The organism is Pedococcus sp. P1_H8, assembly GCF_056405175.1.
The window spans coordinates 1-56,596 of record NZ_JBFUCP010000011.1; the positions used below are offsets into that span (position 1 = coordinate 1).

At 70.7% G+C, this 56,596-nt stretch carries 53 protein-coding genes (1 of these 53 cut by a window edge); 16 read left to right on the plus strand and 37 right to left on the minus strand.

Features of this window, described 5'->3' with window-relative positions:
- Nucleotides 1–28: 28 nt before the first annotated feature.
- Together AC1DYG_RS15865 and AC1DYG_RS15870 are read right to left on the minus strand one after the other, a co-directional pair.
- On the minus strand, nt 29–2,527 hold the full coding sequence (locus AC1DYG_RS15865; protein ID WP_477640837.1) for a sodium-translocating pyrophosphatase: 2,499 nt from the start codon (nt 2,525–2,527) through the stop codon (nt 29–31).
- Between the two features lie 153 nt (nt 2,528–2,680).
- On the minus strand, nt 2,681–3,046 hold the full coding sequence (locus AC1DYG_RS15870; protein ID WP_477640838.1) for an anti-sigma factor antagonist: 366 nt from the start codon (nt 3,044–3,046) through the stop codon (nt 2,681–2,683).
- A 64-nt stretch (nt 3,047–3,110) separates the two neighbouring features.
- Here AC1DYG_RS15870 and AC1DYG_RS15875 point away from each other — a divergent pair, with 64 nt between their 5' ends.
- Entirely contained in the window at nt 3,111–5,522 is a 2,412-nt protein-coding gene (locus AC1DYG_RS15875) for a DEAD/DEAH box helicase (protein ID WP_477640839.1), read from the plus strand.
- A 108-nt stretch (nt 5,523–5,630) separates the two neighbouring features.
- Nucleotides 5,631–6,692: a hypothetical protein gene (locus AC1DYG_RS15880; protein WP_477640840.1), complete on the plus strand. Its 1,062-nt coding sequence runs from the start codon at nt 5,631–5,633 to the stop codon at nt 6,690–6,692.
- A gap of 32 nt (nt 6,693–6,724) precedes the next feature.
- Here AC1DYG_RS15880 and AC1DYG_RS15885 read toward each other — a convergent pair whose 3' ends face one another.
- The 8 genes from AC1DYG_RS15885 to AC1DYG_RS15920 all read right to left on the minus strand — a co-directional run bounded on the left by AC1DYG_RS15885 (nt 6,725) and on the right by AC1DYG_RS15920 (nt 12,527).
- The gene (locus tag AC1DYG_RS15885; protein WP_477640841.1) at nt 6,725–7,063 is read right to left on the minus strand and encodes an Rv3654c family TadE-like protein; all 339 of its coding nucleotides are present in this window, start codon (nt 7,061–7,063) and stop codon (nt 6,725–6,727) included.
- A 44-nt stretch (nt 7,064–7,107) separates the two neighbouring features.
- Nucleotides 7,108–7,473, minus strand: coding sequence for a TadE family type IV pilus minor pilin (locus AC1DYG_RS15890; protein ID WP_477640842.1), 366 nt, complete (start codon nt 7,471–7,473; stop codon nt 7,108–7,110).
- A gap of 14 nt (nt 7,474–7,487) precedes the next feature.
- Nucleotides 7,488–7,724 carry a DUF4244 domain-containing protein gene (locus tag AC1DYG_RS15895; protein WP_477640843.1) on the minus strand — a complete coding sequence of 79 codons (237 nt, stop codon included), beginning with the start codon at nt 7,722–7,724 and terminating at the stop codon, nt 7,488–7,490.
- A 127-nt stretch (nt 7,725–7,851) separates the two neighbouring features.
- Entirely contained in the window at nt 7,852–8,478 is a 627-nt protein-coding gene (locus AC1DYG_RS15900) for a type II secretion system F family protein (RefSeq protein ID WP_477640844.1), read from the minus strand.
- Nucleotides 8,475–9,161 carry a type II secretion system F family protein gene (locus AC1DYG_RS15905; protein ID WP_477640845.1) on the minus strand — a complete coding sequence of 229 codons (687 nt, stop codon included), beginning with the start codon at nt 9,159–9,161 and terminating at the stop codon, nt 8,475–8,477. Before AC1DYG_RS15905 ends, AC1DYG_RS15900 begins: the two co-directional genes overlap by 4 nt.
- 11 nt (nt 9,162–9,172) lie before the next feature.
- Entirely contained in the window at nt 9,173–10,300 is a 1,128-nt protein-coding gene (locus AC1DYG_RS15910) for a TadA family conjugal transfer-associated ATPase (RefSeq protein WP_477640846.1), read from the minus strand.
- Between the two features lie 13 nt (nt 10,301–10,313).
- Entirely contained in the window at nt 10,314–11,024 is a 711-nt protein-coding gene (locus AC1DYG_RS15915) for a CpaE-like family protein (RefSeq protein ID WP_477640847.1), read from the minus strand.
- 660 nt (nt 11,025–11,684) lie between these two features.
- Entirely contained in the window at nt 11,685–12,527 is an 843-nt protein-coding gene (locus AC1DYG_RS15920) for a Fic family protein (RefSeq protein WP_477640848.1), read from the minus strand.
- A gap of 100 nt (nt 12,528–12,627) precedes the next feature.
- Here AC1DYG_RS15920 and AC1DYG_RS15925 point away from each other — a divergent pair, with 100 nt between their 5' ends.
- The 4 genes from AC1DYG_RS15925 to AC1DYG_RS15940 are packed head-to-tail and all read left to right on the plus strand — an operon-like array spanning nt 12,628 to nt 16,633.
- Nucleotides 12,628–13,830: a sensor histidine kinase gene (locus AC1DYG_RS15925; RefSeq protein WP_477640849.1), complete on the plus strand. Its 1,203-nt coding sequence runs from the start codon at nt 12,628–12,630 to the stop codon at nt 13,828–13,830.
- A 10-nt stretch (nt 13,831–13,840) separates the two neighbouring features.
- Nucleotides 13,841–14,656, plus strand: a complete 816-nt coding sequence (locus AC1DYG_RS15930; protein WP_477640850.1) for a LytR/AlgR family response regulator transcription factor — start codon at nt 13,841–13,843, stop codon at nt 14,654–14,656.
- Complete coding sequence (locus AC1DYG_RS15935; protein WP_477640851.1) at nt 14,653–15,075, plus strand: hypothetical protein; 423 nt, start codon at nt 14,653–14,655, stop codon at nt 15,073–15,075. The genes AC1DYG_RS15930 and AC1DYG_RS15935 overlap by 4 nt, the downstream gene beginning before the upstream one ends.
- A gap of 31 nt (nt 15,076–15,106) precedes the next feature.
- Nucleotides 15,107–16,633 carry a sodium/solute symporter gene (locus tag AC1DYG_RS15940; protein WP_477640852.1) on the plus strand — a complete coding sequence of 509 codons (1,527 nt, stop codon included), beginning with the start codon at nt 15,107–15,109 and terminating at the stop codon, nt 16,631–16,633.
- Between the two features lie 179 nt (nt 16,634–16,812).
- Here the strand turns inward: AC1DYG_RS15940 and AC1DYG_RS15945 are convergent, their stop codons facing one another.
- Entirely contained in the window at nt 16,813–16,965 is a 153-nt protein-coding gene (locus AC1DYG_RS15945) for a hypothetical protein (RefSeq protein ID WP_477640853.1), read from the minus strand.
- A 120-nt stretch (nt 16,966–17,085) separates the two neighbouring features.
- Here AC1DYG_RS15945 and AC1DYG_RS15950 point away from each other — a divergent pair, with 120 nt between their 5' ends.
- The 3 genes from AC1DYG_RS15950 (at nt 17,086) to AC1DYG_RS15960 (ending at nt 19,791) form a co-directional block, all read left to right on the plus strand.
- Complete coding sequence (locus tag AC1DYG_RS15950) at nt 17,086–17,418, plus strand: DUF485 domain-containing protein (protein ID WP_477640854.1); 333 nt, start codon at nt 17,086–17,088, stop codon at nt 17,416–17,418.
- Nucleotides 17,415–19,058: a solute symporter family protein gene (locus tag AC1DYG_RS15955; protein WP_477640855.1), complete on the plus strand. Its 1,644-nt coding sequence runs from the start codon at nt 17,415–17,417 to the stop codon at nt 19,056–19,058. Before AC1DYG_RS15950 ends, AC1DYG_RS15955 begins: the two co-directional genes overlap by 4 nt.
- 163 nt (nt 19,059–19,221) lie before the next feature.
- Nucleotides 19,222–19,791, plus strand: coding sequence for an AMIN-like domain-containing (lipo)protein (locus AC1DYG_RS15960; RefSeq protein WP_477640856.1), 570 nt, complete (start codon nt 19,222–19,224; stop codon nt 19,789–19,791).
- Here AC1DYG_RS15960 and AC1DYG_RS15965 read toward each other — a convergent pair.
- Nucleotides 19,766–20,662 (minus strand): hypothetical protein, encoded by an 897-nt coding sequence (locus AC1DYG_RS15965; RefSeq protein ID WP_477640857.1) that lies wholly within the window; start codon nt 20,660–20,662, stop codon nt 19,766–19,768. The two genes, AC1DYG_RS15960 and AC1DYG_RS15965, sit on opposite strands and share 26 nt — an antisense overlap.
- A 166-nt stretch (nt 20,663–20,828) precedes the next feature.
- Between AC1DYG_RS15965 and acs the strand changes: the two genes are divergently transcribed.
- Together acs and AC1DYG_RS15975 are read left to right on the plus strand one after the other, a co-directional pair.
- A complete protein-coding gene (gene acs / locus AC1DYG_RS15970) occupies nt 20,829–22,790 on the plus strand; it encodes an acetate--CoA ligase (protein ID WP_477640858.1) in 1,962 nt (653 codons plus the stop codon).
- Nucleotides 22,791–22,926: 136 nt separating this feature from the next.
- Entirely contained in the window at nt 22,927–23,430 is a 504-nt protein-coding gene (locus tag AC1DYG_RS15975) for a hypothetical protein (RefSeq protein ID WP_477640859.1), read from the plus strand.
- Between the two features lie 64 nt (nt 23,431–23,494).
- On the opposite strand, the gene AC1DYG_RS15980 is transcribed toward AC1DYG_RS15975, so the two are convergent.
- The 3 genes from AC1DYG_RS15980 to AC1DYG_RS15990 all read right to left on the minus strand — a co-directional run bounded on the left by AC1DYG_RS15980 (nt 23,495) and on the right by AC1DYG_RS15990 (nt 25,558).
- On the minus strand, nt 23,495–23,851 hold the full coding sequence (locus AC1DYG_RS15980; RefSeq protein WP_477640860.1) for a VOC family protein: 357 nt from the start codon (nt 23,849–23,851) through the stop codon (nt 23,495–23,497).
- A 10-nt stretch (nt 23,852–23,861) separates the two neighbouring features.
- A complete protein-coding gene (locus AC1DYG_RS15985; protein WP_477640861.1) occupies nt 23,862–24,656 on the minus strand; it encodes a glycerophosphodiester phosphodiesterase family protein in 795 nt (264 codons plus the stop codon).
- A gap of 101 nt (nt 24,657–24,757) precedes the next feature.
- Nucleotides 24,758–25,558 carry an IclR family transcriptional regulator gene (locus AC1DYG_RS15990; protein ID WP_477640862.1) on the minus strand — a complete coding sequence of 267 codons (801 nt, stop codon included), beginning with the start codon at nt 25,556–25,558 and terminating at the stop codon, nt 24,758–24,760.
- A 114-nt stretch (nt 25,559–25,672) separates the two neighbouring features.
- Here AC1DYG_RS15990 and aceB point away from each other — a divergent pair, with 114 nt between their 5' ends.
- Entirely contained in the window at nt 25,673–27,319 is a 1,647-nt protein-coding gene (aceB, locus tag AC1DYG_RS15995) for a malate synthase A (RefSeq protein WP_477640863.1), read from the plus strand.
- Nucleotides 27,320–27,379: 60 nt separating this feature from the next.
- On the opposite strand, the gene AC1DYG_RS16000 is transcribed toward aceB, so the two are convergent.
- The 22 genes from AC1DYG_RS16000 to AC1DYG_RS16105 all read right to left on the minus strand — a co-directional run bounded on the left by AC1DYG_RS16000 (nt 27,380) and on the right by AC1DYG_RS16105 (nt 53,519).
- Nucleotides 27,380–28,690, minus strand: a complete 1,311-nt coding sequence (locus AC1DYG_RS16000) for a guanine deaminase (RefSeq protein ID WP_477640864.1) — start codon at nt 28,688–28,690, stop codon at nt 27,380–27,382.
- The gene (gene xdhC, locus AC1DYG_RS16005) at nt 28,687–29,505 is read right to left on the minus strand and encodes a xanthine dehydrogenase accessory protein XdhC (RefSeq protein WP_477640949.1); all 819 of its coding nucleotides are present in this window, start codon (nt 29,503–29,505) and stop codon (nt 28,687–28,689) included. Before xdhC ends, AC1DYG_RS16000 begins: the two co-directional genes overlap by 4 nt.
- Before the next feature lie 2 nt (nt 29,506–29,507).
- A complete protein-coding gene (gene xdhB, locus AC1DYG_RS16010) occupies nt 29,508–31,964 on the minus strand; it encodes a xanthine dehydrogenase molybdopterin binding subunit (protein WP_477640865.1) in 2,457 nt (818 codons plus the stop codon).
- Nucleotides 31,961–33,499: a xanthine dehydrogenase small subunit gene (locus tag AC1DYG_RS16015; RefSeq protein WP_477640866.1), complete on the minus strand. Its 1,539-nt coding sequence runs from the start codon at nt 33,497–33,499 to the stop codon at nt 31,961–31,963. Before AC1DYG_RS16015 ends, xdhB begins: the two co-directional genes overlap by 4 nt.
- A 277-nt stretch (nt 33,500–33,776) precedes the next feature.
- Nucleotides 33,777–34,520 (minus strand): aspartate/glutamate racemase family protein, encoded by a 744-nt coding sequence (locus AC1DYG_RS16020; RefSeq protein ID WP_477640867.1) that lies wholly within the window; start codon nt 34,518–34,520, stop codon nt 33,777–33,779.
- On the minus strand, nt 34,508–36,058 hold the full coding sequence (locus tag AC1DYG_RS16025) for an NCS1 family nucleobase:cation symporter-1 (protein ID WP_477640868.1): 1,551 nt from the start codon (nt 36,056–36,058) through the stop codon (nt 34,508–34,510). Before AC1DYG_RS16025 ends, AC1DYG_RS16020 begins: the two co-directional genes overlap by 13 nt.
- A gap of 148 nt (nt 36,059–36,206) precedes the next feature.
- Nucleotides 36,207–36,893: a GntR family transcriptional regulator gene (locus AC1DYG_RS16030; RefSeq protein WP_477640869.1), complete on the minus strand. Its 687-nt coding sequence runs from the start codon at nt 36,891–36,893 to the stop codon at nt 36,207–36,209.
- 36 nt (nt 36,894–36,929) lie between these two features.
- Nucleotides 36,930–37,793, minus strand: coding sequence for a bifunctional allantoicase/(S)-ureidoglycine aminohydrolase (locus tag AC1DYG_RS16035; RefSeq protein WP_477640870.1), 864 nt, complete (start codon nt 37,791–37,793; stop codon nt 36,930–36,932).
- Entirely contained in the window at nt 37,790–39,166 is a 1,377-nt protein-coding gene (gene allB, locus AC1DYG_RS16040; RefSeq protein WP_477640871.1) for an allantoinase AllB, read from the minus strand. Before allB ends, AC1DYG_RS16035 begins: the two co-directional genes overlap by 4 nt.
- Before the next feature lie 16 nt (nt 39,167–39,182).
- On the minus strand, nt 39,183–40,052 hold the full coding sequence (locus AC1DYG_RS16045; RefSeq protein ID WP_477640872.1) for a fumarylacetoacetate hydrolase family protein: 870 nt from the start codon (nt 40,050–40,052) through the stop codon (nt 39,183–39,185).
- Nucleotides 40,049–41,176: a glycerate kinase gene (locus AC1DYG_RS16050; RefSeq protein ID WP_477640873.1), complete on the minus strand. Its 1,128-nt coding sequence runs from the start codon at nt 41,174–41,176 to the stop codon at nt 40,049–40,051. The genes AC1DYG_RS16045 and AC1DYG_RS16050 overlap by 4 nt, the downstream gene beginning before the upstream one ends.
- A gap of 8 nt (nt 41,177–41,184) precedes the next feature.
- Nucleotides 41,185–42,963, minus strand: coding sequence for a glyoxylate carboligase (gene gcl, locus AC1DYG_RS16055; RefSeq protein WP_477640874.1), 1,779 nt, complete (start codon nt 42,961–42,963; stop codon nt 41,185–41,187).
- 101 nt (nt 42,964–43,064) lie between these two features.
- Complete coding sequence (locus AC1DYG_RS16060) at nt 43,065–43,994, minus strand: 2-hydroxy-3-oxopropionate reductase (protein WP_477640950.1); 930 nt, start codon at nt 43,992–43,994, stop codon at nt 43,065–43,067.
- Nucleotides 43,991–44,800, minus strand: a complete 810-nt coding sequence (locus tag AC1DYG_RS16065) for a hydroxypyruvate isomerase family protein (protein ID WP_477640951.1) — start codon at nt 44,798–44,800, stop codon at nt 43,991–43,993. Before AC1DYG_RS16065 ends, AC1DYG_RS16060 begins: the two co-directional genes overlap by 4 nt.
- A gap of 113 nt (nt 44,801–44,913) precedes the next feature.
- Nucleotides 44,914–46,311, minus strand: coding sequence for an 8-oxoguanine deaminase (locus AC1DYG_RS16070; protein WP_477640952.1), 1,398 nt, complete (start codon nt 46,309–46,311; stop codon nt 44,914–44,916).
- Between the two features lie 2 nt (nt 46,312–46,313).
- Nucleotides 46,314–46,655: a hydroxyisourate hydrolase gene (gene uraH, locus AC1DYG_RS16075; protein ID WP_477640875.1), complete on the minus strand. Its 342-nt coding sequence runs from the start codon at nt 46,653–46,655 to the stop codon at nt 46,314–46,316.
- Nucleotides 46,655–47,149, minus strand: a complete 495-nt coding sequence (gene uraD, locus AC1DYG_RS16080) for a 2-oxo-4-hydroxy-4-carboxy-5-ureidoimidazoline decarboxylase (RefSeq protein WP_477640876.1) — start codon at nt 47,147–47,149, stop codon at nt 46,655–46,657. The genes uraH and uraD (AC1DYG_RS16080) overlap by 1 nt, the downstream gene beginning before the upstream one ends.
- Nucleotides 47,146–49,077: a 2-oxo-4-hydroxy-4-carboxy-5-ureidoimidazoline decarboxylase gene (uraD, locus tag AC1DYG_RS16085; protein WP_477640877.1), complete on the minus strand. Its 1,932-nt coding sequence runs from the start codon at nt 49,075–49,077 to the stop codon at nt 47,146–47,148. The genes uraD (AC1DYG_RS16080) and uraD (AC1DYG_RS16085) overlap by 4 nt, the downstream gene beginning before the upstream one ends.
- Before the next feature lie 88 nt (nt 49,078–49,165).
- Nucleotides 49,166–50,074: a factor-independent urate hydroxylase gene (gene pucL / locus AC1DYG_RS16090; RefSeq protein WP_477640878.1), complete on the minus strand. Its 909-nt coding sequence runs from the start codon at nt 50,072–50,074 to the stop codon at nt 49,166–49,168.
- A 273-nt stretch (nt 50,075–50,347) separates the two neighbouring features.
- A complete protein-coding gene (locus AC1DYG_RS16095; RefSeq protein WP_477640879.1) occupies nt 50,348–50,890 on the minus strand; it encodes a helix-turn-helix domain-containing protein in 543 nt (180 codons plus the stop codon).
- A complete protein-coding gene (locus AC1DYG_RS16100; protein WP_477640880.1) occupies nt 50,821–52,104 on the minus strand; it encodes a DUF6986 family protein in 1,284 nt (427 codons plus the stop codon). Before AC1DYG_RS16100 ends, AC1DYG_RS16095 begins: the two co-directional genes overlap by 70 nt.
- Nucleotides 52,101–53,519, minus strand: a complete 1,419-nt coding sequence (locus AC1DYG_RS16105; RefSeq protein WP_477640881.1) for an NAD-dependent malic enzyme — start codon at nt 53,517–53,519, stop codon at nt 52,101–52,103. Before AC1DYG_RS16105 ends, AC1DYG_RS16100 begins: the two co-directional genes overlap by 4 nt.
- 163 nt (nt 53,520–53,682) lie before the next feature.
- On the opposite strand from AC1DYG_RS16105, the gene AC1DYG_RS16110 reads away from it, so the two are divergent.
- The 4 genes from AC1DYG_RS16110 to AC1DYG_RS16125 form a co-directional block, all read left to right on the plus strand.
- Nucleotides 53,683–54,213 carry an NADPH-dependent FMN reductase gene (locus tag AC1DYG_RS16110; RefSeq protein ID WP_477640882.1) on the plus strand — a complete coding sequence of 177 codons (531 nt, stop codon included), beginning with the start codon at nt 53,683–53,685 and terminating at the stop codon, nt 54,211–54,213.
- 90 nt (nt 54,214–54,303) lie between these two features.
- Nucleotides 54,304–55,644 (plus strand): Na+/H+ antiporter NhaA, encoded by a 1,341-nt coding sequence (gene nhaA / locus AC1DYG_RS16115; RefSeq protein ID WP_477640883.1) that lies wholly within the window; start codon nt 54,304–54,306, stop codon nt 55,642–55,644.
- Nucleotides 55,645–55,692: 48 nt separating this feature from the next.
- Entirely contained in the window at nt 55,693–56,124 is a 432-nt protein-coding gene (locus AC1DYG_RS16120) for a phage holin family protein (RefSeq protein ID WP_477640884.1), read from the plus strand.
- A 59-nt stretch (nt 56,125–56,183) separates the two neighbouring features.
- Nucleotides 56,184–56,596, plus strand: partial view of an alpha/beta fold hydrolase gene (locus AC1DYG_RS16125; RefSeq protein WP_477640885.1) — the beginning only. Its footprint extends 499 nt past the window's final position; the window shows 413 of its 912 coding nt (coding positions 1–413); it begins with the start codon at nt 56,184–56,186; its stop codon lies beyond the right edge, outside the window.

A 56,596-nucleotide genomic window follows, 5' to 3' on the forward strand; every position in this document is an offset into this window, starting at 1 on the left:
CCCGCTGCGTGCGTATGCCGTGTCGGAGCTAGCGGTTCGCCGGCTCCTCGATCGCGTCGGCTGCGTCCTCGACGGCCTTGCCGGGAGCAGTCTCGGCCTCGCCGGAGTCCGGAGCTGAGGCGTCGAACCGGGCGGCAGCCTCGCCGTCTCCGTCGCCACCGATCGCCAGGTCGCGTGCCTTGGACACGGCGACCGCAGCGATGACGATGATGATCGCGGCGGCTGCGATGCCGTAGCGGACCACGTTGTTCTTGTCCGCACCGATCGAGAGGGTCACGATCGCCGGGGCGATGAGCACCGAGACGAGGTTCATGACCTTGATCAGCGGGTTGATGGCCGGACCGGCGGTGTCCTTGAACGGGTCACCGACGGTGTCACCGATAACAGTGGCAGCGTGGGCGTCGCTGCCCTTGCCACCGTGGGTGCCGTCCTCGACGATCTTCTTCGCGTTGTCCCACGAACCACCGGAGTTCGCGAGGAACACGGCCATCAGGCAGCCGGTGCCGATGGCGCCGGCGAGGAAGCCGGCCAGCGGCCCGATGCCGAGGCCGAAGCCGACGGCGACCGGGGTGAGGGCGGCGAGCAGACCCGGCGTCGCGAGCTCACGCAGCGAGTCCTTGGTGCAGATGTCGACCACCCGGCCGTACTCGGGCTTCTCGGTGTAGTCCATGATCCCGGGGTGCTCGCGGAACTGGCGACGCACCTCGAAGACGATGGCGCCGGCAGCGCGGGTCACCGCGTTGATGGCCAGACCGGAGAACAGGAAGACCACGGCGGCACCGAGCAGGAGACCGACGAGGACGCTCGGCGTCACGATCTGCAGGTCGAACGGCGCGTTGGCCTTCTGCAGGATCGAGGTGAACTGCGCCTGCGCGGCCTCCTGGGTGAGGGCACCGCTCTGGACCTTGGCCACCAGGTCCTGCTCGGTCGACTGCGAGAGGGCCGAGAAGATCGGTTCGAACTTGGCCTTCCACGCGTCGGAGTAGGAGCCGAAGAGCGCGGTGGCGGCCAGCACGGCCGTCGCGATCGCGATGCCCTTGGTGATCGCCTTGGTGGTGTTGCCCACCGCGTCGAGGTCGGTGAGGATCTGGGCGCCCTCACCGTCGACGTCGCCCGACATCTCGGCGATGCCCTGGGCGTTGTCGGAGACCGGACCGAAGGTGTCCATGGCCACGATGACGCCCACCGTGGTCAGCAGACCACAGCCGGCGAGCGCGATGAGGAACAGCGACAGGATGACCGAGCCGCCACCGAGCAGGAACGCCGCGTAGACAGCCGCGCCGATGATGACCGCGGTGTAGACCGCCGACTCGAGGCCGACCCCGATGCCCGACAGGACGACCGTTGCCGCGCCGGTCAGCGAGGTGCGGGCGACGTCCTTGGTCGGACGCTTGTCGGTGCCGGTGAAGTAGCCGGTCAACCAGAGGATGACCGCAGCGAGCACGATGCCGATGATCACGGCGAGAACCGCCGAGCGACGCGGGTCGCCGGTGAGGGCGGTGATCGACGCGTCGGTGGAGCCGAGCGCCTTGAACGTGTCGGGCAGGTAGACATAGGCAGCCACACCGGAGAGCACGGCGGCGATGACGGCCGAGATGTAGAACCCGCGGTTGATCGCCGACAGGGCGTTCTCGCCGGGCTTGACCCGCGTGATGAAGACGCCGATCAGGGCGGTGACCGCACCGATGGCGGGCACGATCAGCGGGAAGACCAGGCCGTAGGCGCCGAACGCGGCGGAACCCAGGATGAGGGCGGCCACCAGCATCACGGCATACGACTCGAAGAGGTCGGCGGCCATGCCGGCGCAGTCGCCCACGTTGTCGCCCACGTTGTCGGCGATCGTCGCGGCGTTGCGCGGATCGTCCTCGGGGATGCCGGCCTCGACCTTGCCGACGAGGTCGGCGCCGACGTCGGCGGCCTTGGTGAAGATGCCACCGCCGACACGCATGAACATCGCGAGCAGGGCAGCGCCGAAGCCGAAGCCCTCGAGGACCTTGGGGGCGTCACCCTGGTAGATGAGGACCACCACGGAGGCGCCGAGCAGGCCGAGGCCCACGGTCGCCATACCGACGGTGCCACCGGTGCGGAAGGCGATCCGCATGCCACCGTCCCGGTTGCCGTCCCGGGCGGCGGACGCCACGCGGACGTTGGCCTTGACGGCCAGGCTCATGCCGAAGTAGCCGATCGCCGCGGAGAACAGCGCACCGACGACGAAGAAGCCGGACCGGCCCCACCGAACCTCGGCGGTGTCAGCGGGAAGCAGGAGCAGCAGGCCGAAGACCAGGACGACGAAGACGCTCAGGGTCTTGAACTGGCGGGCGAGGAACGCCTGGGCGCCTTCTTCCACGGCAGCGCCGATTTCCTGCATCTTCTCGGTGCCGGGGTCGGCCGCCAGAACCTGCTGGCGGAAGAACACACCCATGACCAGCGCGATGATCGCAATGGCGAGCACGGCGAAGACCAGGGTGAGATTGGTGCCGTCAAGCTGCAGGTCAGCAGCGGTGGCGGCAGGCGCAAGGCGCGACATTCCATCCTCCTCGATGGGGAATCAAACAGGGCCGCCCAAGGGCGCGCCACGATGGCGCACCGCAGAGGGGACGTTGGTGGCGAGGGTAATGCACGTCACAGCGTATGTGAGGCCGGGTGAGCAGGGTCACAGAGAATTCGCCGGGAAGACGGGTCAGGCGTTCGACGCCTCGGCGGCCTCGTCGACCGTGGGATAGATGTGGAACACCTTGTCCAGGCCGGTGATCTTGAAGACCTTGAGGATGCGCTCCTGGGCGCTGACGATGCGCAGGGTGCCGTTCTGGCCACGGACGAGCTTGAGCCGGCCCACGAGAACGCCGAGCCCCGTGGAGTCCATGAACGTGACCTTCTCGAGGTCGACGACGAGGTCCGTGCGACCCGCAGCCACCTGCTTGTCGAGCACTTCGCGGAGCAGCGGAGCGGTGTAGACGTCGATCTCGCCCGCCACGTGGACGATCGTCACGGCGCCCTGCTCGCTGCTGGAGACCGACAGGTCCACGCTCACCCCTTCAGTTGCCATCGTTGCTGCCATCGCTGGTGAGCAGACGGGTGCACCGTCTGCCCTCGGGATTACGGTAGCGGCAATGTCCACCTCCGGTCCCACCGCACCCGATTCCGCGGGGACGAGCCGTGCCGCGTTCGACCCGGAGGCGGTGCTGGCCACCCTCGCGTCAGGGGCGCGCGCGGAGCGGCTGCTGCACGTGCACGAGGTGCCCGCGCGGGCCGCATCGCTCGCCGACTGGCCCACCTGGGTCGACCCCAGCGTGTATGCCGCGTGCGCCGGCGCCGGGGTCACCTCCCTCTGGTCCCACCAGCGGGAGGCCGCCGACCTCGCCCACGACGGGTCACACGTCGTCATGGCGACCGGCACCGCCTCGGGCAAGAGTCTCGGCTACCTCCTTCCCGTGCTGTCCGCCGTGGTGGAGGGGGCTCTCGCGCCGTCGGGTCGGGGAGCGACAGCGCTCTACCTGTCCCCCACCAAGGCGCTCGCGGCCGACCAGCTCGCCCGGGTGCAGGCGATGGCCGTGCCCGGCGTGCGAGCCGCGACCTATGACGGTGACACCGCCACCGAGGAGCGTCGCTGGATCCGCGACCACGCCCACTTCGTGCTTAGCAACCCCGACCTCGTGCACCACTCCCTGCTCCCCCTGCACGAGCGGTGGGCGCCGTTCCTGCGGGCGCTGCGCTACGTCGTGATCGACGAGTGCCACACCTACCGCGGAGTCTTCGGCTCGCACCTGGCCGCGCTGCTGCGCCGGCTGCGCCGGGTGTGCGCGCGCTACGGCTCCTACCCCACCTTCGTGCTCGCCTCCGCGACGGTGCGCGACCCCGCGGCCCACGCCTCCCGCCTCGTCGGTATGCCGGTCGCCCCCGTCACCGAGGACGGCTCACCTCGTGAGGCGATGACCTTCGCGATGTGGGAGCCGGGACTCCTCGGAGAGGGTGCGGGTCGGCGGTCGGCCACCTCCGAGGCCGCTGACCTGCTCGCGACCCTGGTTTCCGGGCGGGTGCAGACGGTGGCCTTCGCCAAGTCCCGCGCCGGCGTCGAGGCGCTGGCGACCAGCGCCCGCCGGACCCTGATGGAGGTCGAGCCCGCGCTGGGAGGTGCCGTCGCGGCATACCGGGGCGGTTATCTGCCGGAGGAGCGTCGCGCGCTCGAGCGGTCGCTGCGCTCCGGCGCGATCGTGGGACTGGCGGCGACCAACGCCCTGGAGCTCGGGATCGACATCAGTGGGCTCGACGCCGTGCTGCTCGCCGGGTGGCCGGGCACGCGAGCGTCGTTGTGGCAGCAGGCGGGGCGAGCAGGGAGGGCCGGGACCCGGTCACTGGCGATCTACGTCGCGGCCGACGACCCGCTCGACACCTATGTCGTGCACCATCCCGAGGTCGTCTTCGGGCAGCCGGTGGAGGCCACCGTCCTGGACCCCGACAACCCGCACGTCCTCGGGCCCCACCTCGCCGCCGCGGCGGCCGAGCTGCCCCTGAGGGAGGCCGACCTGGCGATGTTCGGCGACCAGGCACGCGGGCTCGTGGACGCCCTGGTCGCCCGCGGGATCCTGCGTCGGCGACCCAGCGGTTGGTACTGGGCGCGCACGGACCGGGCCTCCGACCACGTGTCACTGCGGGGAGCCGGCGAGGTCGTGGGGATCGTCGACCAGCGCACCGGCCGGGTGCTGGGCACGATCGACGAGTCGTCGGCGCACACGCAGGTGCACACGGGGGCGATGCACGTGCACCAGGGCGACAGCTACGTCGTGACCGACCTCGACCTCGCGCACGGGACGGCGACAGTCGTGAGGGGCGACCCCGGCTGGAGCACGTTCGCGCAGTCGGTGAGCGCGTTCGACATCGTCGCTGCCCAGCGGAGCGTGGACTGGGGGCCGGTGCGGGTGTCCTTCGGGACGGTCCAGGTGCACACCCAGGTGACGTCCTTCCTGCGGCGCCTGGCCAGCGGCGAGGTGATCGGGACCCACCCGCTCGACCTTCCGCAACGCACGCTCAGCACCCGCGCCGTGTGGTGGACCATGCCGGTCGAGTGGCTCGAGGCCGCTGGTGTGGGTGAGCCGGACATCCCCGGGGCCGCCCACGCGGCCGAGCACGCGGGGATCGGCATGCTGCCCCTCGTGGCGACCTGCGACCGGTGGGACATCGGGGGCGTCTCCACCGCCCTGCATCCCGACACCGGGCTGCCGACGATCATGGTCTACGACGGACATCCCGGGGGTGCGGGCTTCGCCGAGCGCGCCTTCGACTCCTTCGAGGTCTGGCTCCAGTCGACTCTGGAGACGGTGCGCTCGTGCCGCTGCGAGAGCGGCTGCCCGTCGTGCGTGCAGTCGCCGAAGTGCGGCAACGGCAACGAACCGCTCGACAAGGCACGGGCCGTGGCGCTGCTGCAGGCGGTGCTGGCCCACGCGCCGCACGGGTCCGATCGAGGCTTCGATCGAGGCTCTGCCCCGCTGCCCGCCCCTCCTGCCCTCGGCAAGGAACGGACGTGACGAAAGGGGCAAACCCGCAGGCCAGCGGCTAGGGTCGAAGCGGAAGGGTGCCCCCGCACCCTTCGGACGGTGCACCACGCACCCTTGATGTGTCGGAGGTTTCGACCCGTGATCGTGTTCGGACTGATCCTTGTTCTGCTCGCCCTCGCTGCGGGTGTCGTCCTCTTCCTGGCGACCGACTCGCTCACCACGCCGGTGAACCTCGAGCTCGGCGGCTATCACTGGGGCATGACCCCGCTGGCTCTGCTCGCCACCGGTGCCGTGGCGATGCTCCTGCTCTGGCTCGGGCTGGGGATCATCCGGGGTAGCGCCAAGCGCAGGCGTCGTCCGATCCGCGAGGCCAAGGACGCCGAGCGCCAGGCCAAGGTCGAGGAAAGCATTCGCGCCGACGAGCGCGCCCGCGCCGAGGAGACCCACCAGAGCGCCCTCGCCGAGCGGGACCGGGTCAGGGACGAGGAGTTCCAGACCCGGCTGGCCGACCGTGACCGCGAGCGCGACACTGAGCTTGCCTCCCGCGAGGAGGAGTTCGCCTCTCGCGAGAAGGCCGCTGAGGAGCGGGTGCGCGCGGACGAGCGGCGCAAGGTCGAGCAGGAGTTCGCCTCGCGGACGACGGCCGCAGGTGCGGGACCTTCAGGTGCGGGCACGGCGGGCACGGCAGGTGCTGCTGGTGTCGGTGCCGCTGGTGTCGGCGCTGCTGCCGCTGGGCCCGGTGCCACTTCCACTGCCACCACCGCCGGTGCCGGGACGGCCGCGGCCGACGACGACGCGATTGGCCGCCACTCGTCCGATGCAGAGACCGACAGCGTGACGCCCTACGGCCAGACAGCGACCGAGAGCGAGACCGAGAGCGGGACCGGCACCGCCGTCGATGGTGACCGCGATGCCCGCCTCCACACCGATCACGCAACGACCGACTCCACCCAGGTGCTCGACCGGGACAGCGCCGACACCGCTGTCGGCGACTCGAGCGTCGCGATGGCCTCCGACTCACACGCGGCTGACACGGCCGGAACGGCTGGCACGGCTGACACGGCCGGCGAGCGGGCTGAGGTCCGCGCGGATGACGAGAGCTCGGACGACGGCCTTGCCGCGGACGACGACTCGGCGCACCCGGGTCACCGCACGGTGGCCGACAAGATCATGGGTCGCGACCCGGCGGCTCGCGACTGACCGCGACTGACCGCGGCTGACCACGAACACCGTCACGGCGACGGCCCAGCACGGGCCGTCGCCGTCGTGGTTCCCGCCTCCAGACCAGGCAGCGCGAAGGCGGCCCGTGCCGTGGCCCTCGTCGTGACCGAACCGTCGCCCGCCACGAGGCACCCCTGAGGCCTCGCGGCGTTCCTCGCTGTGACCGATGCGCCGGCGGCGCAGGCTGCCCGCGGATCTGCACCCGCTTGCAACGCCTGCGCCGCCGCGAGCGCACCGAGGTCGGCGGCGGCTCGTGCCCGATGGGTGGCGACGACCGCGCTCGACAGCGCCAGCCCACCGACGAGCAGAACGAGGGCCACCCCCACCCCAGCCACGAAGACCACCGTCACCCCACCGCTCTCCCCGCCCCTGTGTCGGCTCAACCCGCGCCGGTTCACGGCACGCTCCCCGCCCCGAGCAGGTCAGCAACGGCGCCGACGTCCTCGCGCGCAGCGACCGCCTCACCGGCCGGGGACGCTCGCGAGCCCAGCCACCGCAGGCCCGGGGACGGAACTCCCCGAACCACGACCGACACCTCCTGGTCCGAGCGCGTCACGGAGAACACAGCCCGCGGCGGCGCGAGCCGGATACCCACTTCGAGGGCAGCGGCGTCACCGTCTCCGCGAGCGAGGGCTCGTGCCGTGGCGCGCGCGGCGTCAACGCAGCGCACCTGGTCGCTCACCGTGGCGATCGCCGACAACGCGAGGACGAACACGAGGAGCAGGGCAGGGATGGCGCAGGCGAACTCGGCCGTCGCCATCCCGCCCTCGAGCCCTAGCCCGCCGACCCGAGCGCGGTGGCGATCACGGACGCGAGAGCCGACTTGACCGCCCCAGACCGCACGACGGCGAGCAGGACGGCCGCAAAGGCGCAGGCGGCGAGCGTGCCGACGGCATACTCGGCAGTCGTCATGCCTGCCTCGGCGCGGCGACGAAGCGTCGAAACTCGTTGAACCAGTTTGCATTTCACGCTGACTCCTTGGTGGTGGATCGGGCATGGGCCCTGTTCCACCCGAGTTCAGCGCGTCTGCTCAGGGTCCGCCAACAGGGTGTCGCAGCCCTGTGGACGTAAACCCCGGGAGGTGGCTGCTGTGGACAGTCCCCGCCAAGCCGGCGCCGCATCCGAGGGGGGCGGCGGGTCACGATCCTCCCGACAGGACGGAGGAGGCGAGGTTCAGCACGACGGGAACGACTGCGGTGCAGGCGAACGCCGGCAGGAAGCCCAGGCCCAGGGGCAGCACGAGCAGCACCCCCGCGCGGGCTGCCGCTCGTTCGCGTTCGCGTTCGCGCTCCTCCCGCAGTCGCATGGCCGCGCGTTCGATGAGGGCTGCCGGGGCGGCTCCAGTGTGTTCGGACAGGTGGGTCGCGAGCGCAGCCGCCCGCCAGCCCGGCCCCGCGTAGGACCACGCCTCGTGGGCAGGCCGTCCCCAACGCAGGGCTGCGACAACCGCCGCCAGCTCGGCTCGCACGCGGCCGGTGGACGCACCCTGCACGTGGTCCAGGGCTTCGACCAGAGGAAGCCCGGCGCGCAGGGCCAAGCTGATGAGGACCAGCGCATCTGCCACCTGGTCGGTGGCCGCCAAGTTGCCCCGGCGGGTGAACTGCCGGTCACGGAAGTAGGCGGGCGTCGGCCACGACGCGATGGTGGCGACCGCCCCAGTCCGAGGTTCTCCCGGCCATCCTGTCCGTTCCGGTCCTCCTGGCGGGGAGCGGCCTGGCCACAGAGCGGTGGCCACACCGCTCAGGATGAGGACGAGCAGGGTCATGCCGCCCGACCGAGGATCCGTCGACTCCACCACCAGGCCCCGGCGGCCAGGACCAGGCCGAGAGCGAGGCTGCCAGTCGCGACGGGCGAGGAGAAGTAGAGCGCTGCAGGATCGACCCCCACAGCAACGCCCACCAGGGGACCGCTCGCGGGGAGCAGACACAGCACGGCCATCGAGGCTCGTGGACCGGCGGCGGCACTGGCGACCCGCTCCCGTCCTCGCTCCCGCGCCCGCAGGACTTCTTCACAGGAAGCGAGCGCGTCGGCCAGCGGCGCACCGGTGCGTTCGCTGAGCGCCCAGGCCTGCCCGACGAACTGCAGATCGGCGCTGCCGTGGAAGACGGCATGGCGCAACCAGACCTCGGCTGCCGAAGCGCCGACCCTCGTCGTTTCGACCAGCTCTCGCAGCAGGGGCGCGAGGGCGGGATCGTCGCGGCAGCCCGGCTCGGCCGCCGCCAGAGCAGTCACGGGCACGACGCCGGCACGCAGTGGAGCCGCGATGGCTGCGACCAGCTCGGCGAGAGCTGCGTCGAAGTGCACGCGACGAGCTCCGTCGCGCCATCCTCGGCGGCGCCCGACGCCGGGCGTCCGCACCACGGTGCTTCGCGGCCCACCGTCGCGCGTGGGCAGCCGACCACCCGAGACAGGCCACAGGATCACGGTCGCCACCAGGAACCCGATCATCAGGACCATCCTCAAACCCGACCTCCGATCAGGGTGGCCAGCCGGGCCCATCCGGGTCCCCGTTGGCCGGACACGGCGTCCAGGGCGACCTCGCAGACGGCTTCGGTGCCAGTCCACCTGAGCACCGACAGCGAGGCGACGCGTCGGCCTCCCACGCCGCGCTCGACGTGGACCACGGCCTGCACGGCGCTGGAGAGCTGCGTCTGCACGGCGTCGCGCGGCATCGCCGCCAGCGCACCGAGGGCGTCGAAGCGGCGTGGCACGTCGGCTGGCGCGTTTGCGTGCAGGGTGCCGCAGCCGCCCTCGTGGCCGGTGTTGAGCGCCGCGAGCATCTCGCGCACCTCGGCCCCACGCACCTCACCCACCACGAGCCGGTCTGGTCTCATCCGAAGGGCCTGGCGGACGAGGTCCACCAGCCCCACGGCGCCCTGGCCCTCGATGTTGGGTCCACGACCCTGGAGCCGCACCACGTGGGGATGGGCCACCGCCAGCTCGCGGACGTCCTCCACGACGACGATCCGTTCTGCCTGGGGCACCTCGGACAGCATGGCCGCCAGGAGCGTGGTCTTGCCGCACCCGGTGCCACCGCTGACGACGAACGAGCACCGGCCCCGCACGAGCGCGCGCAGCAGCTCCTCGACTGCCCCGTCGAACATGCCGCGATTCCGTAGCGTCGACAGCCCGGCTCCGGATGCGCGTGGCACCCGGAGGCTCACGTGGGCGCCGCCGTCGACCAACGGCGGCAGGATGGCGTGCAGCCGGATGCCGCTGGGCAGCAGCCCGTCGACCCAGGCCTGGCTCTCGTCGAGTCGTCGCCCGGCAAGTCCAGCGAGTCGGACGGCCAACCGGCGCGCGGCCGAGGGTTCGAGGTCGAGATCGGCCCGTTGCACGCCACCGCTCCCGCGGTCGAGCCACACCGAGCCGTCACCGTTGACGAGGACGTCCGTGACGTCGGGGTCGGCGACACAGGCCTCCAACGGACCCAGGCCAAGAACCTCGGAAGCCAGCACGCTGCGCGCGGACTCCACGCCCCCGTCGCCGAGTCGCGCAGCGTCCGCCGCGGCGACCTCGGTCACCGCAGCCGAGTCGGGGCCCTGCCCCCGGCGGATCCGGTCCACGATCAGCGCCTCCTGAGTCATCCGCCCACCGCCATCACGCGCCCACCGGCTGCGCGGACCATGCGTCCGGAGCCCCGGCTCCCAACAGTGAGTCGGCCAAGGCTGGCAGCGCGCCCGACGAGCGACTGCCCGGCGCGAGACCGCGGTCCGCGTCGGCCGGGATCCTCGAGTCATCGCGCAGTGTGCCCACCAGGGGCAGGTCGAGATGAACCGCCACCTCCTCCGGACTGACCGGGTCGCTGCGGCCCGTCCGCACGACGAGGGCGGCAGGGTGACCGAGCTCGTGGACCAACTCGGCCAAGGCCGTCGCGTCCGCGAGGTGGCGCGCCGACGTGCCCACCACGACCACCAGCTCCGTGCACCGGTCTGCCAGCCACAGGGAGCAGCCGAGGTCGACCACGGCCACGCCACAGACCCGCGCCAGGGCCGCCACCGCAGTGCCCACCACGTCATCGCCCAACCCTCGAATGTCGCCGGCCAAGACCCTGGTCGTTGTCTCACAGGGAAGCCCGCGCAGAAGTGCTGCTCCGTCCAGCCCGCCCTGGGCCGCAGCCAGGTCGGGCCAGCGCAGGCCGGGCAGGTGCTCGAGGCAGGCCGTCACGTCCAGGGCCCCGCCGTCGGGCGCGCCGTCGACAGCCACGGTGGCGCCCACCTGCGGGCCCGCGCGCACCGCGAGCGCGACCGCGAGGGTCGACACCCCCAGCCCGCCCGACGCGCCGATGACGCCCATCACCCTGTGGTCCATGGGGTCAGCCTGAGTCGGGGCACCCTCCGGGCGCACCACACCGATCACGTCCTGTGGACCCACCCGCCAACCCGGCCACAGCTGTGGACGAGCGGCGCCACCACGGCTGGGTCACGGCACCAACCGGACCACCCGGCATACGAGAAGCTGCAGGAGGCAACTGCAAGAGGAAAGGGGACGGCCCCGGTCGGGGGGACAACCGGGGCCGTCGACGCGCCAAGCTCCGGGGGGGAGGAGCCGGTGCGCCGATCCGCTCTACCCACAAGGGGGAGCGGACGTCTTCATGGTGGACCATTTACCCTTCAACCGCAACTCGATCCGGCGCGTTTCGAGGCCGATTTTTGGCGTGGTCCAACGGCGATGAGCGCTCATCGCGCGCAAACTGCCGCGAACCGAAGGATGGCACCCCGCGCCGCGGGGTGCCATCGCACCGTGATCCGCCACGGGTTACCAGGCGTGCATTCTGTAGTTGTCGCACCGGGACAAGCCCGTCACGATCGGTCCACCAGTGGACTGCCCGCGCGTGGGTGCCCGATGGAGTCACGGTGGTCGTCGGCCTCACGACCGTCGACTTGCCTCCATGTGTACCCCCGCTCCAGCGCAAAGGAAAGCCTTGACTTCCGGGCGACCGTAGGCACCGCGCGTGTCCCCGCGCTCGGGTCAGGTGAGCCGCCCCGCGCGCACCGCCTCGCAGATCTGTTCGCCATGGGCAGCGCCCGCCACGATGGCGTCGGCGCAGTGCCCGATCCACAGTCCCAGCCCCTCCGGCGTGCCGGTTCCGTATGCCGCGAGCGCGCCGAGATAGGCCGGCCCGCCCTGGGTGGCGTGGCCGGCTTCGGTGACCACGACCCCGGTGGGGTCGAGCCCGGTGGCCTGCACGAGGGCGCGCTCGACGGCCCGTGCCACGACACCGTTGCCGCGCACGAAGGGGCGAATGGTGGCGATCTCCGCGTGGGCCAACGCCGCGACGACCAGGGCGGGCACGGCCGACCCTGCCGTCATCACCCCAACGAGGAGCTCGAGCCGGTCCCGCAGTTCGCTCGCACTCGGCGCCGCCCCGAGGTCGAGGAGCTCCGCGCTGGACTCCCCCTCGATCCGGGGGCGACCCAGCTGGTCATCCGGGAGGAGGCCCGAGGCGGCGGCGACGTGCAGCCTGGCGAGGGCCTGGAGAGGGGCGCTGGCGACCAGGCTCCGCACGTGCTCACTCTCGGCGGTGGCGGTCACTGCGCCACGGGCCACCCGCTCGACGGGGTCGGGCTCCAGCGGCCACTGCGCGGCGCCGCGCATGACGTCACGGACCAGGTCGAGGGGCACCGTCGCCCCTTCGAGCGCGGCGCTGGCCTGGGCACCCCGCACCCGCGACTCGGCCGCCGCCTCGGGGATGCGGCGCCGCAGCGCCTCGTGCCAGCGCAGCCGCTCACACGCCTCCCGGGCTGCTGCGATCTTCTCGGGAACTCCGGGCAGATCGGCCAGGGGGCGAAGCGAAGCGAGGACGTCGACCACGGGAGCAGCCTAGGTGTTGCCCCATCGGCTCGGAATCCGCGATCGGGCCATCGGCTCGCGAGCCGGCTCGGAGTTCAGATTTCCGCCTAGAGTGCGCGATGTGTCGGGCAGCTTCCACCTCCCCACCGCGATCTTCGTCGCGGGAGCCATGGTGCTGCTCTACGCCCTGGTCCGACTCGTGCTCCACGGCCGCAGCGCGTCCCGGGGTTTCGTCTCCGAGGTCGACCACGCCACCCACGCCACTCTGCACACGGCATCGATGGCAGCCCGCCACCTGCAGGACGGACTGACGGCCGAGGGCACCGTCAAGGCGGCCCGGCACCTGCGCGAGCTGCTCGGGTCCCCCGGGGTGGCCGTCTGCGACGCGAGCGGGCTGCTGGCCTGGGACGGGGCGCCGGAGCACCACGCGGCGGATGCGCACCGGCACGCGGAGGAGGTGCTCCGCACCGGGCGAACCATCGTCCTGCGCGCCGGCCAGGTGCAGTGCCCCGATCCCGACTGCCCCGCCCGGACGGCGGTGATCGCCCCGGTGGTGACTGGTGAACGCGTGGTCGCCGCCATCGCGGCATACGGTCCGAACGCCTCGGCCGGCCTCGCCCGGGCGACGGAGGAGGTCGCGGGGTGGATGGCAACGCAGGCCGAGCTCGCCGACCTCGGCCACCAGCGCACCCGCACGATGGAGGCCGAGCTGCGCGCGCTGCGCGCCCAGATCAGCCCGCACTTCATCTACAACTCACTGGCGGCCATCGCCTCGTTCGTGCGGACCGACCCGGAGCGGGCCCGTGAGCTGTTGCTGGAGTTCGCCGACTTCACGCGGTACGCCTTGCGCCGGGGAGGTGCCTTCACGACGCTGGCGGAGGAGCTGCGCAACGTCGAGCGGTACCTCGTGCTCGAGCAGGCGAGGTTCGGTGACCGGCTGCGGATCTCGCTGCTGATCGCCCCTGAGGTGCTGCCGGTGACGGTGCCCTATCTGGCGATCCAGCCCCTCGTCGAGAACGCCGTGCGGCACGGGCTGGCCACCAAGGAGGGCGGCGGCCACGTCAGCATCACCGCCAGTGACGAGGGCGCCGAAGCCGTCATCACGATCGAGGACGACGGGGTGGGCTCGGACCCGCAGGCGATCAGGACGGTGCTCGACGGAGGGACGGAGGGCGACAACGTCGGGCTCGGCAACGTCGACGCACGACTGCGGCAGGTCTACGGCGACGACTTCGGCCTCGTCGTCGAGACCGCGCCGGGAGCCGGGACGAAGGTCACATTCCGGGTGCCCAAGTACGCCCCCGGCGTCCACCCCACGCCGTAGGCTCTCCCCCATGGCTGGCGCGCCCTCCGCCGATCCGGAGCACCGCCGCCCGCAGGACGCCACCGCCGGCTCCGCGGGCGCAGCCCTGCGCGCGCTCGTCGTCGACGACGAAGCCCCCGCACTCGAGGAGCTCAGCTGGCTGCTGCGCCAGGACCACCGCATCGCCGAGGTCATGACGGCCTCGAGCGGCGCCGACGCGCTGCGTTCGCTCGACGGCGGCAACATCGACGTCGTCTTCTCCGACATCTCCATGCCCGGGCTCGACGGCATGGAGCTGGCCCGGGTCATCGCGAGGTTCGTGGAGCGGCCCCAGGTCGTCTTCGTCACGGCCCACGACCAGCACGCCGTCGACGCGTTCGCCATCGACGCCACCGACTACGTCATGAAACCGGTCCGGGCCGATCGGCTCGCCGAGGCCGTGCGCCGCGTCGTCGCAGCGACCGACCCCGGATCGGGGGGCGCCATCGCGGCGGCCGCACCCGAGGACGAGACGATCCCCGTCGAGCTCGCCGGTGTCACCAGGTTCATCAGCAGGAGTCAGATCCGCTACGCCCAGGCGCAGGGCGACTACGCCAGGCTGCACACCGAAGCCGGGTCCCACCTGGTGCGCATCCCCCTGAGCACGCTCGAAGAGCGTTGGGCTGCAGCAGGATTCGTGCGCATCCACCGCAGCACCCTGGTGTCGCTGGCCCACATCAGGGAAGTGCGGATGGAGCACGGACACTGCAGCGTGGTCCTCGAGGACACCGAGCTGCAGGTCAGCCGGCGCCACACCCGCGAGCTGCGCGACCGCCTGCTGAGGGCAACCTCGCGCGTCACCTCGTGACCGAGCCGGGCGACCCGACGCAGGACCCCGCCGCGGCGCAGGCCCCCGGTCCGCCACCCGCCCGCGTCCGGGTCACGAGCACCCGTCGCGACGCACCGATGCGTCGGGACCTGCGACCGCTCACGCGCGACATCGACGAGCAGAGCACGCTGGGCGAGGTCTACATGGCCGGTCTGATGTCGGCCCAGCTGCGGCTGGCCCTGAGGGTGCTGGCCTTCGGGGCGGTCGGGCTGGGCGGACTGCCCCTGGTGTTCCTGCTGGTGCCGGCGACCCGCACGATGGCGATCGGCCGGGTCCCGCTCCCGTGGCTGGTGCTCGCGTTCGTCGTCTACCCGGTGGCGATCATCGTGGCGCGCTACTACGTGCGGGCGTCCGAGCGGATCGAGGCCGAGTTCTCCCACGTCGTGCGGCGACGTTGATGCACGCCACCGCCTTGGCCGGAGACCCCACGTGAACCCCGCCTACGGCGTCGTGGCGATCGTCCTCATCTGCACGGTGACGCTGGCGATCGGCGCGTTCGGCCTGCGGCTGTCGAGGACGACGAGCGACTTCTACGTCGCAGGGCGCACCGTGACCCCCTATCGCAACGCCAGCGCCATCGGCGGCGAATACCTCTCTGCCGCAAGCTTTCTCGGCATCGCCGGCTTGGTCTACACCAATGGCCTCGACATGCTGTGGTTCCCCGTGGGCTACACCGTGGGCTACGTCGTCCTCCTCGTCCTCGTCGCCGCACCGCTGCGCCGGTCGGGCGCCTACACGCTGCCGGACTTCGCCGAGGCCAGGCTCGAGAGCACCGTGATCCGCAAGCTCTGCTCCGTGCTCGTGGTGGCGATCGGCTGGCTCTACCTCCTGCCGCAGCTCCAAGGTGCGGGGCTGGCACTCGCGACGGTCACCGGCGCCCCGACCTGGGTCGGCGGCCTCGTCGTCGCGGTCGTCGTGGTGGCCAATGTGGCCGCCGGCGGGATGCGGTCGATCACGCTCGTGCAGGCCGTGCAGTACTGGATCAAGCTGACCGCCATCGCCGTCCCGGCCTTCGTCCTGCTCGGTGCGTGGCTGGGCGATGGCGCGCCGAGCCCCAGGGTCGCTCAGCAAACCGCCTGGGCCGAGCCGCTGAACGGCCTTGCAGGACAAGGCCATCCGGTCTACGCCACCTACAGCCTGCTGCTGGCGCTGGCCCTCGGCACCATGGGCCTGCCCCACGTGCTGGTGCGGTTCTACACCAACCCCGACGGCAAGGCTGCGCGACGTACCACGCTGACCGTGGTCGCCCTCCTCGGCGCCTTCTATCTCTTCCCACCGCTGTACGGCGTCCTCGGCCGCGTCTACATCCCCGAGCTTCCGCTGGGCACCGCCGCCGACACCCTGGTCCTGCGGCTGCCCGGAGCGATCGTCCCGGACCGGCTCGGCGAAGTGCTCTCGGCCGTGTTGGCCGGGGGTGCCTTCGCCGCGTTCCTCTCGACGGCGTCGGGGCTCACCATGTCGGTGGCCGGCGTGATCGACCAGGACCTGTTGCGCAGGCGGCTCGGCCGGATGACCGGCGACGACTTCACCGTGGCGCAGGGCTTCCGGCTCGCGACGGTCCTGTCCGTGATCGTCCCGTATGCCGCGTCGAGACTGATCGAGCCGGTCGGCCTCGCGACCATGGTCAGCCTGGCGTTCGCGGTGGCCGCGTCCACGTTCTGTCCGCTGCTGGTGCTGGGGTCCTGGTGGCGCGGGCTCAGCACCGTGGGAGCCGCCGCCGGGCTGGTCGTCGGCGGCTCCTTGGCTGCTGCCGCGGTAGCGGTCACGATCTTCGCCGGCCCGGTCCCCGGGTGGACCGGGGCGCTGCTCGGGCAGCCCGCTGCCTGGACGATCCCGATCGCGTTTGCCACCGCGGTCGTCGTGTCGCTCGCGACTCCCGGCCGCATCCCCCGACACACGTCCCGCACCATGGTGCGGCTGCACACCCCCGAGGACCTGGCCCTCGACCGCAACTAAGGACTGCAGCAACGCGGCCCCCTTGAGCGCCAGGGTCGGGTAGGCATCTTCGCCGAAGAGGGAGGCGCGGGGGCGCGCTGCCGCCGCCTCGAGCAACCCGATGTCGCGGACCGGCCCCGTGTGCAGATCGCGCACCAGCGCCAGCAGGTCCTCGACACCGAGGAATCGCCGATCAGCCATCAGACCGAGCCGAGGCGGTCGAGCACGTCGGCCCAGCGCTCGCGCAACTTCGCGCTGCTGGCGGTGACGATCTCGCCATGCTCCTGTCGCTCGAAGGCCTGGGCGCCGCTGGGCGCGCGAGGGCGACCGTTCGGCGCAGCGCCCTGCGCCACCCGGCGAGCGCACCCTCCGCACGGCGCGCAACCACGCGGCATACCTGCTGCTCAGGGGCTTGCAGCGGGACAGTGGCGGCGAACGCGGGACCGGCCCGCGCCACCACTGGAGGTGTCCTCGTGAGCAACGACGCTCGCACGGAGCACGACCCGTTCGTCGCGCTCCAAGACTCGCCGGAGTTCGCGGACCTCAGGTCCCGGTTCCGCAGGTTCGTGTTCCCCATGACCGGGCTGTTCCTGTCGTGGTACTTCCTCTACGTCCTGCTGTCGGTCTACGCATCCGACTTCATGAGCACCAAGGTGTTCGGCAACATCAACGTCGGGCTCATCCTCGGGATAGGCCAGTTCGTGTCGACGTTCGCCATCACGATCCTCTACGTGCGCTGGGCCGACCGTGAGTTCGACCCGCGCGCCGCCGCACTCGCCACGACGATCGGGGAGGACCACCGATGAGCGCTCCCACCCTGGCCAGCCTCGCCCCCGCCGCCACGAACGTCGGCAGCCCGACGCTGAACATCACGATCTTCGGCGTCTTCGTCCTGATCACGCTCGGGATCGTCATCCGGGCGTCGAAGAACAACCGCAGCGCCGCCGACTTCTACGCGGGCGGCCGCGCCTTCACAGGTCGGCAGAACGGCATCGCCATCGCCGGCGACTACCTCTCTGCGGCCAGCTTCCTGGGCATCGCCGGAGCCATCGCCCTCAACGGCTACGACGGCTTCCTCTACTCCATCGGCTTCCTCGTGGCCTGGCTCGTCGCCCTGCTCCTCGTGGCCGAGCTCCTGCGCAACGCGGGCAAGTACACGATGGCCGACGTGCTGTCGTTCCGCCTCAAGCAGCGCCCGGTGCGCATGGCCGCGGCGATCTCCACCCTTGCGGTCTGCTTCTTCTACCTGCTCGCGCAGATGGCAGGGGCCGGCGGCCTGGTCGCGCTGCTGCTCGGCATCGACGACAAGGGCGGCCAGTCGGTGGTCATCGCCGTCGTCGGCATCATCATGATCGCCTACGTCCTCATCGGCGGCATGAAGGGCACCACCTGGGTGCAGATCATCAAGGCCGTCCTGCTGATCATCGGGGCGGGCGTGATGTTCGTCTGGGTGCTGAGCAGGTTCGGGCTCAACCTCAGCTCGCTGCTCGGCGAGGCCGTCGAGAAGTCGGGCGGCAAGAAGGTCCTCGACCCGGGCCTGCAGTACGGCAAGAGCGGGCTGACCAAGATCGACTTCATCTCGCTGTCGCTGGCCCTGGTGCTGGGCACCGCCGGCCTGCCGCACGTGCTGATGCGGTTCTACACCGTGCCCTCCTCCCGGGAGGCCAGGAAGTCGGTCGAGTGGGCCATCTGGCTGATCGGCACCTTCTACCTGTTCACCCTCGTCCTCGGTTACGGCGCCGCGGCCCTCGTCGGACCCAAGGTGATCGCGGCAGCCCCCGGCAAGGCCAACTCGGCCGCGCCCCTGCTGGCCTTCGAGCTCGGTGGTGAGCTCCTGCTGGGCATCATCTCGGCCGTCGCCTTCGCGACGATCCTCGCGGTCGTCGCCGGCCTCACCATCACGGCGAGCGCCAGCCTGTCGCACGACATCTACAACTCGGTCATCAAGGAGGGCACGGCGACTCCCGAGGACGAGGTCCGCGTCGCCCGCATCACCGCGGTCGTCATCGGCATCTTCGCGATCCTCGGCGGCATCCTGGCCAACGGTCAGAACATCGCGTTCCTCGTCGCCCTCGCCTTCGCCATCGCGGCGTCGGCGAATCTGCCGACGATCCTCTACTCGTTGTTCTGGAAGCGGTTCAACACCCGAGGGGCGCTCTGGTCGATCTACGGCGGCCTCGTCACCGCCCTGACGCTGATCGTCTTCAGCCCGGTCGTCTCCGGCAAGCCGGTCGACCCGGTCACGGGCAAGTCGCTGTCGATGTTGCAGGGCACCGACTTCCATTGGTTCCCGCTGGACAACCCCGGCATCATCTCGATCCCGCTGGCCTTCGTGCTGGGCTGGCTGGGCACCGTGACGAGCAAGGAGTACAACGCGGCCAAGTACGCCGAGATGGAGGTGCGTTCGCTGACCGGCCACGGCGCCGAGAAGGCGGTCGCGCACTAGGCGGACCAACGCCGCGCGACCACGCGGCATACCCAAGCGGTTGTCACCAATAGACCACGGTGCCGCGTCCCCGACCAAGGGGGCGCGGCACCGTGCCGTTGGTATGCCGCGTCAACCCGCGGGTGCGGCACCGCGTCATTGGTGTGTCCGAAGGGAGGACACCATGAACATCACGAAGCACCTCTCCACGCGACTGGCCATCCGGTCGCTCGTCATCGCCCTGGCGGCCGGGGCCGTCCCGGTCGTTGCCGCCACCACCTCCGCAGAGGCCGCGCCCTACTGCGGGATCACCTGGGGTTCACTCGCCAAGAACTCCTCCACCATGGTCCCCGGCCCGCTCACGAACGTCCGGGCGGGACGGCACACCTGCTTCGACCGACTCGTCATCGACGTCAAGGGCAAGGCTCCGGGCTACACGGTGAAGTACGTGTCCAACGTCTTCACCGAGGGCCAGGGTGCGGTCGTGCCGCTGCGTGGTGGCGCCAAGCTGCTGATCGTCACCCGGGCGCCGGCCTACACCTCAACGGGTGTCGCGAGCTACCAGCCCGCCAACCCGCGTGAGCTGGTCAATGCCACCGGGTACACGACGTTCCGGCAGGTCGCCTGGGCAGGGACGTTCGAAGGTCAGTCGTCGATGGGACTCGGGGTCAGGGCACGGCTGCCGTTCCGCGCCTTCACGATCCAGGACGCCACGGGCAGCAGGCTGGTCATCGACGTGGCGCACCGCTGGTAGGGGTCGTCTGCCCGGTGTCGACATCCCGCGCGGGTGCTGTCCGGCGACGCAGGCCGCCGAGCAGCGCCCGCGCCGCTGCGATCAGCACCGCCAGCACGAGGGCGACGAGGAGCCAGCCGCTCGTGGACCGCACGAGGGACTCCGGGTAGCTCCACCACTGGGTGCGGAGGAAGTCCCATGACGCCTCGGCCACGAGCCAGATCTCCGCTCGCTTGGACCCCGCTTGCAGACGAGGGTGAAGCACGTCCCAGCCGTACCCGATCGACTTTGCGAGCAGCGCGAAGACGAGCCAGGTCAGCAGGATCCGCGCGACGCCGAGCAGGGTCGGCGCGACGCGCTGCACGGTGGCCACCGCGAAGGGCAGGGCGAGGGCCACAGCCAGCAGGAGTCCGTGTGGCCAGGTGGCCGGTGACAACCCCGCCACGACGGCGAGAACCGTCGCCGCACCGAGCGGACCCTTGTGGCCGCGCACCCCGAGCACGATGCCGACGAACGCAGCCACTGCCAGCAGGAGCGCCAGCACCTCCCTCTCGTCGGGGTAGCTGTCGACGGCGGGCGCCGACAGCAGCCACCCGAGACCGCTCAAGACGAGCACGATGACGAAGCGGGGCCAGGCCGAGTGCACGAGGAGCGAGACGGACGCCGCTGCCGCAGTCGCCCCGAGCAGGAGGACGTCGCCCTCGAGCGCCTCGAGCGGCAGGTGGAACCACGACGTCACGCCCCAGAACCCGACGGGCCACCACAGGAGCGCTGCGAGCAGCATGGCCACCTCTGGCCAGACGCGACGCGCCACTGCCTTGCCTCGCTCGAGGGGGCTGGGCGCCGGGGAGTCGGAAGCAGCGTCCGTGGTGGGGTTCCTCGTGGTGCTCACGCCACCAGAGGCTAGCCGTTTGACGCTCGCAACGTCCGTCGACCGATCATCGCGACCACTCCCCTTGATGCGCGGCCCGGATACGGGTTGGCTTGGGGTGTCACCGCGACCGCGACGTGGGCCCTGCCGCCGACGTCGCCTGCCAACGCCGCCAGGAGGAACCACCGTGTCCGACACCTTGTCCACGAGCCAGACCGAGGGTCGGGATCTGTCTCCCACCCCCGAGTTCGCCGCCCAGGCCAACGGTCAGGCGGACCTCTACGACGCGGCGGCCGCGGACTTCGAGGGCTTCTGGGCCGACCAGGCCCGGCAGCGGCTCACGTGGGCCAAGGACTTCGACCAGACGCTCGACTGGAGCGGTGCGCCGTTCGCCAAGTGGTACGTCGGGGGTGAGGTCAACGCGGCCTACAACTGCGTCGACCGGCACGTCGAGGCCGGCAACGGCGACCGCGTCGCCATCCACTTCGAGGGCGAGGGCGGCGACACCCGCACCATCACGTATGCCGAGTTGCAGAGTGACGTGGCCAAGGCCGCCAATGCCCTTGAGTCTCTTGGGGTTTCGAAGGGCGACCGGGTGGCGATCTACCTGCCGATGATCCCCGAGGCGGTGGCCGCAATGCTCGCCTGTGCGCGCATCGGCGCCCCGCACTCAGTCGTCTTCGGCGGGTTCTCGGCCGACGCGCTGCGCACCCGCATCGCCGATGCAGAGGCCAAGCTGGTCATCACCGCCGACGGCCAGTTCCGCCGGGGCAAGTCCGCCCCCCTGAAGCCCGCCGTCGACGCAGCCGTCGAGGGCGAGACGACCGTCGAGAAGGTCCTGGTCGTGCGGCGCACCAAGGACGAGGTCGAGTGGAACGAGGACCGGGACGTCTGGTGGCACGACGTCGTCGACTCGGCGAGCGACCAGCACGAGGCGGTCGCCCACGACAGCGAGCACCCGCTCTTCATCCTCTACACGTCCGGCACCACGGGGAAGCCGAAGGGCATCTTCCACACGACCGGCGGCTACCTGACGCAGGCGGCATACACCAACTCGGTCGTCCACGACGTGCACCCCGAGAGCGATGTCTACTGGTGCACCGCCGACATCGGCTGGGTGACCGGCCACTCCTACATCGTCTACGGACCACTGGCCAACGGCGCGACCCAGGTGATCTACGAGGGCACTCCCGACACCCCGCACCAGGGCCGCTGGTGGGAGATCGTGCAGAAGTACGGCGTGACGATCCTCTACACCGCGCCCACCGCGATCCGGACGTTCATGAAGTGGGGCGACGACATCCCCGCGAAGTTCGACCTGTCGTCGCTGCGGCTGCTCGGCTCGGTCGGTGAGCCGATCAATCCCGAGGCCTGGCTCTGGTACCGCAAGAACATCGGCGGCGGCCACTGCCCGATCGTCGACACCTGGTGGCAGACCGAGACCGGCGGCATCATGATCAGCCCGCTGCCGGGAGTCACCGATCTCGAGCCCGGTTCGGCCCAGCGACCGATCCCCGGCATCAGTGCCGAGATCCTCGACGACGAGGGCCAGCCCCTGCACGACCCCGAGGCCGTCGGCTACCTCGTCCTCACGAAGCCGTGGCCGGGCATGCTCCGCGGCATCTGGGGCGACGAGGAGCGCTACAAGGAGACCTACTGGTCGCGGTTCGGTCCCAAGTACTACTTCGCCGGCGACGGTGCCAAGTACGACGCGAACGGCAACATCTGGCTGCTCGGTCGCGTCGACGACGTCATGAACGTGTCGGGCCATCGACTGTCGACGGCCGAGATCGAGTCGGCCCTGGTGTCGCACCCGTCGGTGGCCGAGGCCGCCGTCGTGGGCGCGACGGACGACACGACCGGTCAGGCCGTGGTGGCGTTCGTCATCCTGCGCGGCGGCTCCGAGGACCACGGCGACGAGACCGTGCAGGAGCTGCGCAACCACGTGGCCAAGGAGATCGGCCCGATCGCCAAGCCCCGCTCGATCATGGTCGTGTCCGAGCTGCCCAAGACCCGCTCCGGCAAGATCATGCGCCGACTGCTGCGTGACGTCGCCGAGAACCGCGAGGTCGGCGACGTCACGACCCTGGCCGACTCGTCGGTCATGGGCCTGATCAAGGAAGGCATGAGCGCCGGCAAGGAGGACTGACCCGGTCAGAGCACCCCAGCGCCGGACCCTTGCCCACCAGCGCACCCTCAGGTACGCCGCGGACGCACGCCCGCGGCATACCTGAGGCCTTGTTTCCGCCTTTCGAGGCCCGCCGCGGAGTCCTATCCTGAGGCCCATGGGGCTGAAGCCCGTGCGCCGACGCAGCCAGGTGCCATTCCATGAAGGGCCGGAGGACCAGACGGTCCGCCAGTACCGCTACCTGCTCCGAACCGCGCCCCTCGACGCGCTCGAGGCTGCCCACGTCGAGGCGCTGTCGGCCATCGAGCCGCTCCACCGGGAGACGGTTCTGCGCACGGTCCAGGCCGAACTCGTGGCGGGTGCCCACCTGCACCCGCACGACGTCGCGCCGCTGGCACACCTCATGACCCTGGGCGAACGCCGGAGCCCGGGAGTGCTGACCCGGTCGCTGCCCGAACCGGCCCTGGTCGCGCTGGCCCACGCCCTGATCAACAGCGAGCCAGCCTTCGGGCTGTTCAGCGGCTACGCGTCGTGGGACGGCGTCGACCCCGAACCTCCGCCGGAGCACGACGACAGCGAGTACGGCGAGAGCTGGCATGCGGCAAAGGCCAACCGGGACGGCACCGCACCAGGAATGAACGGCGCCTTCGGAGGCGTGTAGGCGACGACGCGTCGAGGCGCTCGGGAGCGCGACCCGTCGGACCCGCCAGGGAAGCGTGGACCCCTCAGCTCGTGCAGAGGCAGAACGGGTGGCCGGCTGGGTCGAGGAAGACCCGGAAGGTCGTCCCGGGCTGGTGGTCGTGCTTGGTCGCACCGAGCGCGACCACCTCGGCCTCGCCGCTGTCGAGGTCGTCGACCACCACGTCGAGATGCATCTGCTGCGGGACGTCCTGGCCGGGCCAGACGGGGGCCCGGTAGTCGTCGACCTGCTGGAAGCAGATGCACTGCCCGTAGTCGGCGCGGATCTCGAACCAGTCGCCCTCGTTCTTGACGGGCCAGTCGAGCATGGTGCCGTAGAACGTCGCCAGGGCCTGGGCGTCAGGGCAGTCGAGGACGATGGTGGGGAAGCGTGCGATAGCCATGTCCCGCAGGCTATTGCGGGTTCCGGACGATCCGCATCCGCAAATCGCCCATGGGCAGCCACTGGCCCCGAGCCACCAGCACCTCGCGCAGCAGGTCCGGACGGTCCGTGATGATCCCGTCGACCCCGGCGTCGAGCAGCCGGCCCATCGTCGCCGGGTCGTCAACCGTCCACACGACCACCCGCACGCCGATCCGGTGTGCGCCCTCCACGAGCCGTTCGACGAAGACCGGCACCCGCCCGAGCTTGAGCGGCACGTGCGCGAACTCGGCCGTCGCGAACCGGCGAGCGGGCGGCATACCGGCGCGGGCGGTGGTGACCAGGGCGGTCAGGGAGCGCCAGCCCAGCGCGGTCCGCACTCCGGGCACCTCGGCACGCACGACGTCGAGCCAGCCGTCCCAGGCTCCCGCGACACACACCCGGTCTCGGAAGTCCTTGTGCTGCAACAACTTCCCCAAAGGGCCAATGGCCTCGCGACCCTTGAGGTCAATGGTGAAATTCGCGTCGGGAAAGGCTTCGAGCGCGTCGACCAGCGTCGGGATCGGCTCGCGCCCCGCCACCCGCACCCCCCGCAACGACGAGAGGGTATGCCGCGCGAGCGGCCCTCGCGCGTCCGTCACCCGGTCGAGGGTTGCGTCGTGGAAGCAGACCAGCGCACCGTCGGCGGTCAGGCGCACATCGGTCTCGAGGTAGCGCACCCCGAGGGCCGACGCGAGTCCGAAGGCGGCCATGGTGTTCTCCGGCGCCAAGGAGGCGCCTCCGCGGTGGGCGAGGGCGATGGGTCCGAGCTCGAAGCCGTAGGCCATGGCTCCAGCGTGCCGGGCCCTCGGGGGCTCAAGCGCCGAAAACGGCCTCTGGCACCAGTGTTCACCCCATCGAAGGCAACCGTTCGCCTGATGCTGGCGCGCTAGAGGGTGGCGCCCCGCATCTCGGCCGAGATCGCGTGTGCGACAGCATGCATCGGCGTCGCCGCGCTCTCGACGAACGCGTCGGTCATGCGCGGCAGCGGACCGGACACCGACAGCGCCAGCGGCTGGGGTGAGCCGGGGATGGCGACAGCCACGCAGCGGACGCCCACCTCCTGCTCGCCCTCGTCGAGGGCGTAGCCGCGCTCGCGGGTGCGGTCCAGCTCGGCCGCGAAGGCCTCCGGGTCGGTGATGGTGTGCTCGGTGCGGGCCGGCATGCCCGTGCGGCCGAGGATCGCCTGCACTGTTTCGGGATCCATGCCGGCCATGATCGCCTTGCCGACACCGGTGGAGTGCGGCAGCACCCGGCGGCCCACCTCGGTGAACATGCGCATCGAGTTGCGGCTGGCCATCACCTGACCGATGTAGACCACCTGGTCGCCGTCCAGCATCGCGAGGTTGACCGACTCCCCCAGCTCGTGGGCCAGCCGCTCCATGTGCGGCCGCGCCCACCGGCTGACCATCCGGGACGTCGTCTCCCCGAGTCGGATGAGGCGCGGCCCGAGCGAGTACTGGCGGGAGGCCTCCTGGCGGACGTAGCCGAGGTCGACCAGGGTCCGCACCAGCCGGTGGATCGTCGGCAGGGGCAGCTGCGCGTCGTTCGCGAGCTGCGACAGGCTGATCACGCCGCCGGCGTCGGCCATCGTCTCGAGGATGGCGAAGGCGCGCTCGAGCGACTGGACGCCACCCCCGGTCTTGGCGGGGGCCGTCACCGCGTCCTCGACGGTCGGTTCGGTGCTCATATATCTCTCCCCAGTCCTTCCCGAATGAGAAGAAGATTTCGTATCATGGAACAATCCTAGTCTGCGAGCCGCCACCGCGGCACGCGACACCACCGACTTCTCCCGAGGATGCGCATGTCCGAGCCCACCACGCCCACGACGCACCCCGTGCCCACCGTCGTCGTCGACGCCCCCCACGAGGTCGAGCGCAGCTCGGAGATCCTGAGCCCCGACGCCCTGGCCTTCCTCGCGGAGCTGCAGGCGAGGTTCGGAGGTCGCCGTGACGAGCTGCTCGCCGCTCGCAGCGCCCGCCGTGCAGAGGTGTCGCGGACCGGTCGGCTGGACTTCCTCGACGAGACGCGCGCCGTGCGCGAGGGCGACTGGACGGTGGCCCCGGCGCCGGCTGACTTCGCCGACCGTCGCGTGGAGATCACCGGCCCTACCGAGCGCAAGATGGCGATCAACGCCCTCAACTCCGGCGCCAAGGTGTGGCTCGCCGACCTCGAGGACGCCAACACCCCCCACTGGAGCAACGTCATCGGTGGTCAGGTCAGCCTCTATGACGCCGTGCGTCGAACCATCGAGCTCACCACCCCGCAGGGGAAGCACTACGCGCTCAAGGACCCCGGCGGCATACCTGTCATCGTGCCGCGGCCCCGCGGCTGGCACTTCGACGAGGAGCACCTGACTCTCGACGGTCGTCCGCTGGTCGGTGCGTTGGTCGACTTCGGCCTCTACTTCTTCCACAACGCCGCCGAGCTCATCGCGCGCGAGAGTGGTCCGTACTTCTACCTGCCGAAGATGGAGTCCCACCTCGAGGCGCGACTCTGGAACGACGTGTTCACCTACGCGCAGGAGTCCCTCGGCATCCCGCACGGCACGGTCCGCGCGACGGTGCTCATCGAGACGATCCCCGCAGCGTTCGAGATGGACGAGATCCTCTACGAGCTGCGCGACCACGCGGCGGGTCTCAATGCCGGTCGGTGGGACTACCTGTTCTCGATCATCAAGTACTTCAGGGACTCCGGGCCGTCGTTCACCCTCCCCGACCGCAACGCCGTGACGATGAACGCGCCGATGATGAAGGCCTACAGCGACCTGCTCGTGCAGACCTGCCACAAGCGCGGGGCGTTCGCGATCGGCGGCATGGCGGCGTTCATCCCGAGCAAGGACCCGTCGGTCAACGAGGCGGCGTTCGCCAAGGTGCGCGCCGACAAGGAGCGCGAGGTCGGCGCCGGCTTCGACGGGTCGTGGGTGGCGCACCCCGGCATGGTCGAGCTCTGCAAGGAGATCTTCACCGGCGTCCTCGGCCACTCCCCCAACCAGCTCGACAAGCAGCGCGACGACGTCTCCGTCGACGGTGCCGACCTGCTGGACGCCGCCTCGACCCCCGGCGACCGGACGCTGGATGGCTTGCGCGGCAACGTCTCCGTCGGCATCCAGTACCTCCAGGCGTGGCTGCTCGGCAACGGCGCGGTCGCGATCCACAACCTCATGGAGGACGCCGCGACCGCCGAGATCTCGCGCAGCCAGATCTGGCAGTGGCTCAACTCCGGAGCCACCCTCGCCTCGGGCGAGACCGTCACCCGAGAACTCGTCGACCAGGTGGTGGACAGCGAGTATGCCGCCCTGGTCGAGGCCGTGGGCGACGACGAGACCGCGCGCGGAGCCCTGGAGACGGCGCGCACGCTGTTCGTCGAGTGCGCGCTCGACCCCGACTTCCCCGACTTCCTGACGCTCCCGGCCTACGCCGAGGTCCTGAAGGCCGAGCGCGCCGTCTGACCCCCCTTTCGCCCCCGAGCCCAGAGAGAGGGGCTGGAGGGGATCAGGGCGGAAGCGACTTCAGGTGCGGCGGGGCATCCGCCAGCGTCCGGCCGCGATCTGGTCGCCACCGACCCAGACGCCGCCGATGTCGGAGGTCGTGCCGAGCGCGAAGACCTTGGAGAGGGCGTCGTCGGCCGACTTGGCGTTGCCCAGTCCCACGGCCAGCGGGTCCCCCGCCTCAGGCAGCAGCCAGATGGCGTCGAACTGCTTGCCGACTGACAGGTCCCCCACCTCGTGGCCGAGACCCAGGGCCCTGGCGCCGGCGGACGTGCACAGCCAGAGCAGGTGGGCCGACGTCAGGGGCAGCCCCTCGTCACCAAGCAGGCGCTGCATGAAGTAGGCCTGCAGGCCTTCCTTGAGCATCGAGAAGCCCGTGCCGGCACCGACATCGGAGCCCATCGCCACCCGCACGCCGGCCTCGACGTGGCGACGCAGCGGGAAGAGCCCACTGCCGAGGGCCGAGTTGCTCGTGGGGCAGTGCGCGACCGAGGCACCCCGTGCGGCGAGGGTCGCCAGCTCCGGGTCGGTCGGGTGGACGTTGTGCGCCAGCACCGACCGCGGCGTCACGAGCCCGTGGCGGTCATAGGTGTCGACGTAGGCCGCGCCGCCGAACAGTCCGGCGACCTCCGACACCTCGGCGGTGTTCTCGTTGACGTGGGAGGTGAACCAGGAGCCGTCGACCTCGGCGAACGTCGCGGCGCACGACTCGAGGATCGCGTCGCTGGCCGACAGCGAGAAGCGAGGCGTCACGGCATACCGGAGACGGCCCTTGCCGTGCCAGCGGGAGGCGAGGTCACGTGACTCCTGGTAGGCCCGCTCGGGTGTCGTGAGCAGCGGCTCGGGCAGGATCCGGTCGGAGGTGACCAAGCCGGTCGTCACCCGAAGGCCCCAGAGGTCGGCTGCCTCGAACATCACGTCGACGGCAGATGCGAAGTGCGATCCGAAGACCAGGGCAGTGGTGGTGCCTGCGTCGACGAGCCCCGTGACGAAGTCCCTGGCCACGCCACGCGCCATGTCGACGTCGGCCAGCCGCATCTCCTCGGGCAGGGCGCACTGGTCGAGCCAGTCGAGCAGGGGCATACCGAGTCCGCCGATGACCCGCACCTGGGGGAAGTGGACGTGGGTGTCGACGAGCCCTGGGAGAACCATGCCCTCGCGCAGGTCGAGGACTTCCTCGTCGGGGTGCTCGGCGCGCAGCGTCGCGAAGTCACCGCGAGCGACGATCACACCGCCCTCGACGAGCAACCCGCAGTCGTCCTGCGCGCGCAGCACCCCACCCTCGAACGGGTCGTCGGGGGTGTCGAGCACGGCGGCCCGGAAGAGGGTCATGCGACGACCGGCCGGGAGGTCTCGGACTCGAAGACGCGGACGAGGTCCGCCGCGACGCTCAGCGCGATGGTGGCCGGATCCTTGCCGGTGAGGTCGGCCAACCCGATCGGAGTCTGGATGCGCGCGAGGTCGGCGTCCGAATGGCCCTCTGCCGCAAGGCGTTTCCGGAAGCGGGACCACTTCGCCGACGAGCCGATGAGCCCGATCGAACCGAGGTGCTCGCAACGAAGGGCACCGTCGCACAGAGCCGCGTCCTCGGCGTGGTCGTGGGTCATGACCAGCACGTGCGTGCCGTGGGGCACCTGACCCAGGACCAGCTCCGGGACGGGGGCGTGGTGGACGTGCACCCTGGCCGTCGCGTCGTCGAGGACGCCCAGCCGGTCGTGACCGAGCTGGCCGGCGCGGGAGTCGACGAGGTGGAGCTCGAGGTCGTGCCGGGCGAGGATGCGGGCGAGCTCGAGACCGACGTGGCCGACCCCGAAGATCGCGACCGCCGGCACCACCGCCAGCGGCTCGAGGAGCACCTCCACCTCGCCGCCGCAGCACTGCTGGCCGTGCTGGGCAGGCGCCTTGTCGTTGAGGGACAACGAGATCTGCTCCGGGGCGACCGCCTCCTCGGTGATCATCGTGCGAGCGCGGGCCACAGCCGTGGCCTCGAGGTTGCCGCCACCGATGCTGCCCCAGGTCGCACCAACGCCGACGACCATCTTGGCCCCGGCCTCACGCGGCGAGTGTCCGCGCACCGAGGTCAGCGTGACGAGGATGCCGGGGCGGCGCTCCCGACGGAGCCGCTCGACGGCGGAGAGCCACTCCACGGTCACGTCCCCGCCCTGGCCGGCGCAGTGGCTCGCTCGGAGCGCGGCCGCAGGGGTGCGGCGTCGGCATCGGGCTGGTCGGGCACCACGCCCGGCGCCCCCTCGACCATGGCGGTCATGTGCGGCGGCTCCGCCCCACCCCTCGCCTCCTGGACGGCCCAGAAGACCGCCTCCGGGGTCGCCGGCGAGGCGAGGTCGACCGAGGTCCCGACGGGACCGAACGCAGCTGCCGCCTCACGCAGTGCCTCGCGCACCGAGAACGCGAGCATCAGTGGCGGCTCACCCACGGCCTTGGAACCGTAGACGGCCCCGTCTTCGTGGGCGCGTTCGAGCAGCGCCACGTTGAAGACCTCCGGCATCTCGGAGAAGCTCGGCAGCTTGTAGGTGCTCGCCGCCTGGGTGGCCAGCCGGCCGCGAGTCGGCCGATCCGACTCGTCCCAGCGCAGGTCCTCCAGCGTCAGCCAGCCGGCACCCTGGACGAACGCACCCTCGACCTGACCGATGTCGACCAACGGCGAGAGCGAGTCGCCCACGTCGTGCACGATGTCGACGCGCCGCAGCCGGTAGGCGCCGGTGAACTCGTCGACCTCGACCTCGCTGGCCGCCACTCCGTAGGAGAAGTACTTGAACGGCGACCCGTGCATGGCCGACGAGTCCCAGTGCAGTCCCTCCGTGCGGTAGAAGCCGGCCGCCCAGAGCTGGATCCGTTGGAAGTAGGCCTGGTTGACGAGATCGGCCCACGGCACGGTGTCACCACCACCGACCTTGCCCACCACCCCGTCGCTGAACAGCACATCAGCCGGGTGCACGCCGAGGCGCCCCGCAGCCACGTCCCGCAGGCGATCGATGATCTGCTCGCAGGCGTCCTTGACCGCGCCGCCGTTGAGGTCGGCTCCGGAGCTGGCCGCCGTGGCCGAGGTGTTGGGCACCTTGTCGGTGCGCGTCGGCGCGAGGCGGACTGTCGACAGCGGGACGCCCAGGGAGGTGGCGGCGACCTGCAGCATCTTGGTGTGCAGGCCCTGGCCCATCTCGGTGCCACCGTGGGTGATGAGCACCGATCCGTCCTTGTAGACGTGGACGAGGGCACCCGCCTGGTTGAACGACGTGAAGTTGAACGAGATGCCGAACTTCACCGGCGTCATCGCCAGGGCGCGCTTCGAGTGCTCGTGCGAGGCGTTGTATGCCGCGATGTCGGCCTTGCGCGCCGCGACGTCACCCGACGTGAGCACCTGGTCCCAGCAGGTCGCAACCCGCTCGGGGTGGCGGACCGGCTGACCGTAGGGGGTGGACTGCCCGTCGACGTAGAAGTTGCGTGCCCGCAGCTCGATCGGGTCGATGCCCAGCTGGGGCGCGCACCGGCCGAGGATGTCCTCGATGACGAGCATGCCCTGCGGCCCGCCGAACCCGCGGAAGGCGGTCTGCGACGTCTTGTGGGTCTTGGCGATCCGGCCGTTCACCCGCACGTTGGGGATCCAGTAGGCGTTGTCGATGTGGCACAGGGCCCGGGCCAGCACCGGCTCCGAGAGGTCGAGGCTCCAGCCACCGTCGGAGGTGAGCGTGGCGTCGAGCGCCTGCAGCCGACCGGTGTCGTCGAAGGCGACCCGCCACTGGGCGTGGAACCCGTGCCGCTTCCCGGACATGGTCATGTCCTGGGTGCGGGTGAGGCGCAGCCGCACCGGCCGGCCGGTGAGGGTCGACCCGAGGGCGGCGATCGCGGCATACCCGTGCGGTTGCATCTCCTTGCCACCGAAGCCGCCGCCCATGCGCAGGCACTGGACGGTGACGGAATGGCTCGGCAGGCCGAGCACGTGGGCGACGATGTCCTGGGTCTCGGTCGGGTGTTGTGTCGAGCACTGGACGAAGATCTGGCCGTTCTCGTCGACGAGCGCGATCGAGCAGTGCGTCTCGAGGTAGAAGTGCTCCTGCCCCGCGAACTCGAACTCGCCGCTGTAGACGTGTGCGGCTCCGGCGAACCCGGCCTCGATGTCGCCGCGCTCCATGTGCGGCTGCCCGCCCTGGAAGCTCCCGGCCTCGATCGCCTCGTGGACGGTCACCAGCGACGGCAGCGGCTCGTAGTCGACCTCGACGGCGAGCGACCCCAGTCGGGCGGCCTCCAGGGTCTCGCCGAGCACCCAGCACACCGCGTGACCGAAGAACATGACCTCCGACGGGAACAGCGGCTCGTCGTGCTTGACCCCCGCATCGTTGACTCCTGGCACGTCATCGGCGGTGAGGACGCGCACGACGCCCGGGACCTCCAGCGCCGGTGCCGTGTCGAGGCGGGTGACGCGGGCGTGGGCGTGCGGCGCCTGCACCGGGTGGGCGTGCAGGATGCCGTGCGTGCGGACGGCGAGGTCGTCGGTGTAGAGCGCCTCACCAGTGACGTGCAGCGAGGCCGCCTCGTGCGGGATCTCTTGCCCGACAATGGGATTGGTTGGACGTTGGGACAAGGCGCTCATGCTCCGACCTCCTGTTGGGTCGCGGTCTCGGCGTGCAGCTTGAGGAGCGCGGTGCCGAGCGTCGCCGTGCGGTATGCCGCGCTGGCACGGTGGTCGTCCATCGGCGTGCCTTCTGCGCGCATCACCGCAGCCGCCTCACGGACCACGTCCGCGCTCCACGCCCGGCCCTCGAGCGCAGCCTCCGTGGCCAGCGCGCGGATCGGGGTGGCGGCGACGCCACCGAGGCCGATCCGGGCCTTGGCGACGACGCCGTCGCGGAGGTCCAGCGCGAAGCCGACTGCGACGCTGGAGATGTCGTCGAACCGCCGCTTGGCGATCTTGTGGAAGGCCGTGACCTCGCTGAGCGGCAACGGGATACGGACCGCGCGGATCAGCTCGCCCGGCTGCTTGAGCGTCTGCCGGTAGCCGGTGAAGTAGTCGGCCAGGGGCACCTCGCGCTCGCCGTCCGGCGCGGCCAGGACGACCACGGCCTCGAGCGCCAGCAGGGCCGGCGGGGTGTCGCCGATGGGCGACCCGGTGCCGAGGTTGCCGCCGATGGTGGCGCCGTTGCGGATCAGCCGGGAGGCGAACTGCGGAAACATCTGGTGCAGCAACGGGATCCGGCCGCCGAGCCCGCGCTCGACCTCGCTCAGACTCAGGGCGGCCCCGATCTCCACCGAGTCCTCGCCGATCTCGAGGGTGCGCAGCTCGGGCAGCCGGTCGATGCCGATCGCGAAAGGCGTTCGTGCGCCGCGAATGTTGACCTCGACACCCCAGTCGGTCGACCCGGCCACGAGCACCGCATCCGGGTGCTCGCCCAGCAGCCCCAGTGCCTCGGCAAGGTCACCCGGCCGGGCGAAGGTCCCCGTCCCACCGACCAGCCGCGTTGCGGCGGCGACCGGCGGAGCGGCACCCAGCCGCACGGCATACGGGTCATTGGCAGCAGGCTCGCCGAGCGCGTAGGCGGCGTCGCGGATGGGGCGGTAGCCGGTGCAGCGGCACAGGTTGCCCGATAGGGCGTGCAGGTCGAAGCCATTGGGCCCGTGTTCGTGGTCGGGCGCGGTCCCCGGGTCGTTGGCGGTGGGACCGGTCGCGGGCATTGCGGAGACGGCGGCCTCATGGCCGTTCTGCGACGGGTCCGGAGTCGCGGCAGCACTGGCACACCGGCCCTCCCGGTAGTACTCGGCCGCCATGCTGCAGATGAAGCCGGGCGTGCAGTAGCCGCACTGCGACCCGCCACGGACCGCCATCTCACGCTGCACCGGGTGGAGGGCGTCGGGGCGGCCGAGCCCCTCAGAGGTGACGACCTCCTGGCCGTCGAGCGCCGCGGCCGGCACGAGACACGCGTTGATGGCGGTCCACTGGGTCCCGGACCGCTCCGTCGGGCGGGCCACCATGATCGAGCACGCGCCGCACTCCCCCTCGGCGCAGCCCTCCTTGGCGCCGGTCAGTCCCTGGGCCCTGAGCCAGTCGAGGGCCGTGGTGCTCGGGTCGGTGCCGTCGAGCGCACAGGGTGTGCCGTTGACCGTGATCTCGTGGCCGGTGGTTGAAGCCATCGCGCAACTCCCGTCGCCCCGGGGTGGGGCTTCCATCATCCACCAGGCAGCGTTGCCCGGGCATGGTTGCTGACAGGAGTGGGCCGCCGGTTATCCATGCCGAACGACGGCCCTGTCGTGGTGCTGAGCACGATACTTCTCAACAAACTGTTGAATCAAGGGTTTCGGGAGATGGATTTCGCGATGTGGAAACTTTTGTGCTCACCTCCCTGCAACCTGAGCACCCCAGGGGGCGCCCAGGTTGCAGGACGGAGGGCGAGAGGGGCGGACCGCAGGCTCAGCGACGGCCGAAGCCCTGCAGCGCCCCGGTATAGGCCTTCGGCGGCGGCGGAGCGAGCTCGCCGTGCGTCGAGGGACGCAGCCCGAGCCGCACCACGCTCTCGGCGAGCAACGTCCCCGCGGCGACACCGTCGACGACCGGCACCCCGAGCTGCTCGGTGAGCAGTTCGGGAAGGCCGGCCATCCCGGCGCACCCGAGCACGATCGCGTCGGAGCCGTCCGCGGCCAGGGCGTTCTTCGCGAAGGCGAGGATCACGGCATACGTGCGGTCGCGGTCCTCCTCCAGCTCGAGGACGGGGATGTCGCACGCGTGCACGCCGGCGCACTGGCGCTCCAGGCCGTAGGTGCGGGTGAGGTCCCAGGCACGGCCCACCGTCCGGCTCATGGTGGTGACGACCGAGAAGCTGCGCCCCAGCAGCGAGGCGGTCTTCATCGCGGCCTCGGCGATGCCGATCACCGGCCTGGACGCCGCCTCCCGGGCGGCATCCAGGCCGGGGTCCCCGAAGCAGGCCAGGACGAACGCGTCGGCCTGCTGGTCCTCGCGGATGATCTCGAGCAGGCCCGGCACCGCGAGCGCCTCGTCGTAGTGGCTCTCGATCGAGGCCGGCCCCATCGACGGGGTGCGTGCCGTGACGACCGTGTCGGGCCCGGCCACCCGCCTCGCCTCCGCCTCGATCAGCGCCGTCATCGACGCCGTCGTGTTCGGGTTGACGACGGTGAGGTGCACGGTCACTTCACGCACGTCTTCGCGTCGAGCGGGCTGTCGCTGACACCCATCCGCGGAGCGAGGAGCGCGTATGCCGCGAAGCCGAGTCCGCAGCCGATGAACCAGGAGTAGTCGTCGAACCGGTTGATGCCGGGGACGAAGACTGCCGCAAGGGCGCCGGCGGCAGCGATCGCGGTGGCCCAGATCGCGGGTGGGTTGTAGCCACGCTTGTAGTGGTAGGCGCCGGACTCGTCGAGCGTGAACAGGTCGTCGACGCAGACCCGCTGCTTGTGCACGACGTAGTAGTGCGCGATGAGCACCCCGAACAACGGGCCGATGAACGCGCCCAGGGTGTCGAGCGTGTAGTGGATCGTCTCGGGGCTGTTGTAGAGGTTCCACGGCGTGAGCAGCACGGAGCCGACCGCGGCGATCATGCCGCCCATCCGCCAGCTGATCTTCTGTGGGCTGACGTTGGAGAAGTCGAACGCCGGCGAGACGAAGTTGGCGACGATGTTGATCCCGATCGTGGCCGTGGTGAAGGTCAGCGCGGCGAGGACGAGGGCGAAGGTGTTGTCGATGTGGCCGACGGTCGACACCGGGTCGGTGATCAGCTTGCCGTAGACCGGCAGGGTGGCCGCGGCCGTGAGGACGGTCAGCAGCGAGAAGAAGACGAAGTTGACCGGCAGGCCCCAGAAGTTGCCCTTCTTCACGGCCTCGAAGGTGCGGCCGTAGCGGGAGAAGTCACCGAAGTTGAGCATCGGCCCCGAGAAGTACGACACGACGAGGGCCGTGGCGGCGAGCATCGTCGTGAAGACCTTGCCACCGGACAGCTCGTGGTCGGAGAGGTTGAGGTTGACGCTCCAGCCCGCCTTCGACAGCAGGTAGACGCACAGCGCGATCATGACGACGTAGACGGCCGGTCCCGCGAAGTCGATGAACTTGCGGATCGTGTTCATTCCGGTCCAGAAGACCGCTGCCTGCGCCACCCACAGCAGCGCGAAGGTCGCGTAGCCGAGCGTCGAGAGGCCGAGGAAGCCGTGCTGGCTCACGTCGGCGTACGGCTCGAGCCCTGGCCACATGCGGACCAGCAGGATGTCGAGCGAGGCCGACGCGAGATAGGTCTGGATGCCGTACCAGGCCACCGCGATCAGCCCACGGATGATCGCGGGGATGTTGGCGCCGAGCACCCCGAACACCGACCGGCAGATCACCGGGTACGGGACACCCGTGCGCTGGCTCGGCTTGGCGACCAGGTTGCAGAAGAACAGCACGATGGTGATGCCGACGATGAGGCAGACGAACACCTGCCAGCTCGTCAGGCCGAGCGCGAAGAGGCTGCCGGCCGTGATGTAGCCGCCGACGCTGTGCACGTCGGACATCCAGAACGCGAAGATGTTGTACCAGGACCAGGTCTGCTCCTTGAGCGGCGCGAGGTCCTCGTTGGTCAGGCGCTCGTCGTACGACGGTTTGATCAGACCGGCGCCGGCGCCGTGGTCGTGCTCCCCGTGGTGGGTCGCGAACCCGGCCGCAGCGGCCGCTTCCTCGGTCTCGAAGGGCTTTTCGGTGGTGCTCATCCGGACTCCTTTGTCCACCGCGTGACCGCGGATGCTTGCCGAGAACGCTAGGAGCGGATCCGTTGGGACAGAAGGCTTTGAACCGTATATCTGGGTATATCCAGCCGGGTCTCGGCGACGTCGGCGAGCGCCCACGGCCGACCGCCGCTCACTCGCCGATGCGGGCGATGCAGGCGGTCAGCCGGTCGTGGTGCGCCTCGGCGACGGCCTTGAGGGCCTCGGCGTCGCGGGCCACGAAGGCGTCGAGCATCAGCCGGTGGTCCTCGCGCATGCCGGCCCGGTCCTCCTCGGTGGTGCGCATCATGGTCTGCACCGGCTCGGTGAGGTTCCAGGCGATGTCGAGCATGTGCAGCAGCCGTGGCATGCGACACGGGGCCAGCAGCGCCTCGTGGAACTCTCGACTGGCCCGCTGGAAGGCGGCCGCGTCGTCGGAGGCCACCGCCTGCTCGAGCGACTCGTGGATGGCCGTGGCGCGCTCGTGGTCGGCCCGCCGGGACTGGCGCACCGCCTCCTCGAGGGCGGCCGCCTCCAGGGCGCCGCGCACGACGTAGAGCTCGTCGAGCTCGGCCTGCGAGAGGGCCGTGACCGTGTAGCCCAGCCGTGGCTGGTGCTCGAGCAGCCCTTCACCGAGCAACGTCTTGAGCGCCTCGCGCACGGGGATCAGGCTCACGCCGAAGAAGGCCGCCACGTCGTCGAGCGGGATCGGGCTGCCGGGCGGCACGGCGCCGGAGGCGATCACCCGACGCAGCTCGGAGAGCACCTGCGGCCCGGAGACGTAGGCGTCCTCACGCGTCAGCAGGCTGACGATGCCCGACTGCCGCCGCGGCTGCGCCACGCTCCACCTCCACCCGTCACAGGACCATCATGCCCACTAGACGAGCTGGCGGCTCAGGACGGCGTGCCGGTTGACGTCCTTGTAGAGCAGGTAGCGGAACCGACCCGGCCCACCGGCATAGCAGGCCTGCGGGCAGAAGGCGCGCAGCCACATGAAGTCGCCCTCCTGCACCTCGACCCAGTCGTTGTTGAGCAGGTAGACCGCCTTGCCCTCCAGGACATAGAGGCCGTGCTCCATCACGTGGGTCTCGGGGAACGGGATCGACCCGCCCGGCTCGAAGTTGACGATGTTGACGTGCATGTCGTGCCGCACGTCGGTCGGGTCGACGAACCGCTGGGTGGTCCAGACCCCGTCGGTGCCGGGCATCTCCCCACCCTCGACGTCCGCCTCGTTCGTCACGAAGGCCTCGGGCACGTCGATCCCCTCGACGACCTGGTAGGCCTTGCGGATCCAGTGGAACGTCGCGGTCGCCTCGCCGCGGTTGCGCAGCGTCCACTCCTGGCCCGGCGGGATGAACGCGTAGCCGCCAGTAGCCAGCTCGTGCGTCTGGTCGCCCGATGCCTGATCAACCAGGGTCAGCGTCAGCCCGCCTGCGACGACGAAGAGGACCCCCTCGGCCCCGGGATCCGCCTCGGGTCGGTCGGAGCCGCCACCCGGGGAGACCTCGACGATGTACTGCGAGAACGTCTCCGCGAACCCGGACAGGGGCCGCGCGATGACCCAGAGCCGAGTCGCGTCCCAGAACGGCAGGTTGCTCGTGACGATGTCGGTCATCGTCCCCCGCGGCAGGACGGCGTACGCCTCGGTGAACACCGCGCGGTCCGTGGTCAGCTGGGTCTGCGGCGGCAGCCCCCCGGCAGGGACGTAGTAAGGGGTGGTCGGGTAGCGGGGCGTGGTCATCGCTGTCCTCTCGTCAGGAGCCGACCGCGGGGGTCGGCCTCGATGTCGACCGGTATGCCGTGCAGCCAGGTCTGGCGCACCGCCCCGGTGAGCGTGCGGCCGGCATACGCCGACACGGGGTTCTTGTGTCGCAGGGAGGCGACGTCGACGGTGAACGACTCGTCGGGCGCGAAGACGACGAGGTCAGCCGTGGCGCCGACGGCGATCCGCCCGCGGTCGGTGAGGCCCACCTGGTCGGCCGGCCCCTCCCCCATCCAGCGCACCACGTCGGCGAGGGTGTGCCCGCGCTCGCGCGCCTCGGTCCAGACCGCGGGCAGGCCGAGCTGGAGACCGGCGATCCCGCCCCAGGCCTCGCCGAAGTCGCCGGAGTCGAACCGCTTGAGGTCCTCGGTGCACGGCGAGTGGTCCGACACCACGGTGCGGATCACGCCGTCCTCGAGCCCGGCCCAGAGCCGGTCGCGGTTGTGGTGCTCGCGGATCGGCGGGCAGCACTTGAACTGCGTTGCGCCGTCAGGGATCTCCTCGGCATCGAGGGTGAGGTAGTGCGGGCAGGTCTCCACCGACAGCCGCAGACCCTCGGCCTGCGCCTTGGCGATCAACGGGATCGCGTCAGCGTCGGACAGGTGCAGGATGTGCGCCCGGCCGCCGGTCTCGCGGGTCGCGTCGATGACCTCGGCGATGGCCCGCTCCTCGGCCTCCTTGGGACGCGAACCCAGGAACCCGGCATACCCCCGCCCGTGCGCCTGGGGGGACGACTCGATGGTCTGCTCGTCCTCGGCGTGCACGATGACGAGCCCGTCGAAGGTCGCCGTCTCCGCCAAGGCCTCCCGGAGCTCGGCAGCGGACAGGTGGGGGAACTCGTCGACGCCGGAGTGCAGCAGGAAGCACTTGAACCCGAACACGCCCGCGTCGTGCAAGGGGCGAAGGTCGGGCAGGTTGCCCGGGATGGCGCCGCCCCAGAAGCCGACGTCCACGTAGGCCTGGTCGCGGGCGACAGCCTGCTTGACCTCAAGGGCCGCAACGGAAACGGTCGGCGGGATGGAGTTGAGGGGCATGTCGATGATCGTCGTGACACCACCGGCAGCCGCCGCGCGGGTGGCGCTGGCAAATCCCTCCCAGTCGGTGCGGCCCGGCTCGTTGACGTGGACGTGGGCGTCCACGAGACCGGGAAGCAGCACCTCGTCGTCGGTCAGCTCGATGATGCGGGCGCCGGGCACGTCGGTGTCGTAAGGGTCGATCGCGACGACCCGTCCGTCCGCGATCGAGAGCGCCACCGCGACCTCGGCGCCGTCGACCACCGCACGCCTGGCCCGAAGGACCACCTCTGCTGTCACGCCCGACCTCTTCCCGGAGCTCTGCACCGCACCTGCCATGACCGTAATCCCTGCCTCAGCCCGCCGCTGCAGGTGTGACGGAACGAGCATGGTCCACGACGCGACTGCGGTGGCTGCCGAGCACCCCGCCGTCCACGGACACGACGTCGCCGTGGCGCAGGTAGGGACGGGGTTCCGCTTGGCCCATGGCCACTCCAGCCGGTGTGCCCGTGATGACGAGGTCGCCCGGCTCGAGCGTCATGAGACCGCTGACGTAGCAGAGCAGCTCGGCCACGGAGAAGAGCATGTCGCCGGTCGAGCCGTCCTGGCGAAGGGTGTCGTTGACCGACAGTCGCAACCTGACGTCGCCGGGGTCGCCCAGCTCGTCTGGCGTGACCAGCCACGGGCCGACCGGACAGAAGGTGTCGGCCGACTTGCCCTTGGTCCAGGTGCCGCCGCGCTCGAGCTGGAGCGCACGGTCGGACACGTCGTGCGCCAGCACGTAGCCGGCGACGGCCTCGAGCGCTCGGGCGTGGTCGCGCTCGTCCTTGAGCGACGCCCCGAGGACGACCCCGAGCTCCACCTCGTAGTCAGTGGTGACCGACTGCGGCAGCATCGTGATGTTGTCGGTGGGCCCACACACCGAGGTCGGCGCCTTGAGGAACACGACCGGCTCTGTGGGCAAAGGCACTCTGGCCTCGGCGGCATGGTCGCGGTAGTTGAGCCCGATGCCGACCACCTTGCCGGGCCGCGCGAACGGCGGCCCGAAGCGCAGCCCCTCGTCATCCGGAACGCGTTGCAGCGCAATGGTTTCGACCGCGTCCAACCGACCCAGGAAGGTGGCGTCGATGTCGCGCGTCACCGTCGACAGGTCGAGGAGCGAGCCGTCGTCGGCGACGACCACGGGGCGCTCTGCTCCGGCGGGGCCGACCCTGGCAAACCTCATCGCCCACCTCCGAGGTGCTCGCGCGCGATGCGCGCACCGATCCGTTCGAGCAGCGGCCCTGGCGCGTCCAGCGCCTCCTGCCGCGTGCCCTCGTCGACCAACGCGTATGCCGTGTGCAGCCCTGCCGCTCCCAGCTCGGCAGGAGTGAGCGTGACCTGACCAGCCACTGCCACGGCAGGCACTCCCTTGTCGCGGGCCAGCGCGGCCACGGCAGCCGGCGCCTTGCCGTGCAGGGTCTGGGCATCGAGCGAGCCCTCGCCGGTCACGACGAGGTCCGCGCCTGCGACCGCGTCCGGCAGGCCGGTCAGCTCGAACACGAGCTCGGCCCCTGGTCGGGTGGTGGCGTCGAGGACGGCCATCAGCCCGAAGCCGACCCCGCCTGCGGCTCCGGCACCCGGTTCGTTCCGTCGGTCGGCACCGGTGGCGCGGGCCACGAGGTCGGCCCAACGGGTCAGGGCGGAGTCCAGCAGCTCGACGTCCTCAGGACCCGCACCCTTCTGCGGGCCGTAGACGGCGGCCGCCCCACGGCTTCCCGTGAGCGGGTTATCGACGTCGCAGGCCACGACCAGCTCGGCCCCAGCCAGGCCGGGGTGCAACCGGCTCAGGTCGAGCCGGCTCGCGTCGAGCAGCCCGGCCCCACCGGGGCCCACCTCGGCGCCGGTGGCGGTCTGGATGGTGGCACCGAGCGCCTGGAGCAGCCCGGCCCCGCCGTCGGTGCAGGCACTTCCCCCCATGGCCACGACGATGCGCCGGGCGCCCCAGTCGAGGGCGGCCGCGATCAGCTCGCCGGTCCCCCGGCTGGTGGCCGAGAGCGGGGCCGCGCGCCGATCGGGCAGCTGTGCCAGCCCGGAGACCTCGGCCAGCTCGACCACCGCCTCGGTGCCGCGGACCCCGTAGGCCGACTCGCACGGCATACCCGTCGGGCCGGTGGCCAGCACGGGCACCCGCCTGAACCCGGCCGCCACCGCAGCGGCGAGGGTGCCGTCGCCTCCGTCGGCGACGGGGACGACGACCACCTCGACGTCGGGCAGGACAGAGCGCAGTCCGTTCGAGAGGTACGCGGCGACCTCAGCGGCCGTCAGGGTGCCCTTGAACTTGTCGGGGGCGAGCAGGACGCGAGGCATCGACAGCCCTAGTCCAGGTTGGCGAAGAGCGCTGTCGGGGCGTCGGCGCCGCCGGCGGCCAGCTCCTCGAACTCTGTCACGCTGTCGATGGACAGGCCCATCGAGACGTTGGTGACGCGCTCGAGGATGACCTCGACGACGACCGGCACGCGGTACTCCTGCGCCATTGCCTTGGCCTTCTCCAGGGCAGGGTGGATCTCCTCGGGGTCGAAGACGCGAATCGCCTTGCAGCCCAGCCCTTCGACGACCTTGACGTGGTCGACACCGTAGCTGCCGACCTCGGGGCTGTTGATGTTGTCGAAGGACAGCTGGACGCAGTAGTCCATGTCGAACCCGCGCTGCGACTGCCGGATCAGGCCGAGGTAGGCGTTGTTCACCAGGACGTGGATGTAGGGGATGTTGAACTGCGCCCCGACCGCCAGCTCCTCGATCATGAACTGGAAGTCGTAGTCACCGGACAGGGCGACCACGGTCTCGTCGGGAACCGCGGTGGCGACACCGAGTGCCGCCGGGACGGTCCAGCCGAGAGGTCCCGCCTGCCCCGCGTTGACCCAGTGCCGGTCCTTGTAGACGTGCAGCAGCTGGGCGGCCTGGATCTGGGACAGGCCGATGGTCGAGACGTAGCGGACGTCCTTGCCGAAGGCGCGGTTCATCTCCTGGTAGACGCGCTGCGGCTTGACCGGGGTGACGTCGAAGTTGGTCTTGCGCCACATGGTCGACTTGCGGTCGCGACAGGACTGAGCCCACACGGAGCGGTCGGCGAGACGCCCGGCCTCGCGACGCTCGCGGGCCACCTCGACGAACAGCTGCAGGGCCGCCTTGGCGTCGGAGACGATGCCGTAGTCCGGGGCGAAGACGCGCCCGATCTGGGTCGGCTCGATGTCGACGTGCACGAACTTCCGCCCCTTGGTGTAGGTCTCGACGTCACCGGTGTGGCGGTTGGCCCAGCGGTTGCCGATGCCCAGGACGAAGTCCGACTCGAGCATGGTGGCGTTGCCGTAGCGGTGGCTGGTCTGGAGGCCGACCATCCCGGCGTTCAGCTCGTGGTCGTCGGGGATGGTGCCCCAGCCCATCAGCGTCGGGATGACCGGGATACCGGTCAGCTCGGCGAGCTCGACCAGCAGGTCGGCCGCGTCGGCGTTGATGATGCCGCCACCCGCGACGATCAGCGGTCGCTCGCTGGCGGCCAGCATGTCCAGGGCCTTCTCGACCTGGGGGCGCGTCGCGGCCGGCTTGTAGGCCGCCAGTGGCTCATAGGTCTCCACATCGAACTCGATCTCGGCCATCTGGACGTCGATCGGCAGGTCGATCAGGACCGGACCCGGTCGTCCTGAGCGCATCAGGTGGAAGGCCTGCTGGAAGGTGCCCGGCACCTGGGCCGGCTCCAGGACGGTGACCGCCATCTTGGTCAGCGGCTTGGCGATCGAGGCGATGTCGACGGCCTGGAAGTCCTCCTTGTGCAGCTTGGCGACCGGCGCCTGGCCGGTGATGCACAGGATCGGGATCGAGTCGGCGCTGGCCGAGTAGAGCCCGGTGATCATGTCGGTGCCGGCCGGGCCGCTCGTGCCGACGCAGACGCCGATGTTGCCGGCCTTGGCCCGGGTGTAGCCCTCGGCCATGTGCGAGGCGCCCTCGACATGGCGGGCCAGGGTGTGGTGCAGGCCGCCGTTGGTCTTCATCGCCTTGTAGAAGGGGTTGATCGCCGCTCCGGGCAGGCCGAAGACGTGGGTCACCCCTTCCTTCTTGAGGATCTCGACGGCCGCTTGGGCCGCTGTCATGCGTGCCATGGTGGTGCTCCTGGTCTGTGTCCCCCGTTCGATGTAAACGCGCCGGTGTTCTCCGGCGGGTTTACCTCGAAGGGGAGGGCGGGAAGGGAAGAAGAGGGAGGTCAGGGGGTCTGACCGGAGAGTCGCTGGACGCCGCGCAGCAGGCCCGAGTGGTCGAGGCCGCCGTCGCCGTTCGCGCGGGCGGAGGCCATCAGCTGGGCAATCAGGGCACCGAGGGGTACGACCACGCCGGCCTCCCGTGCCGCCGACGTGACGATTCCCATGTCCTTGTGGTGCAGGTCGATCCGGAACCCCGGCTCGAAGGACTTCTTCGTCATGTTGTCGCGCTTCTGGTCGAGCACCTTGGAGCCGGCGAGGCCGCCACCGAGCACGTCGAGGGCGGGGCCGAGGTCGACGCCGTAGGCCTCGAGGAAGACCACCGCCTCGGCCAGGGCCTGGATGTTGGCGGCCACGATGAGCTGGTTGGCGGCCTTCACCGTCTGCCCCGCGCCATTGCCGCCCACGTGGACGATGGTCTTGCCGACCGCGTCGAGCAGCGGCTTGGCCTCGGCGAAGTCAGCCTCCGCGCCGCCGACCATGATTGAGAGCGCGGCGTTCTTGGCGCCGGCCTCGCCACCGGAGACCGGGGCGTCGAGGAGCCGGAAGCCCTTGTCCTGCGCAGCCTTGGCGAGCTCGACCGTCACATCGGGGCGGATGCTGGAGAAGTCGATGACCAGCGTGCCCTCCTTGGCGTTGGCGAAGACACCGTCCTCACCCAGCAGCACGTCCTGCACGTCGGGGCTGTCGGGCACCATGACCGCGACCACCTGGGCGTCACGGACCGCGTCCGCGACCGACGTCGCGGCAGTGCCGCCCGCGTCGACCAGGGGCTTGGTCTTGTCGGGGTGCAGGTTGTAGCCGACGACGTCGTGGCCGGCGTTCTGCAGGTGGACGGCCATGGGGCTGCCCATGATGCCGAGTCCGATGAAGGCAATGGTGGTCATGTCGTGCTCCTTGGTGGTCGAGCGGCTGTCGGTCGGGTCAGGGGTCAGGCGCCGCGGCGGTCGCGCGGCAGCCAGCCGAAGCTCTCGGGCGTGGTTGCGGTGGTGGGCTTGTACTCGAGGCCGACCCACCCGGCATACCCGCTCGCGGCGAGAGCGCCGAGGTGGCGCTGCAGGTCGAGGTCACCCGAGCCGGGCTCGCCGCGCCCCGGCGCGTCCGCGATCTGCACGTGCGCAGTGCGACTGGCGTATGCCGCGATGGCGGCCTCGAGGTCGTCGCCGTTGGCAGCCAGGTGGTAGAGGTCGAGCAGGAAGCCGACATTGCTCGCCCCGGTCGCGCGCACGTCGTCGACGACCGCGACGGCATCCGCCGCGGTGCGCAGCGGGTAGGGCTTCGGCCCGCTGACCGACTCGACCAGGACGGTCGCCCCGATGCGGTCCGCGGCCTTCGCTGCGAAGGCGACCGACTCACGCCCGAGCTCGTCCTGCTCCTGGGCCGACACGCCCTCGACGCGGTTGCCGAAGAGGGCGTTGAAGGCGGCGACTTCGAGCCGCTCGCCGATGCCGACCGTGACATCGACGTTGTCGCGGAACTGCTGCACGCGATCGGGGATCGAGAGCACCCCGCAGTCGGGACCTGCCAGGTCGCCGGCGAAGAAGTTGAGGCCCACCAACCGCACCCCGGCGTCCTGGACGGCACCGACGAAGGCGTCGACGTCGCGGTCCGCGGGCACCGGCTGGTCAGGCCAGGGCCACCAGAACTCGACGGCGTCGAAGCCCGCGGCCTTCGCGGCGGCGGGCCGGTCGAGGAGCGGCAGCTCGGTGAACAGGATCGAGCAGTTCACCTCGTAGCGCAGTCCGTGGTCCGTCACGATAATCTCCTTGTTTCCGTATTGTGGAAGTCTTTTTCCAACTAGTGAGAGAGTAGGCGTCATCCCGCCGAGGCGTCAAGACCGCGGGAGCCGCCGTCTCAGCCGGTGGCGGAGATATATCCGGCGGAGGCGCGGTGTCGGGCCAGCAACCGCTCACCCGCCGAGACCGCCTGTGCCGCAAGGGATTCCTCGTCCGCGGTGACGAGGCGGTCGCCCGACACGACGGGATCGCCGCCGACGAGGAGCAGCTCCAGCGGGGGCTGCGAGCCGAGCACGAGGGCAGCCACCGGGTCGACGACACCGGCATGGCCCAGGCCGTCGAGCCGCCAGAGCGCGATGTCGGCCTGCTTGCCGACCTCCAGGGAGCCGATCTGGTCGTCCCAGCCGAGCACCCGTGCGCCGCCGATCGTGGCGAGCTCCAGTGCGTCGCGAACGCCCAGCGCCTCCGGGCCTCCTCGGGCACGGGCAAAGAGCAGCGCGTGCCGCGCCTCCTCGACGAGCGAGGACGCCTCGTTCGACGCCGCCCCGTCCACCCCGAGCCCGACCGGCACGCCCGCGGCGCGGAGGTCACGGGTGCGGGCAATGCCGGCACCCAGCCGGGCGTTGGACGAGGGGCAGTGGGCGACACCGGTGCCGGACGCCGCCAGCGCGCCGATCGCGTCGTCGGCGAAGTGGATGCCGTGCGCGAGCCACACGTCGTCACCGAGCCAGCCGAGCGACTCCAGGTAGCCCAACGGAGTCAGCCCGAAATGCTCTGCGCAGTAACGCTCTTCGTCGACCGTCTCGGCCAGGTGGGTGTGCAGCCGCACTCCGCGGTCGCGGGCCAGCGAGGCCGACTCGCGCAGCAGGTCAGCAGTCACCGAGAAGGGCGAGCAGGGCGCAACCCCGATGCGCAGCATCGAGTCGGGCGACGGGTCGTGGTGCGCGTCGACGGCAGCAGCCGTCGCGGCGAGGATCGTGTCGAGGTCCTCCACGACGTGGTCGGGCGGCAGCCCACCCTGACTCTGGCCTAGGTCCATGGAGCCGCGGGTCGCGAGGAACCGCAAGCCGATTCGCCGCGCCGCATCGATCTCGGCACCCAGGACGTCGCCACCGTAGCGGGGGAACACGTAGTGGTGGTCCATGGAGGTCGTGCAGCCCGTGCGCGCGAGCCACCCGAGCCCGGCCGCGGCGGCAGCGCCCACGACGTCCTCGTCGATGCCACCCCAGACGGGGTAGAGCGCGGTCAGCCAGCCGAACAGCGTGGCGTCGACCGCCAGGCCCCGAGTGGCCCACTGGTAGAGGTGGTGGTGGGTGTTGACGAGGCCGGGCGTGGCCAGGCAGCCGGTGGCGTCGACCACATCGGCGGCACTCCCGTCGTCGACCCAGCGGCCCGGTCCGACGGCAACGATGCGTGAACCCTCGACGACCACGTGGCCGACGGCGTGCTCGGCCCGCGACGGGTCCATCGTCACCACCGTGCAACCGTCCAGGACCCTTCGCGAGACGGCCGTCATGGTCACGACCCCCGGTATGTGGAGTAGCCGAACGGGTTGAGCAGGACCGGCACGTGGTAGTGCTGGTCGGTGTCGGCGATGGTGAACACCACCACCACCTCCGGGTAGAACGCCTCGACGCCGCGCCCCGCGAAGTAGCCACCCGAGGCAAAGCGGAGCCGGTAGTCGCCCGCCTCCAGCCGCTCCGGACCGATGCTGCCGACCCGGCCGTCGCCATCGGTGATGCCGTCGCCGATCACCTCGTCCGAAAGCCCAGCCCTGTCAACGGTTTCCAGCACCACCGTGATGCCTGCCGCCGGCTTGCCGAGGCTCGTGTCGAGGACGTGCGTGCTGAGGGTTCCCATCAGGAGGCCACCTGTCGAAGTCGGAGCAGCGCTATCTCGCGCAGCTGGGTCACGGTCTCTTTGCGCTCGGTCTCGTCGTCGTTGCCGAGCCGCCGGTCGAGCTCGGAGAGGATCTCCGGAGCCGAGCGCCCCGCGGCCCGGATGAGGAACACCCGGTCGAAACGCGCCTCGTATGCCGCGTTGCCGTCGGCGAGCGCCCTCGCCACCTCGGCGTCGGCCGGGTCCACCCCGGACTGCTCTCGCGCACTGGCGGCCGCGTTGTGGTGCGGGCTCGCAGCACGTTCCCCGATCCGCGGGTGGCCGGCCAGCGCCGCCTCCAGCTCCTCGTCGTCGAGGTGCTGGGCGGCGGCGCCGGCGGTGGCCTCGAGGTCCGGCCACGCGGCATACGGGCGCCCGTCGCGGACGGCGGCCACCCACCGCGGCACCGGGAGGCACGCAGTCAGCTGCTCCTCCAGGGCCGGCTCGGGCAGCGCGTTGAGGTCCTCGAGGGTCATCGACCCTCCACGAACCGCGTGCGGGCGGAGTGGATCGGGTTGGCGTCGGCCACGAGGTCATCAAACCGGTAGCCGGCGATCTTGGCGATCTCGACGAGAGCCGAGGCGTGCTCCTGTGCCTGGGAGTTGTTGATCCGTTCCCAGCCGGTCCGCACCACCTGGTCGAAGGAGTCGCGGTCGCGCACACACGTCACCAGGGGGAACCCGAACCGGTCGCGGTACTGCGAGGTGAGCTCGGCCAGCTCGCCGTGGCCCTTCTCGTCGAGCCGGGTGAGCCCGAGCGAGGACTGGTCGCGCAGCGAGTCCGGCCCCTCGTCTCCCTCGGCCACGCTGTCGGCACCGAGGTCGGGGTAGGAGTCGATCAGCTGGCGCTGCTCGTCCTCGGTGGCCGAGAAGAGCGCCTCCTGGAACGCGCGACGCAGGTCGCTCGTGTCGCTGAACGGCCGAGAGTCGAAGGCGCGCTCGACCACCCAGCGGGGCCCCTGGAAGAGGCTGCCGAAGGTGTCGGCGAAGTCCTCGCGCGACATCTGGTTGACCTCGCTGAGTCGCACGAGGGAGCCCGGCGCTCCCGCAACGGCCGGACCCCGGCTCGTGCCGACATGGTGGAAGAGGAAGTTGAGGACGATGGCGGTGATCGAGCCCAGGGTGATGCCCGAGCCGAGGATGATCTGGGCCCAGTCGGGGACGGCCTTGGCGACGTCGGGCTGGGCGGTGACGTACATCGCGAGACCGACTGCGGTGGCGACGATGACGACGTTGCGGTGGTCGTGGAAGTCCACCCGCGACAGGGTCTGGAACCCGACGACCGCGACGGTCGCGAACATCGCCAGCGCGGCACCACCGAGCACCGGGTGCGGGATGCCCGCGACGACGGCTCCGGCCTTGGGGATCAAGCCGATGATCACCATGATCAGCCCGGCCGTGGCCACCACGTAGCGGCTCTTGACCCGGGTCAGTCGCACGAGGCCGACGTTCTCGGCGAAGCAGGTGTAGGGGAAGGAGTTGAAGACGCCACCGATCGTCGTGGCCAGGCCATCGGCGCGCAGGGCACGGGCGATGTCCTCCTTGCCGACGCGCTTCTCGACGATCTCGCCGGTGGCGAACACGTCACCCGTGGTCTCGACGGCCGTGATGAGCATGACGACGATCATCGAGATGATCGCGGCCACGGAGAACCTCGGCCACCCGAAGTGGAACGGCGTCGTGACACCGATCCAGCCCGAGCCTGAGACCGAGTCGAAGTGTGCGTCGCCGAGGATCCACGCGATGAGGGTGCCGACGACCAGCCCGATGAGGACGGCGACGGTGGCCATGAAGCCCTTGAAGATCCGCTGGATCGCGACGATGAGGGCGAGGGTCCCGAGGGCGTAGGCGAGGTTGCGCCCGCTCGTCGGGTCGAGGCTCGGGCCGGCACCACCGGCAGCGTCCGCGGCGGCGACCGGCAGCAGCGCCAGGCCGATGATCGTGATGACCGACCCGGTGACGACCGGGGGGAAGTAGCGGATCAGCTGGCTGAAGTAGGGCGCGACGAGGAAGGTGAAGAGTCCCGCCACGATCACCGCCCCGTAGATCACGAGCAGCCCGTCGGTGCCGCCGCCGGCGGCCATGCCGATGGCGATCATCGGGGAGACTGCGGTGAACGTGACCCCTTGCAGGAGAGGCAGTTTCACGCCGACCTTCCAGAACCCGATCGACTGGATGATCGAGGCGATGCCGCACGTGAAGAGGTCTGCGTTGATGAGGTGGATGAGCTCCTGGGTCGACAGCCCGATGGCGGAGGCCAGGAGGATCGGCACGATCACCGCGCCGGCGTAGAACGCCAGCACGTGCTGGAAGCCGTAGATCGCCAGCTTCGGGATGGGCAGGACCTCGTCGACCGGGTGTCGGGAGGCGCGCTTGGACTGGGGTGTTGCGGTGGCTGTGCTCATGACAGGCACCTTTCGGGAGGCTCCGCGAGGAGGGGGTGCAGGAGGAGGGCGTGCAGGTGGAGGGGTGGTCCGGTGGCGCGGTGGCGCGTCAGCAGAAGCCGGGCACGGTGAGCCAGGCGTCGCCGGCGTCCGAGCCGTTCTCGCGCTGGACGGTGGCCTCGATCAGCCCGTAGGGCCGGTCGGCGGCGATGAAGACCTCACCCGGGTTGTCCAGCCCGAACGGGGCGAGGTCGACCAGGAAGTGGTGCCTGTTGGGGGCCGAGAACTTGATCTCCGCGACGTCGGGATGGGCGGCCAACACGGCCGAGCCCATCGCATAGAGGCTCTCCTGCAGCGCGCGGCTGTAGGTCGTCGCGAACGTCTCGAGGAGCAGCGACCGCACGTCGTCGAACGACTTGTTCCAGTCCACGCCCTCGGTGGTCTCGTAGCGCCAGCGCGCCACGAGCGAGGTCGCGAGGATCCGGTCGTCGGTCTCCTTCAGCGTCGTGTACTCGTCCTTGAGGTAGCCCTTGAACTCCGAGCCGGTGGACTTGAGGACCACGAGGTCCTTCACCCCTGACACCACCCAGGCGCGCGGCTCGTCGCCGCTGCGGTCGCGGGTGACGACGGTGGTGCGTACCTCACCGCCGCGCTTCACGAACGCGTGGTCGTGGCCGGTGCCGCCGACCTCGATGCGGTCCCAGGCGTACTCCTCGACCTCGATCCTGCTGGCGGTGGCGGCCGGGGTCACGTCGAGGAAGCGCTGTCCGAGGGTGAGGGCGTAGTCCTCCGGGGAGGTGACACCGTGCTCCTTGGCGAACGCGAAGGCGGTGTTCTTCTGGGTGTCGGTGGGCAGGACGTTGGCCTGGTCACCGGTGGTGTGCGCCTCGGTGAAGTCGCCGCGGAGGGCGGTCGACACGTTGAGGTCGCGGATCTCGTGGCGGGCGGTGTCGCGGTAGACGCGGACGACGCGGTTCTCCGCCTTGCCGTACTGGTTGGGTCCGAGGACGAAGCTCATGGTGCTCCTTGCGGTGCCCGTCGACCCGGGGCGGGTCGGCAGTGGGTGGCGCGGTGGCTTCCTGAACTTCCGAAGATCTTCCGGATGGTGGAAACCCGATTACGAATGATGGAACGATAAGCGTGGGGCTGTGACGGAGTCAACACTTTGTTGAAAAGTTTCGAGGGTCCGTGCGACGAGCGGTCGCCGAGATCCCAGCTCTCGGCCTTCCGAGGCCGCTGGAAGCCCGAGAGCTGGGATCTCGCGGCACCAAGGACGAGCGGGTATGCCGCGTCAGCCGGCCGGCTCGGCGGCGGACTCGCGGATCCGGTTGAGGTAGTTGTAGACCGTGAAGCGCGTCAGGCCCAGGGCCTCGGCGACCGTCTCCGCGCTGCGGCGCATCTCGAAGGCCCCACGCTCCTCCAGCAGCCGCACCGCATGCTGCTTCTCGGCGCGCGGCAGGGTCGCGAGCGAGCCACCGAGCTCGCGCTCGACGTCGGCGATGAGCCGCGACAGCCCGTCGGTGAAGTCGGTCGCCCCGGCCCCGGTCCCGGTCGTGACCCCAGCCCCGGCCCCGACCGCGGATGCGGTCACCGCGTCGACGTCGCCCAGGGTCAGGGTCACCCGGGTGGCACCGTGGGACAGCGCCTCCTTGAGCGCGGTCGCAACGGCGTCGACGACCACCTCGGCGTCACCCTCGACGGACGTGCCGAGCGGGCCCAGGTCGGGTGACAACCCGGCATACCGGAGCGCGTCCGCGGACGCGGTCACGTGGGCAGGCAGCTGGTCGTCCTCGCCATGGAACGGTTCGGTCGTGAACTCCACCCGCACGCGCATGCGGCCAACCTACCCGCGGCGCGGCCCACGCTCGGGGCCCGTCGTACAAAACGGCCGTTGCGACGCAACACGGGGGTTGCAAGTCCCGTGKCGGGCTCGTCCATGACACCCGAATCCACTTGTCCCACATAGTTCTTGAGCCGTTGACCGGCAGCTGGGAGACCTTCGCGGTAGAAGGCGTAGGTCGCGAGGTAGCGGCTCGGGAGCTGGGCGGGGTGCAGGTCCCAGCCCTGGTAGTAGCCACGCTCCAGGGAGCGTCGCACTAGCCGCCCGTGCAGCCGCCAGCCAGCCAGCACGTCGTCATGACTGCCCACGGGGAGCACGTTGGTCGAGCCGTCGGACAGGTGCACGCCCGTCCCGGCTGCGGCGACCTGCATGACCGCCTTGGCGTGGTCGGCGGCCGGGTGCTCCATCGACTGGTAGGCGGCGGCGATGCCGCAGGACGCCGAGTAGTCGTAGGTGCCGTAGTGCAGGGAGGTGCAGCGCCCGGCCGACGCATGAACCATCCGGGCGACGAGGGCGGTGCCGTCGGGCCCGCAGATCGCCTGCGGCGTCTCGACCTGGATCTCGAACCGGATCGCGCCGTCAGCCAGCCCGACGCCCGCCTCGACCTGCTGGCACGCCACCACCATCGCCGACACCTGGTCCACGGACGTCACCTTGGGGAAGGTCACGACGAACCCGTCGGGCAGCCGACCGTCACGGGTCACCGCCTCGACGAACCGCGCGAACGTGCGCAGCCCGCGCTGCCGCGTCGGCGCCTCGAAGCTCTTGAACCGGATGCCGCTGAAGGCGGTCGCCTCGCCCGTGTCGACAGACCGCAGGAGGGTGGCAGCCGCTGCGTCGACAGCGGCGTCCTCCTCGTCGTCCGGGCGGGCGCCGTAGCCGTCCTCGAAGTCGATCCGCAGGTCCTCGATGGCCTCGCGCCCGAGCTTGTCGCGCACGCGGGTGTGGAGGTCGGCCGCGAGCTCCACCGGGAGCCCGAACGCGTCGGCCGTCCCCTCCGCGCCGCCGCCGTGCTCATCCAGCGCGGCGATCGCCTCGGCCTGCCACCGCGCGACGAGCTTGCTGTCATAGCGATCGGCCGGCACGTAGACGGTGTGCACCGGCTGGCGCACCGGCCGCTCGCCGGGGAAGCGCGCGGCGAGCTCGGCATCCGCATCGCGCAGGTGCTCGTCGAGGGCGGCGCCGAGGGCGCCCAGGTCCACGGTCATCGAGTAGCGCCCCCCGTCATGGTGGCGTGCCGAGTGGTGCCCGCAGCATTCCGCACCGCTGCCGCCACCGCGGGAGCGACGTCGGCGTCGAAGACACTCGGCACGATGTAGCTGGCATTGAGCTCGTCGGGGTGGACGCAGTCGGCGATGGCCGAGGCCGCCGCGATCATCATCTCGTCGGTGATCTCGCGGGCGCCGGCGTCGAGCAGGCCCCGGAAGAACCCGGGAAAGGCCAGCACGTTGTTGATCTGGTTGGCGTAGTCGGAGCGTCCCGTGGCGACGACGGCGGCGTGGTGGCTCGCCGCCACCGGGTCGACCTCGGGGTCCGGGTTGGCCATCGCGAAGACGATGGCGCCCGGCGCCATCGCCGCGATGTCGTCGCCATCGAGCAGGTTCGGCGCGGACACACCGATGAAGACGTCCGCCCCGCGCAGCACCTCCTTGAGGGTCCCCGTGGTGCGAGAAGGGTTGGTGTTGCGGGCGATCCAGCCCCGGAACTCGTCGGCGTGCTCGGCTCCGGGGTCAAGGGCTCCCCGGCGGTCGCAGCCGATGATGTCGGTGGCGCCCTGCGCGTCGAGCAGCCGGACGATGGCGTGGCCGGCAGCGCCCACCCCGGAGACCACGATCCGCACGTCCTCGAGCTCCTTGCCGACCACGCGCAAGGCATTGCGCAGGGCGGCGAGGGTGACGATCGCGGTGCCGTGCTGGTCGTCGTGGAAGACGGGGATGTCGAGCTCGTCGCGCAGCCGCCGCTCGATCTCGAAGCACCGCGGAGCCGAGATGTCCTCGAGGTTGACGCCGCCGTAGACGGGGGCGATCGCCTTGACGATCATGATGATCTCTTCGACGTCCTGGGTGTCGAGGCAGACGGGCCAGGCATCGACCCCGGCGAACTGCTTGAACAGGGCGGCCTTGCCCTCCATCACCGGCAGCGCCGCAGCGGGCCCGATGTTGCCGAGGCCCAGGACCGCGGAGCCGTCCGTCACGACGGCGACCGTGTTGCGCTTGATGGTGAGGCGTCGGGCGTCCTCGGGGTTCTCCGCGATCGCGAGGCAGACGCGGGCCACTCCGGGCGTGTAGGCCCGGGAGAGGTCGTCGCGGTGCTTGAGCGGCACCTTGGGCACGACCTCGAGCTTGCCGCCGAGGTGGAGCAGGAAGGTGCGGTCGCTGACCTTGCGGACCGTCACGCCGGACACGGCGGCGATCTCCGCGGTGATCCGGTCCGCGTGGTCGGCGTCGGAGGCGTTGCACGTCATGTCGACGACCAGCTTGTCACCGCGCGACTCGACCACGTCGAGGGCGGTCAGGGCCCCGCCGGCCGAGGCCACCGCGGCGGCGAGGACGCCGGTGGTGTCGATCGCTGCGGGCGCCTCGGCACGCACGGTGATGGAGTACCCGGGGCTCGGAGCGGGCATACCAGTTCCCTTCGCCAATATTTCGCATCATGGAAGTTAACTTCTGATTTGCGGAATCCTACCGAGCGCCCGCCGGACTGACAAGGTCGCGGGCGAGGTCACTCGCGAGGTCACTGGCGGGAGCCCCGGCCGGCCAGCGGCACTCCCCTGACAGACTGCCCGCATGCCGCGCCTGTCCGTCGTGATTGCCAGCACCCGCCCGCACCGGATCGGCCACCTCGTCGCGCAGTGGGCGCTCGACGCGGTCCCGGAGGGTTTCGAGGTCACCGTGCACGACCTGCGCGAGCTGGGCCTGCCGTTCCTCGACGAGCCGGGCCAGCCCGCCGACGGCAACTACGCCCACGAGCACACCCGGAAGTGGTCCGCGGCGATGCAGGCGACGGACGCGCTCGTCCTCGTCATGCCCGAGTACAACCGCGGCTACAACGCGGCGCTCAAGAACGCGATCGACTTCCTCTACGCCGAGTGGGAGGGCCTGCCCGTCGGGTGCGTCGGCTACGGCTGGCACGGCGCGAGCTATGCGAAGTCGGCCCTGCGGCAGACACTCGAGCGGGTCAAGATGACGGTCGTGGACGGGCCCGGGCTGGCGTTCGGCCAGACGCTCACCCAGGAGGGCGAGGTGCAGGCGGGCGAGGCGGACCAGCTGGCCTTGGCCACGATGTTCGCCCGGCTGCTCGCCACGGCTCGCACGTAGGATGGGTGGCAGGAGCAACTGGTGTGCCGGGAAGTCTGGTCGGCGGCGTCTGCGGACGTCTGACCCGACGTCGACCCCGGAAGGCCCCCGGTGAGCCTCAACCCCCTACGCCCCCGCCTCTTCGCCCGCACGACCTGGCAGGAGGCCCAACGCGTCAGCAGCGCGCTGCGCACCGAGACCGTCGGCGGTGCCCTGCTGCTGGCCGCCGCGATCGCCGCGCTGGCCTGGGCCAACTCGCCGTGGTTCGAGTCCTACGCCTCGCTGCGTGACTGGCAGGCGGGGCCCGGGGCCTGGCACCTGCACCTCAGACTCGGGCAGTGGGCCGCCGACGGCCTGCTCGCCGTGTTCTTCTTCGTGGCCGGCCTCGAGCTCAAGCGCGAGTTCCTCGTCGGCGAGCTCCGCACCCCCGCCAGGGCGGCGCTGCCGGTCGCGGCGGCCCTGTGCGGGGTCGCCCTCCCCGCGATCGTGTATGCCGTGACCGTCACCTTCCTGGGCGCCGAAGGGGACGCGCTCCGGGGCTGGGCGATCCCGACGGCGACGGACATCGCCTTCGCCCTCGCGGTGCTCGCGGTGATCGGGACCCACCTGCCCTCGGCGCTGCGCAGCTTCCTGCTGACGCTGGCCGTCGTGGACGACCTCGTGGCGATCACGATCATCGCGGTCTTCTACACCCAGACCCTCGACCTGGCCCTGCTCGGATTGGCGCTGGTCCCCCTCGCGGCCTTCGCGTGGCTGGTGCAGCGACGGGTCGCCCGGTGGTGGCTGCTGGTGCCCCTGGCCGCCCTGACGTGGGGACTGGTGCATGCGTCGGGCGTCCACGCCACCGTTGCCGGAGTCCTGCTGGGGCTGGTCGTGCCGGTCAAGCCGCGCCATCGCGTCCCGCGGGTGAGCACCCTGGAGGCAGACGTCGACGTGGCCGAACGGTTCGAGCACCGGTTGCGACCGGTATCGGCCGGAGTGGCCGTGCCGGTCTTCGCGTTCTTCGCCGCCGGCGTGCGCGTGGTGGGAGGCGGGTTCGGCGACAGCCTCGCCGATGAGGCGGCCGTCGCAGTGGTGTTCGGACTCGTGGTGGGCAAGCTGGTGGGCGTCTTCGGCGGGACGTGGGCGTTCGCCCGGTTCACCAGGGCCGAGCTCGACGACGACCTGGCGTGGTGGGATGTCCTCGGGTTGTCATTGCTGGCCGGAATCGGCTTCACGGTCTCGCTGCTCGTCGGCGAACTGGCGTTCGGGACGGGCAGTCCCCGCGACGAGCACGTCAAGCTCGCCGTCCTGGTCGGTTCGCTCACGGCAGCGGCTCTGGCCACCGTGGTGCTGCGCGCCCGCAACCGGGTCTACCGCCGCCTCGCCGAGCTCGAGTCCCGCGACGACGACGGCAACGGCATCCCCGACTCCTTCGAGGTCTCGGATGTGGAGCCCGGAGGACGCCGTTAGGGTTGGGACGCCGGCACACCGGACTCCAGGAAGCGAAGGTGAACGCGCATGGCCACCAACCGCGTCAACGACCGGACGGGCACCCAGGCGGGCGCCGCGTCAGGCACCGAGCGGACCATCGGACAGCTCGTCGCCGACGCGACCCATGACGTCTCGACGATCGTCCGCAGCGAGATCGCCCTGGCCAAGGCCGAGATCGCCGCCGACGCCAAGAAGGCGGCCGCTGGTGCGGGGATGTTCGCGGCCGCGGCCTTCGTCGCCCTGCTCGGCCTGATCTTCCTCTTCCACACCATCGTCGCGGTGATCGACATCTGGCTCCCCGAGTGGGCCGGCTACCTCATCACGACCGGGCTGCTCTTCCTCGTCGCCGCGATCCTGGCGCTCGTCGGCCGCAACAGCATGAAGGCCATGAAGGGCAAGCCCGAGCGCGCCATCAAGAACGCGCAGGAAACCCTGACTACGCTCAAGTCCGGTTCCTGAGCCGGCACCCGCCGACCGACGCTTCGCCCACGAACACCAGCCGAACGGCATACCCAGTCATGAGTCTCGACGCCTCGATGGCCCTCATCGAGGGCCCGTGGGAGCACCGGTTCGTCGCAGCGAACGGTGCCCGCTTCCACGTTGCCGAGCAGGGCGAGGGACCTGTCGTCCTACTCCTGCACGGCTTTCCGCAGTTCTGGTGGGCGTGGCGGCACCAGATGCAGGCGCTCGCGGACGCCGGCTACCGGGCCTGCGCGATGGACCTGAGGGGTTACGGCGCGTCCGACAAACCACCGAGGGGGTACGACACGCGCACCTCGGCCACCGACGTCGCCTCGGTGCTGCGCTCGCTCGGAGCCTCGCGCGCCGTCGTCGTGGGTCACGGGTGGGGTGGCTGGATCGCCTGGAGCATGCCGACCCTCCAACCGACCGTCACCCGCGCCATCGCGTCGCTGTCGATGCCGCATCCGCT

Excerpts from the sequence above, each read along its gene's own strand:
- AC1DYG_RS15865 (WP_477640837.1), bottom strand. The coding sequence starts at position 2,527 with ATGTCGCGCCTTGCGCCTGCCGCCACCGCTGCTGACCTGCAGCTTGAC.
- AC1DYG_RS15870 (WP_477640838.1), bottom strand. The coding sequence starts at position 3,046 with ATGGCAACTGAAGGGGTGAGCGTGGACCTGTCGGTCTCCAGCAGCGAG.
- AC1DYG_RS15875 (WP_477640839.1), top strand. The coding sequence starts at position 3,111 with ATGTCCACCTCCGGTCCCACCGCACCCGATTCCGCGGGGACGAGCCGT.
- AC1DYG_RS15890 (WP_477640842.1), bottom strand. The coding sequence starts at position 7,473 with ATGGCGACGGCCGAGTTCGCCTGCGCCATCCCTGCCCTGCTCCTCGTG.
- AC1DYG_RS15900 (WP_477640844.1), bottom strand. The coding sequence starts at position 8,478 with ATGACCCTGCTCGTCCTCATCCTGAGCGGTGTGGCCACCGCTCTGTGG.
- AC1DYG_RS15905 (WP_477640845.1), bottom strand. The coding sequence starts at position 9,161 with ATGATCGGGTTCCTGGTGGCGACCGTGATCCTGTGGCCTGTCTCGGGT.
- AC1DYG_RS15910 (WP_477640846.1), bottom strand. The coding sequence starts at position 10,300 with ATGACTCAGGAGGCGCTGATCGTGGACCGGATCCGCCGGGGGCAGGGC.
- AC1DYG_RS15915 (WP_477640847.1), bottom strand. The coding sequence starts at position 11,024 with ATGGACCACAGGGTGATGGGCGTCATCGGCGCGTCGGGCGGGCTGGGG.
- AC1DYG_RS15930 (WP_477640850.1), top strand. The coding sequence starts at position 13,841 with ATGGCTGGCGCGCCCTCCGCCGATCCGGAGCACCGCCGCCCGCAGGAC.
- AC1DYG_RS15955 (WP_477640855.1), top strand. The coding sequence starts at position 17,415 with ATGAGCGCTCCCACCCTGGCCAGCCTCGCCCCCGCCGCCACGAACGTC.
- AC1DYG_RS15960 (WP_477640856.1), top strand. The coding sequence starts at position 19,222 with ATGAACATCACGAAGCACCTCTCCACGCGACTGGCCATCCGGTCGCTC.
- AC1DYG_RS15975 (WP_477640859.1), top strand. The coding sequence starts at position 22,927 with ATGGGGCTGAAGCCCGTGCGCCGACGCAGCCAGGTGCCATTCCATGAA.
- AC1DYG_RS15980 (WP_477640860.1), bottom strand. The coding sequence starts at position 23,851 with ATGGCTATCGCACGCTTCCCCACCATCGTCCTCGACTGCCCTGACGCC.
- AC1DYG_RS15985 (WP_477640861.1), bottom strand. The coding sequence starts at position 24,656 with ATGGCCTACGGCTTCGAGCTCGGACCCATCGCCCTCGCCCACCGCGGA.
- AC1DYG_RS15990 (WP_477640862.1), bottom strand. The coding sequence starts at position 25,558 with ATGAGCACCGAACCGACCGTCGAGGACGCGGTGACGGCCCCCGCCAAG.
- aceB (WP_477640863.1), top strand. The coding sequence starts at position 25,673 with ATGTCCGAGCCCACCACGCCCACGACGCACCCCGTGCCCACCGTCGTC.
- AC1DYG_RS16000 (WP_477640864.1), bottom strand. The coding sequence starts at position 28,690 with ATGACCCTCTTCCGGGCCGCCGTGCTCGACACCCCCGACGACCCGTTC.
- xdhB (WP_477640865.1), bottom strand. The coding sequence starts at position 31,964 with ATGAGCGCCTTGTCCCAACGTCCAACCAATCCCATTGTCGGGCAAGAG.
- AC1DYG_RS16015 (WP_477640866.1), bottom strand. The coding sequence starts at position 33,499 with ATGGCTTCAACCACCGGCCACGAGATCACGGTCAACGGCACACCCTGT.
- AC1DYG_RS16025 (WP_477640868.1), bottom strand. The coding sequence starts at position 36,058 with ATGAGCACCACCGAAAAGCCCTTCGAGACCGAGGAAGCGGCCGCTGCG.
- AC1DYG_RS16035 (WP_477640870.1), bottom strand. The coding sequence starts at position 37,793 with ATGACCACGCCCCGCTACCCGACCACCCCTTACTACGTCCCTGCCGGG.
- allB (WP_477640871.1), bottom strand. The coding sequence starts at position 39,166 with ATGGCAGGTGCGGTGCAGAGCTCCGGGAAGAGGTCGGGCGTGACAGCA.
- AC1DYG_RS16045 (WP_477640872.1), bottom strand. The coding sequence starts at position 40,052 with ATGAGGTTTGCCAGGGTCGGCCCCGCCGGAGCAGAGCGCCCCGTGGTC.
- AC1DYG_RS16050 (WP_477640873.1), bottom strand. The coding sequence starts at position 41,176 with ATGCCTCGCGTCCTGCTCGCCCCCGACAAGTTCAAGGGCACCCTGACG.
- gcl (WP_477640874.1), bottom strand. The coding sequence starts at position 42,963 with ATGGCACGCATGACAGCGGCCCAAGCGGCCGTCGAGATCCTCAAGAAG.
- AC1DYG_RS16070 (WP_477640952.1), bottom strand. The coding sequence starts at position 46,311 with ATGACGGCCGTCTCGCGAAGGGTCCTGGACGGTTGCACGGTGGTGACG.
- uraH (WP_477640875.1), bottom strand. The coding sequence starts at position 46,655 with ATGGGAACCCTCAGCACGCACGTCCTCGACACGAGCCTCGGCAAGCCG.
- uraD (WP_477640876.1), bottom strand. The coding sequence starts at position 47,149 with ATGACCCTCGAGGACCTCAACGCGCTGCCCGAGCCGGCCCTGGAGGAG.
- uraD (WP_477640877.1), bottom strand. The coding sequence starts at position 49,077 with ATGAGCACAGCCACCGCAACACCCCAGTCCAAGCGCGCCTCCCGACAC.
- pucL (WP_477640878.1), bottom strand. The coding sequence starts at position 50,074 with ATGAGCTTCGTCCTCGGACCCAACCAGTACGGCAAGGCGGAGAACCGC.
- AC1DYG_RS16095 (WP_477640879.1), bottom strand. The coding sequence starts at position 50,890 with ATGCGCGTGCGGGTGGAGTTCACGACCGAACCGTTCCATGGCGAGGAC.
- AC1DYG_RS16105 (WP_477640881.1), bottom strand. The coding sequence starts at position 53,519 with ATGCCCGCTCCGAGCCCCGGGTACTCCATCACCGTGCGTGCCGAGGCG.
- AC1DYG_RS16110 (WP_477640882.1), top strand. The coding sequence starts at position 53,683 with ATGCCGCGCCTGTCCGTCGTGATTGCCAGCACCCGCCCGCACCGGATC.
- AC1DYG_RS16120 (WP_477640884.1), top strand. The coding sequence starts at position 55,693 with ATGGCCACCAACCGCGTCAACGACCGGACGGGCACCCAGGCGGGCGCC.